The sequence below is a fragment of the Amycolatopsis sp. NPDC043889 genome (assembly GCF_056435645.1).
Map to the genome: position 1 here is coordinate 56851 of NZ_JBWKEC010000028.1, position 48213 is coordinate 105063.

General features: G+C 68.6%; 46 protein-coding genes, 1 tRNA gene and 1 pseudogene (1 of these 48 only partly in view). 19 read left to right on the forward strand and 29 right to left on the reverse strand.

Annotation, left to right across the window (positions count from 1 at the left end):
- Window positions 1–943, forward strand: the 3' portion of a protein-coding gene (locus tag AC0685_RS34235; RefSeq protein ID WP_478229286.1) for a serine/threonine-protein kinase. 896 nt of this gene lie to the left of the window's left edge; 943 of the gene's 1839 nt are visible here — the last part of the coding sequence; its start codon lies beyond the left edge, outside the window; the stop codon is at window positions 941–943.
- Here the strand turns inward: AC0685_RS34235 and AC0685_RS34240 are convergent.
- The 4 genes from AC0685_RS34240 to AC0685_RS34255 all read right to left on the reverse strand — a co-directional run bounded on the left by AC0685_RS34240 (window position 940) and on the right by AC0685_RS34255 (window position 6270).
- On the reverse strand, window positions 940–2253 hold the full coding sequence (locus AC0685_RS34240) for an alginate O-acetyltransferase AlgX-related protein (protein WP_478229287.1): 1314 nt from the start codon (window positions 2251–2253) through the stop codon (window positions 940–942). The two genes, AC0685_RS34235 and AC0685_RS34240, sit on opposite strands and share 4 nt — an antisense overlap.
- Before the next feature lie 236 nt (window positions 2254–2489).
- Window positions 2490–3713 (reverse strand): DUF445 domain-containing protein, encoded by a 1224-nt coding sequence (locus AC0685_RS34245; protein WP_478229288.1) that lies wholly within the window; start codon window positions 3711–3713, stop codon window positions 2490–2492.
- Window positions 3714–3763: 50 nt separating this feature from the next.
- Window positions 3764–4990, reverse strand: coding sequence for a DUF445 domain-containing protein (locus AC0685_RS34250; protein WP_478229289.1), 1227 nt, complete (start codon window positions 4988–4990; stop codon window positions 3764–3766).
- A 50-nt stretch (window positions 4991–5040) separates the two neighbouring features.
- Window positions 5041–6270, reverse strand: a complete 1230-nt coding sequence (locus AC0685_RS34255) for a DUF445 domain-containing protein (protein ID WP_478229290.1) — start codon at window positions 6268–6270, stop codon at window positions 5041–5043.
- A gap of 122 nt (window positions 6271–6392) precedes the next feature.
- On the opposite strand from AC0685_RS34255, the gene AC0685_RS34260 reads away from it, so the two are divergent.
- Entirely contained in the window at window positions 6393–7364 is a 972-nt protein-coding gene (locus AC0685_RS34260; protein ID WP_478229291.1) for a coiled-coil domain-containing protein, read from the forward strand.
- A 4-nt stretch (window positions 7365–7368) separates the two neighbouring features.
- Here the strand turns inward: AC0685_RS34260 and AC0685_RS34265 are convergent, their stop codons facing one another.
- From AC0685_RS34265 to AC0685_RS34280, 4 genes are all read right to left on the reverse strand, one after another.
- The gene (locus AC0685_RS34265; protein ID WP_478229292.1) at window positions 7369–8808 is read right to left on the reverse strand and encodes an FGGY-family carbohydrate kinase; all 1440 of its coding nucleotides are present in this window, start codon (window positions 8806–8808) and stop codon (window positions 7369–7371) included.
- Complete coding sequence (locus tag AC0685_RS34270) at window positions 8805–10139, reverse strand: MFS transporter (protein WP_478229293.1); 1335 nt, start codon at window positions 10137–10139, stop codon at window positions 8805–8807. The genes AC0685_RS34265 and AC0685_RS34270 overlap by 4 nt, the downstream gene beginning before the upstream one ends.
- Before the next feature lie 523 nt (window positions 10140–10662).
- Window positions 10663–11457: a DeoR/GlpR family DNA-binding transcription regulator gene (locus tag AC0685_RS34275; protein ID WP_340686328.1), complete on the reverse strand. Its 795-nt coding sequence runs from the start codon at window positions 11455–11457 to the stop codon at window positions 10663–10665.
- Window positions 11458–11462: 5 nt separating this feature from the next.
- A complete protein-coding gene (locus AC0685_RS34280; RefSeq protein ID WP_478229294.1) occupies window positions 11463–12080 on the reverse strand; it encodes a histidine phosphatase family protein in 618 nt (205 codons plus the stop codon).
- Window positions 12081–12157: 77 nt separating this feature from the next.
- On the opposite strand from AC0685_RS34280, the gene AC0685_RS34285 reads away from it, so the two are divergent.
- From AC0685_RS34285 to AC0685_RS34310, 6 genes are all read left to right on the forward strand, one after another.
- Complete coding sequence (locus AC0685_RS34285; RefSeq protein WP_478229295.1) at window positions 12158–12844, forward strand: HAD family hydrolase; 687 nt, start codon at window positions 12158–12160, stop codon at window positions 12842–12844.
- Complete coding sequence (locus AC0685_RS34290) at window positions 12841–14526, forward strand: dihydroxyacetone kinase family protein (protein ID WP_478229296.1); 1686 nt, start codon at window positions 12841–12843, stop codon at window positions 14524–14526. The genes AC0685_RS34285 and AC0685_RS34290 overlap by 4 nt, the downstream gene beginning before the upstream one ends.
- A complete protein-coding gene (locus AC0685_RS34295) occupies window positions 14527–14988 on the forward strand; it encodes a ribose-5-phosphate isomerase (RefSeq protein WP_340686332.1) in 462 nt (153 codons plus the stop codon).
- 206 nt (window positions 14989–15194) lie between these two features.
- Window positions 15195–16229, forward strand: coding sequence for a 2-hydroxyacid dehydrogenase (locus tag AC0685_RS34300; protein ID WP_478229297.1), 1035 nt, complete (start codon window positions 15195–15197; stop codon window positions 16227–16229).
- A complete protein-coding gene (locus AC0685_RS34305) occupies window positions 16226–17674 on the forward strand; it encodes an FGGY family carbohydrate kinase (RefSeq protein WP_478229298.1) in 1449 nt (482 codons plus the stop codon). Before AC0685_RS34300 ends, AC0685_RS34305 begins: the two co-directional genes overlap by 4 nt.
- Window positions 17675–17676: 2 nt before the next feature.
- Window positions 17677–18327, forward strand: a complete 651-nt coding sequence (locus AC0685_RS34310; RefSeq protein WP_478229323.1) for a class II aldolase/adducin family protein — start codon at window positions 17677–17679, stop codon at window positions 18325–18327.
- Window positions 18328–18433: 106 nt separating this feature from the next.
- Here the strand turns inward: AC0685_RS34310 and AC0685_RS34315 are convergent, their stop codons facing one another.
- The 5 genes from AC0685_RS34315 to AC0685_RS34335 form a co-directional block, all read right to left on the reverse strand.
- Window positions 18434–19126: an HD domain-containing protein gene (locus AC0685_RS34315; RefSeq protein WP_478229299.1), complete on the reverse strand. Its 693-nt coding sequence runs from the start codon at window positions 19124–19126 to the stop codon at window positions 18434–18436.
- A 66-nt stretch (window positions 19127–19192) separates the two neighbouring features.
- On the reverse strand, window positions 19193–19831 hold the full coding sequence (locus AC0685_RS34320; protein WP_478229300.1) for a hypothetical protein: 639 nt from the start codon (window positions 19829–19831) through the stop codon (window positions 19193–19195).
- 40 nt (window positions 19832–19871) lie between these two features.
- On the reverse strand, window positions 19872–20918 hold the full coding sequence (locus AC0685_RS34325) for a hypothetical protein (protein ID WP_478229324.1): 1047 nt from the start codon (window positions 20916–20918) through the stop codon (window positions 19872–19874).
- 149 nt (window positions 20919–21067) lie between these two features.
- Window positions 21068–21655 (reverse strand): transglutaminase-like domain-containing protein, encoded by a 588-nt coding sequence (locus AC0685_RS34330; RefSeq protein WP_478229301.1) that lies wholly within the window; start codon window positions 21653–21655, stop codon window positions 21068–21070.
- Window positions 21652–22212: a TetR/AcrR family transcriptional regulator gene (locus AC0685_RS34335; protein ID WP_478229302.1), complete on the reverse strand. Its 561-nt coding sequence runs from the start codon at window positions 22210–22212 to the stop codon at window positions 21652–21654. Before AC0685_RS34335 ends, AC0685_RS34330 begins: the two co-directional genes overlap by 4 nt.
- Before the next feature lie 87 nt (window positions 22213–22299).
- Between AC0685_RS34335 and AC0685_RS34340 the strand changes: the two genes are divergently transcribed.
- Complete coding sequence (locus AC0685_RS34340) at window positions 22300–22998, forward strand: alpha/beta fold hydrolase (RefSeq protein WP_478229303.1); 699 nt, start codon at window positions 22300–22302, stop codon at window positions 22996–22998.
- Window positions 22999–23167: 169 nt separating this feature from the next.
- A complete protein-coding gene (locus AC0685_RS34345) occupies window positions 23168–24031 on the forward strand; it encodes an alpha/beta hydrolase (protein ID WP_478229304.1) in 864 nt (287 codons plus the stop codon).
- A 39-nt stretch (window positions 24032–24070) separates the two neighbouring features.
- Here the strand turns inward: AC0685_RS34345 and AC0685_RS34350 are convergent, their stop codons facing one another.
- From AC0685_RS34350 to AC0685_RS34400, 11 genes are all read right to left on the reverse strand, one after another.
- Window positions 24071–24535, reverse strand: coding sequence for a hypothetical protein (locus AC0685_RS34350; protein ID WP_478229305.1), 465 nt, complete (start codon window positions 24533–24535; stop codon window positions 24071–24073).
- 9 nt (window positions 24536–24544) lie between these two features.
- On the reverse strand, window positions 24545–24889 hold the full coding sequence (locus AC0685_RS34355; protein WP_340686341.1) for a hypothetical protein: 345 nt from the start codon (window positions 24887–24889) through the stop codon (window positions 24545–24547).
- 12 nt (window positions 24890–24901) lie between these two features.
- Window positions 24902–26335, reverse strand: a complete 1434-nt coding sequence (locus AC0685_RS34360; protein WP_478229306.1) for an MBOAT family O-acyltransferase — start codon at window positions 26333–26335, stop codon at window positions 24902–24904.
- A 185-nt stretch (window positions 26336–26520) separates the two neighbouring features.
- Entirely contained in the window at window positions 26521–27477 is a 957-nt protein-coding gene (rlmB, locus tag AC0685_RS34365; protein WP_037335364.1) for a 23S rRNA (guanosine(2251)-2'-O)-methyltransferase RlmB, read from the reverse strand.
- A 35-nt stretch (window positions 27478–27512) separates the two neighbouring features.
- The gene (gene cysS, locus AC0685_RS34370; RefSeq protein ID WP_478229307.1) at window positions 27513–28904 is read right to left on the reverse strand and encodes a cysteine--tRNA ligase; all 1392 of its coding nucleotides are present in this window, start codon (window positions 28902–28904) and stop codon (window positions 27513–27515) included.
- 46 nt (window positions 28905–28950) lie between these two features.
- A complete protein-coding gene (locus tag AC0685_RS34375; protein ID WP_478229308.1) occupies window positions 28951–29637 on the reverse strand; it encodes an HAD family hydrolase in 687 nt (228 codons plus the stop codon).
- Between the two features lie 107 nt (window positions 29638–29744).
- Window positions 29745–30140, reverse strand: coding sequence for a PPOX class F420-dependent oxidoreductase (locus AC0685_RS34380; RefSeq protein WP_478229309.1), 396 nt, complete (start codon window positions 30138–30140; stop codon window positions 29745–29747).
- Window positions 30141–30149: 9 nt separating this feature from the next.
- Complete coding sequence (locus AC0685_RS34385; protein WP_478229310.1) at window positions 30150–30485, reverse strand: PPOX class F420-dependent oxidoreductase; 336 nt, start codon at window positions 30483–30485, stop codon at window positions 30150–30152.
- A 28-nt stretch (window positions 30486–30513) separates the two neighbouring features.
- Window positions 30514–30984, reverse strand: coding sequence for a 2-C-methyl-D-erythritol 2,4-cyclodiphosphate synthase (ispF, locus tag AC0685_RS34390; protein WP_034310203.1), 471 nt, complete (start codon window positions 30982–30984; stop codon window positions 30514–30516).
- Between the two features lie 103 nt (window positions 30985–31087).
- Window positions 31088–31723 (reverse strand): IspD/TarI family cytidylyltransferase, encoded by a 636-nt coding sequence (locus tag AC0685_RS34395; RefSeq protein ID WP_478229311.1) that lies wholly within the window; start codon window positions 31721–31723, stop codon window positions 31088–31090.
- Between the two features lie 74 nt (window positions 31724–31797).
- Window positions 31798–32289 (reverse strand): CarD family transcriptional regulator, encoded by a 492-nt coding sequence (locus AC0685_RS34400; protein ID WP_004559016.1) that lies wholly within the window; start codon window positions 32287–32289, stop codon window positions 31798–31800.
- Window positions 32290–32586: 297 nt separating this feature from the next.
- Between AC0685_RS34400 and AC0685_RS34405 the strand changes: the two genes are divergently transcribed.
- Complete coding sequence (locus tag AC0685_RS34405; protein WP_478229312.1) at window positions 32587–33291, forward strand: copper chaperone PCu(A)C domain-containing protein; 705 nt, start codon at window positions 32587–32589, stop codon at window positions 33289–33291.
- Window positions 33292–33403: 112 nt separating this feature from the next.
- Window positions 33404–34762 carry a DNA repair protein RadA gene (gene radA / locus AC0685_RS34410; RefSeq protein WP_034310209.1) on the forward strand — a complete coding sequence of 453 codons (1359 nt, stop codon included), beginning with the start codon at window positions 33404–33406 and terminating at the stop codon, window positions 34760–34762.
- On the opposite strand, the gene AC0685_RS34415 is transcribed toward radA, so the two are convergent.
- Window positions 34759–35892, reverse strand: a complete 1134-nt coding sequence (locus tag AC0685_RS34415; RefSeq protein WP_478229313.1) for a CU044_5270 family protein — start codon at window positions 35890–35892, stop codon at window positions 34759–34761. The two genes, radA and AC0685_RS34415, sit on opposite strands and share 4 nt — an antisense overlap.
- Window positions 35879–36508 carry an RNA polymerase sigma factor gene (locus AC0685_RS34420; protein ID WP_478229314.1) on the reverse strand — a complete coding sequence of 210 codons (630 nt, stop codon included), beginning with the start codon at window positions 36506–36508 and terminating at the stop codon, window positions 35879–35881. Before AC0685_RS34420 ends, AC0685_RS34415 begins: the two co-directional genes overlap by 14 nt.
- Window positions 36509–36666: 158 nt before the next feature.
- Between AC0685_RS34420 and AC0685_RS34425 the strand changes: the two genes are divergently transcribed.
- From AC0685_RS34425 to AC0685_RS34440, 4 genes are all read left to right on the forward strand, one after another.
- A complete protein-coding gene (locus AC0685_RS34425) occupies window positions 36667–37332 on the forward strand; it encodes a C39 family peptidase (protein ID WP_478229315.1) in 666 nt (221 codons plus the stop codon).
- A 115-nt stretch (window positions 37333–37447) separates the two neighbouring features.
- Window positions 37448–38404, forward strand: coding sequence for a glycoside hydrolase family 6 protein (locus AC0685_RS34430; protein WP_478229316.1), 957 nt, complete (start codon window positions 37448–37450; stop codon window positions 38402–38404).
- Between the two features lie 159 nt (window positions 38405–38563).
- The gene (locus AC0685_RS34435; RefSeq protein WP_478229317.1) at window positions 38564–39616 is read left to right on the forward strand and encodes a WD40/YVTN/BNR-like repeat-containing protein; all 1053 of its coding nucleotides are present in this window, start codon (window positions 38564–38566) and stop codon (window positions 39614–39616) included.
- Window positions 39617–39889 (forward strand): MoaD/ThiS family protein, encoded by a 273-nt coding sequence (locus AC0685_RS34440; RefSeq protein WP_478229318.1) that lies wholly within the window; start codon window positions 39617–39619, stop codon window positions 39887–39889. It begins immediately after the preceding gene.
- A gap of 131 nt (window positions 39890–40020) precedes the next feature.
- Here the strand turns inward: AC0685_RS34440 and otsB are convergent, their stop codons facing one another.
- The 3 genes from otsB to AC0685_RS34455 form a co-directional block, all read right to left on the reverse strand.
- Complete coding sequence (gene otsB / locus AC0685_RS34445; RefSeq protein ID WP_478229319.1) at window positions 40021–42549, reverse strand: trehalose-phosphatase; 2529 nt, start codon at window positions 42547–42549, stop codon at window positions 40021–40023.
- Between the two features lie 36 nt (window positions 42550–42585).
- Window positions 42586–44037: an alpha,alpha-trehalose-phosphate synthase (UDP-forming) gene (locus AC0685_RS34450; protein ID WP_340686352.1), complete on the reverse strand. Its 1452-nt coding sequence runs from the start codon at window positions 44035–44037 to the stop codon at window positions 42586–42588.
- An 81-nt stretch (window positions 44038–44118) separates the two neighbouring features.
- Complete coding sequence (locus AC0685_RS34455) at window positions 44119–45684, reverse strand: threonine/serine exporter family protein (RefSeq protein ID WP_478229320.1); 1566 nt, start codon at window positions 45682–45684, stop codon at window positions 44119–44121.
- A 293-nt stretch (window positions 45685–45977) separates the two neighbouring features.
- On the opposite strand from AC0685_RS34455, the pseudogene AC0685_RS34460 reads away from it, so the two are divergent.
- From AC0685_RS34460 to AC0685_RS34470, 3 genes and pseudogenes are all read left to right on the forward strand, one after another.
- A pseudogene (locus AC0685_RS34460) lies at window positions 45978–46625 on the forward strand (alkaline phosphatase D family protein); the annotation flags it as partial.
- 119 nt (window positions 46626–46744) lie between these two features.
- Window positions 46745–47416 (forward strand): alkaline phosphatase D family protein, encoded by a 672-nt coding sequence (locus tag AC0685_RS34465; RefSeq protein ID WP_478229321.1) that lies wholly within the window; start codon window positions 46745–46747, stop codon window positions 47414–47416.
- A gap of 44 nt (window positions 47417–47460) precedes the next feature.
- Window positions 47461–47533: transfer RNA gene (locus AC0685_RS34470), tRNA-Thr, on the forward strand.
- Window positions 47534–48213: the final 680 nt, after the last annotated feature.

The window sequence follows — 48213 nt, forward strand, 5'->3', positions numbered from 1 at the left end:
GTGGCGGCCACCGGCCCGGCCCGAGCCGGAACGGAAAAGCCGTACCGGGCTGGTGATCGCGGGGGCGCTGGCGGCGGTGGCCGCGCTGATCGGAACGCTGGTCGTCGTCATCCAGGACGCGACTTCACCACAGGACATCGGGCCCGCCACCATACCGGTGGCGGAGGCGTTGACCTTGGAGCGGCTCCGCCGCGTCGACGCGTGCACGGTGCTCGCCGGCCGGTTCACCGAGGACCTCGGCACACTCGAGCCGGACTCGAACCCGTTGTCCCCGGACAGGTGCACCTACAGTGGCTCCAACGGCCTCCGCTTCGACGTCCGGCTCGGGGAACCCGTGGTCAACGGTGGTATCGGCGCGACGAACCGCACCGCCGAAGGGCTGCCGCTGCTGCGCGCCTCCTTCAGCGGAGGCTGCCACGCCCTCATCCCGGTGACCGGTGTCCCGGAGCTCTACGTGATGCTCTACAACGACACCGACGTGGGTGACGAATGCGCCGTCGCCGACAGCGCGCTCACCGTCGTGCTCGCCCGCCTGCGTACCCACGAGGTCGATCGTGCGGACGATCCGGCGGGCTTGCTCCCGCTGGACCCCTGCGTCCTCCCGGATGCCGCCGTGGTCGCGGCGAACATGAACGGAGCACCGGTCCGCCTGATCAGCCTGCGGAACTGCAGGTGGATGGGCGACGGCGAAAGCCTGGACGTCAAAGTCCAGCGGAGTCTCTACGTCGACAACGGTCCTTCGGTCGACCTGGGCAACGGGGTCACCGGGTACGTGAGCAAGAGCAGCGATTCCGTCTGCCTTCTCTCCTGGCCGCACCGCACGCTCCCCGACGGCGACGCCGAGTACGTCTCGGTGTGGCTGCAGGGATACAGCGGCGACCGGGCCTGCGACCGGGCGCGCGCGGTCGCCGTCTCCGTGCTGGCCCGGCTGCCGAAGCGCTAGCGGATCGGGTGCTCGGCGAGCGCCTTCTTGACCGCTCCGAGGAAATCGGGGGCGATGAACGCGAGCTGGCCGGCGGCCACACTGCGTTCCACGACTTCGACGACCACGACGTCCGCGTTCACGAAAGCGTCGACGGCCTCGGCCTGTGACGTCTTCTGGGTGAAGTGCGCCAGCATCGTCAGGTTCGTGAAAGCGCCGGAGAGATACCGCGAAGACGCTTTCGTGAACGAGTCGCCGTAGACCAGCACCTTCTCGTCGACGGTCCCGATCAGCGGGCTGGCGGTGCGGTACACCGGCCGGTCGATGTCGCCGTTCGACTCGCCCGCGCGCTCGACGACGCCGTCCGGACGGAGGCTGTACACCGTGTTCGTCTTCGTGCCCTGCTTGTTGATCAGCGGCGGCAGGTCGGCGGAGGATTCGTACTGGCCGACGGGAACGCTCACCCAGGTCTGCGTGACGCCCGGTTTGATCGCGTTCGCGATGGCGCGCGTCATCACCAGCGCGCCCTCGTCGGCCCAGTGGGTGTCGTTCGGCGGGTAGATCGGCCGCTGCACCCTGCCCTCGGACGCGCGAAGCTCGGGCCGCAGGTCGATCGCGCGCGCGTCCTTGAGCATCCGGTGCCAGATGGACGCTTCGGCCGACCGCGAGCAGTCCTTGCCCGGGTAGGTGTCGGGCAGGAACTGGGGGACCATCGTCGACTTGTCCGGCGCGACGACGAACTCGAACCGCCTACCGGACTGTTCGACCGCGCGCCGCAGCTCGTTGATCTTGGCGATGGTCTCGCTCAGCGGACGGGACGGATCGCATTTCGCGTCGGCGTCGTAGCCGTAGTACAGCCAGCCGTCGCGGCCCTGCACGACGCGGCGGTACCCGGAGGCGGCGTTCGGCGCCGGCCCCTGGGTCGGCGCGGTCTTGGGCTGTGACGGCGACGGCTGGGCGGGGATCGGGCCCGCCTGCTGCTGCGGTGCCGGCTGGTCGAGCGGGGCGCTCTCGCCGAAGACGCCGCGGCTGATCGCGTCGGCGGCGGCGATCGCGCCCGGCCGGAACGACAGCTGGTCGATCGCCCAGGTCGGCATGTCGGTGAAGAACCCCCAGCCCCGGTCCAGGCCGGGGAAGCTCGCGAGCTTGTGGTTCTCGATCTCGCCAGGCCGGACACCGAACACCCACAGCAGCGCGGGGGTGGTGAAGAACAGGAGCGCGCTGATCAGCGCGGTCAGCTGCCTGCCACCGTGACGGGGACGATGCAACGCGTGCTCACGCGGTAGCCACGCCTCGTGGACGGCTGGCAGCTGCTGGGGTTCGGACGCCACCCCTTTACCGTAATCATCCCGTGTCGCGCGCACGTGAGAACGCCTCACTTCCGCGCCCCGGATCGCGTTCAGCAGGCTAAACGCAGGTCCACCGGGCCACCCTGGCTCCGGGACCGATGTCCCCAATGCCAGCGTCCCCGATGTGGCATTGGGGACATGGCGCTCGTCGGGCGGTGGCCGCCGACACCCCATCACGCGTCTCCCGCACGTGAGCGCGTTCAGCGGGCTGAACGCGCTCAGTGGAGCATCAGGAGGACCTGCAGCTCACCGACCAGGAAGCCGATGAGCCCGCCCACCGCGATGAGCTTCCACTCGTCCTGCCGGAACGCGGGCCTCAGCAGCCCCTCGAACTCCAGCGGCGTCAGCCCGAGCATCCGCCGCTCGACGATCTTCGCGACGTCCATCGCCTCGGTCAGGTAGCCCTCGGCGTGGCGGATCGTCGGCGGGAGCCGCTCCAGCGCCTTCCGCGCGGCCGCCTGTTTGATCTCGTTCAGCCGCTGTCCGCCGACGGCCATCGCGACCATCGGTTTCGCGACGCTCGCCTGCTCGTCGACGGCCCGTGCCACGAGCCGCTCGACCAGCGCGTACAGCCGATCCGACCGCGGTCCGCGCAGGACGGCGTCGAGCAGGTTCGGCACGGTGAGGATCTCGTTCGCGATCATCTCGCCGTACTGGTGTGCGACGTCGGCCCGCCGCCGCTGGAACTTGCCCTGCAGGATCACCCGCCCGACCCGCACCGGCTCGCGCGGCACGAAGATCAGCTTGATCGCGAGCCAGTCGGTGAACAGCCCGATGCAGCCGCCGAAGATCGGCAGCACCCACGGTTCCTTGGTCGCCGCCCAGACGATCGCCTGCACGATGCCGAGCCCGAAGCCGAAGTAGATCCCCGTGCGCGCGATGAACGCCATCTCCGGCCGCGACGTCTCGCGGATCAGCCGGACGAGCAGCTTCTTGTCCCTGGTGAGCCGCTGCACGGTCATATGCTGGAAATCGAGCACCTCGTCGAGGTTCTCGGTCATCTCCGCCATGAACTCGCGCACCAGCCGCGGCGTCGACGACTGGACCTGCTTGATCAGCAGCTCCTGCGCCATCGTCGGCATGACCTCCCAGAGCCTGGGATGGTGCTTTTCGAGCACTTCGCGGGCGACCTCGTCCACGGCCCGCAGCAGCGGCTGCTCGATCTCGCGCGTGATGATCGCCGGATCGATCCGCCGGAAGACCTCTTTGACGTCCAGCAGATTCGACGTCAGCAGCTCGGTCGCGACGGCGGCCATTCGCCCGCCGTGTTTGGGCACCACGCCCTGCCAGCCGAGGAACGGTTTGATCCCGACGAACTCGAGCGGTTTGAACATCATCTCGATGGCGACGCGTTTGGTGACGTAGCCGATCAGCGCGGCGACGAACGGGATCGCGGCGTACAGCCACCAGTGCCGGGCGAGGTCGTCCAGGACGGCGTCCACACGACCTCCTCGCTTCGCTCAGGGAAGGGGGAAACCGTATCGGTTGGGCCTCAGTGAAGCAGCAGAAGCACCTGAAGTTCACCGACAAGGCCGCCGATCACCGCGCCGACGGCGATCAGCTTCCACTCGTCCTGCCGGAACGCCGGGCGCAGCAGCTGCTCGAATTCGAGCGGGTTCAGCCGCCGCATTCTGTCCACAATGGTGTTCCGGACGTCGAGTGCGTTGACCGCGTAGCTCTCGGCGTGGCGGATCGTCTCCGGGATCCGTGCCGCCGCCTTCGCCGCCGCCGTCTGCTTCATCTCCTGGAACCGCCTGCTCCCGACGGCCAGCGCGACGAACGGCTTCACGACGCTCGCCTGCGCGTCGATCGTCCGCCGCACCTCGCGCGTGATCATCGTGAACAGCTTGTCCGACTTCGGCCCGCTCAACACGGCTTCGAGCAGGTTGGGGATGGTGATGATCTCGCGCGCGATCATGTCGCCGTAGTCGGCGGAGACCTGGTCCTTGCGTTTCTGGAACACGCCTTGCCAGGTGTAGAAGCCGAAGAACCGCTTCGGCTCCCGCGGCAGGAAGATCATCTTCAGGGCGATCCAGTCGGTGAACCAGCCGATGCCGATACCGAACAGCGGCAGCACGATCGGCGACTTCGTCAGCGCCCACACCAGCAGCTGCACGCAGCCGAGCGAGAACCCGAACACGATCCCCGACCGCGCGATGAACCGCATCTCCGGCCGCGAGATGTCGCGGATCAGCCGGTTCAGCAAGGCCTTGTCGCGCACCAGGTTCGTCACGACCATGTGCTTGAGGTCGAGCACGTCCTCGATATTCTCCGCGATCTCGCCCATGATTTTCGTGATCGCGCGCGGCGCCTCGGCCTGCACCCGTTTGAGCAGCAACTGCTGGGCGGTGTTCGGGAGTACTTCCCAGAGTCTGGGCTGGTACTGCTCCATCACCTCGCGCGTGACGTCCTCGACGATCCGCAGAAGCGGCTGCTCGATCTCCTTGGCCACCTGGGCCGGGTCGAGCCTGGCGAAGATCTCCTTCGGGTCGACGAGGTTGGTCGTCAGCATCTCGGTGGCGGTCGCGGCCATCCGCTCGGCGTTGGCCGGCAGCACTCCCTGCCAGCCGAGGAACGGCTTCACACCGACGAATTCCACCGGTTTGAACATCATCTCGATGGCGACGCGTTTGGTGACGTAGCCGATCAGCGCGGCGATGAACGGCATGCTGACATACACCGGCCAGTGCTCGCCGAGATCGGCGATGACGGCGTCCACTTTCCTGCCCCTCCCGCGTCGCGCTTGAGGGGCAACCTAGCCGCCTGTCCTCAGTGGAGGAGTAGCAGGACCTGAAGTTCACCCACGAGCCCGCCGATCACCGCGCCGACCGCGATCAGCTTCCATTCGTCCTGCTGGAAGGCGGGTCGCAGGATCCCCTCGAACTCGAGCGGGGTCAGTTGCTGCATCTTCGTGACGATGGTGTTGCGGACGTCGAGCGCGTCAGTGGCGTAGCTCTCCACGTGTTTCACCGTTTCGGGGAGATACGCGATCGCCTTCTCCGCCGCGGCCTTCTTCATCTCCTGGTACTGGACCCCGCCGACGGTCAGCGCCACCAAGGGCTTCGCGATGCTCGCCTGCGCGTCGATGGTGCGCTGCACCTCGCGGGTGATCATCGTGAACAGCTTGTCCGACTTGGGTCCGGTGAGCACGGCCTCCATCACGTTCCGCACGGTGAGCACCTCGTCCGCGATCAGCGCGCCGTAGTCCTTGGCGACCGCCTGGCGGCGTTTCTGGAACATGCCCTGCCAGCTGAAGAACAGGAACCGGCGCGGCTCGCGCGGGTAGAAGATCATTTTCAGCGCCAGCCAGTCCGTGACGAAGCCGGTGACGAAACCGAAGATCGGCATGATCAACGGCTGCTTCGTCAGCGCCCACGCGACGAACTGGATCAGGCCGATGACGAAGCCGAACCAGATACCGGACCGGGCGATGAAGCGGAGCTCCGGGGTCGCGACCTCCTTGATCAGGCGGCAGGTCAGCGATTTGTCGCGGACCATCGCGTTGATCAGCATCTCGTTGACGTCGAGGACCTCGTCGATGTTCGTCGACACCTCGCGCATCAGCTTCGCGACGACCTTCGGCGCCTGCGCCCGGACCTGGTCGACCAGCATGCGCTGCGCCCGGGTCGGCAGCAGTTCCCACAGTCTGGGCTGGTACTGCTCCATGACCTCGCGGGTGACGTCCTCGACGGCCTTGAGGAGCGGCTCCTCGAGTTCCTTGACCACCTCCTCGGGATCGAGCCGGGAGAAGATCTCCTGCGGATCGACGAGGTTCTTGGTCAGCAGGTCGACGGCGGTGGTCGCCATCCGGCGCGAGTTGGCCGGGATGACCCCCTGCCAGCCGAGGAAGGGTTTGATCCCGACGAACTCCAGCGGCCGGAACATCATCTCGATGGCGACGCGTTTCGTGATGTACCCGATGAGCGCGGCGATGAAGGGCATCGTGGCGTAGACGTGCCAATGCTCGCGGATGTCTTCGAGGATCGCCGAGATGTCCAACCGGGCCTCCCTGCTTACGAGCTGTCAACAAAGCAGGATGCCATGTGATCGCCCTGCCGCACGCCGAGTGCAGCCGTTTGGCGGTACTGCCCCACGGGTCCCCGCTCATTAAGGTGGCCGCCATGGTCGCTCCTGAGAAGACGGCGCCTCAGGCGCCCTCAGCGAAATCGCCCCAGTTCGCGGGCGCTGTCCGCGGTTACGACAAGCGCCAGGTCGACGAGCGTCTCGCCGAGCTGGCCGCCGAAATCAAGCAGGCCTCACGCAGCCGCGACGAGGCCGTGGCGACCGCCGGTGAGCTCACCAAGGCGCTCGGTCACGCCCAGAAGGAACTGGACGAGACCAAGGCCGCGCTCATGCGGATGAGCTCGAGCCCGTCCGGCGCCGGCGCGATGGCCGAACGCGTCCGCATGATGATGCAGCTCGCCGAGGAGGAGATCACCGACCTCAAGGCCGCCGCCGAAGCCGACGCCAAGTCGACACGGGCCGAAGCGGACAGGTACGCCCACGAAACGCAGCGCGCGAGTGACAAGGCGGCCAAGGACGCGCAGGCGGAGCGGGAGAAACTGCTCGCGGACGCCAAGGCCGAGATCGAGCGGCTGAACTCCGAGGCGGCACAGAAGCGCAAGGAGCTGGACCTGGAGAGCGTCCGGGCCCGTGCCGCGGCGGACAAGAAGGCCGAGGAGGCATCGGCCGCTCGTCGCGCGGAGGCGGAGAAGGCGTCCGCGGACAAGATCGCGGAAGCCGACCGGGTGTCCGCGGCCAAGCGTGCCGAAGCCGAACGGATCTCGGCGGAGAAGATCGCCAAGGCGGAGAAGTCTTCGGCGGAGGACATCGCCGCGAAGCAGGAGCAGGTCGCGGAGGCCCTCGCCGACGCGAAGACCCAGCAGACCGAAGCTCAGCAGGCTCGGAAGCTCTCGCTGGAACTCCGGTCGAAGGTCGCCGAGCGGCTTTCCGCCACGGACGCCGCCGTCCAGGAGGCCATCCGGCTGCTGGCTCCCGCCCCGGACGCCGCCGAGGCGCCCAAACCGGAAGCGGCCAATCCGGCTACGCCGAAGCCGGCTCCTACCAAGACCAACGGCCCACGCCCTTCCTGATTTCTCACCGCTGGGCGACGGCGAACAGCTCGTCGTCGATCCAGCCCCTGGTGTGCAGCTCGGTGCAGAACCGCCGGTAGGACTCGGCGAGCGCGGCGCTTTCGCGCTCGTCGGGTTCGACCAGCGTTCCCTTGCCGAGCCCTGCGGACGCCTCCGTGAGCCCGCCCGGCAGGACACCCGCCGCGGCGAGCAGTGCGGCGCCGTATCCCGTTTCGGCCCGTGGGGACACCCGCAGGCCGAGCCCGGTGACGGTCGCCCGGATCCGCGTCCACAAAGGACTCTTGCTGCCGCCGCCCGCCGCCAGCAGCGGATCGGTGATCGTGACGCCGAGGCGGCGGAGGTGATCCAACGCCAGCCGCTCGAGGAAGGCGACTCCCTCCAGCCTGGCCCGGTGCAGCTCGACCTCGTCGGCTTCGCCGGACACGAAGCCCTCGGCGTCCGCGCTGGCGAACGGAAAGCGTTCGCCTTTGCGCCGCAACGGATACGCGACGATCTCGGCCGGGCCCAGCGCGGCCGCCGCCGCGTCGAGTTCGGGAAGACACTCCTGTCCGGCGACGGCCTCGCCGCCGGTGTTCGACGCGCCGCCCGGGAGCCACCAGCCATCCGGATGACGGTGGCTGTACATCGCCCCCGTCGGATCCGGGACCAGTTCTTCGGTGACTCCCTTGAGTACATAGGTCGTGCCGAGGATCCCGACGAAGCTCCCGGGGGTGACCGCCCCGGCCGCGAGCTGGCCCGCGCAGCCGTCGGTCATCCCGGCCACGACGAGGCAGCCTGCCGGGAGCCCGGCGACCGGACGGGCCACCTCGCCCAGCACGGTGGCCGGCGCGACCACCGAGGGAAGCAGGCTCGCCGGTACCCCCAAGGCATCGAACACCTCGCCCGGCCATTCGAGGGCGAGCGGGTCGTAGCCGCTCTTCAGCGCATGCGACCAGTCGGCCGCCACCGGCCCACCGGTGAGTTCCGCGGCGATCAGCTCGGGCGTGTGCCGGATCCCCGCGACGCCGGGGACGTGCTCGGCCAGCCAGGCGACGCGGCCGAGCGCGGCCGTGGCGGACACGCCGAAACCGAGCCGCCGCCAGCGATCCGCGCCGAGTTCGGTGGCCTTGAGGTTGAGCTCCGCGCCACGCCTGTCGTCGTACATCAGCGCGGGCGTGACCGGCTCGCCCGAGGCATCGACCCCGACGATCGTCCCCGACGTCGCGGCGACGGCCACCGCGGCGACCTCGCCGCCCCTGCCCGGCAGCTCGCCGGTGACCTTCGCCAGCACCGTCTTCACCGCGGGCAACCAGGACCGGGCGTCCTGCTCGCTGCGCCCGCGGCCATCGCGGACCGGAGCGGGCAGCGGCGCGGCGGCCGAAGCGAGGACGGTGCCGCCGCGTACCGCGAGGGCGCGGACCCCCGCGGTGGCGACGTCGATGCCGATCGTGACGGGTTGGTTCACGTGGTGACGACCTTCTCTCCGGCTTCTTGCAGACTCTTGTCCTCTTCGATCGCCTTCGCCGTCTCATCGGGCAATTTCAGGTAGCGCACCATGACCGCCGCGACCAGATACAGCGCGGCGAAGACGATCACCACTCCGGCCGCTCCCAGCGGGCCGAGGAACACGCTGACGATCGCCGGCCCGGCGAACGCCGCCGCGCCCGCGCCCAGGTTCAGCAGTGCCATCGCACCGCCCTTGTTCTCCGGGGCGAGGGAGGGGAGCAGCGCCGAGATCGGCACGAACCCGGCGAGCGTGGCGCCGTACAGCGCGCCGACGAGCAGCGCGAGCCAGTAGTACTCGGCGCCCATGGCGATCGGGACGAAGTACAGCAACAGGATCGAGATCGCGCAGCCGATCGCGCCGAACCAGAAGATCGTGGTGCGCCAGCCGATCCGGTCGCTCAGCACACCGAAGATCAGGTTGAAGAAGATGTTCGTGCCGTAGATGACCGAGACCAGGAGGAGCCAGCGGCTCTCCCCGAAGCCGATTTCCTCGATGAAGATCGTCGGGAAGAACACCAGCATCCCGAACTCGGGTGCCGTGTTGATGACGCGGACGAGCATCCCGACGCCGACACGCGGCTTCTTCCACGCGATCGACACGCTGGACACCAGGCTCTGCACCGGTTTCACGTCCGGCGGCGCGAGCCGCGTGTACCCGGTCCGCTGGCGGACCCCGAAGATCGCCAGCACTCCGCCGGCCGCCAACAGGGCCACCGACACCCAGAGCGTGCCGTACTGGCCCAGCACCGGGTTCGTGAAGCTCGCGACCAGCGCGCCCAGCGTCGGCAACCCGCCGGTGAACGCGAAGTAGAACCAGCCCACGGCCGCGCCGAGCCTGGCGACCGGCGCCACCGCGGTGATCCAGACCAGGAAACCGAACGCGAACATCGGATAGCCGAAACCGCGGAGACCGTAGAACACCAGCATCAACGGGTAGTTCTCGCCCGACACCGCGACCGCGAGGAACAGCACGTCGAACACCAGCCAGATGGCCAGGCCGATCATCATCACGCGCCGCGGCCCCCACAGGTCCGACAGCGCGCCCGACAACCACGACGCCAGCATCACGGCGACGCCGTACACGGTGATGACGTACGAGGCCTTGATCTCGGTGCCCGCGCCGTTGTCCGCCATGAACGGCGCGATGAAGCCCGATTCGACTCCGTCGCCGATCATGAACAGCAGCAGCCCGGCGTAGCCGAGGAACAGCGGGGCGGGCAGGCCCCAACGGTTCAGTACGCGGGCGAACCCGCTCCCGGATCGCGATAACGGCGGTGTTACCTGGTTCATGCACGCCTCCATGACGTCGTGTCCAGCGTATCATGGATCGTGTTAACTTAACTTTCAAGATGTTACATCGATGGGTTTTCGTGTTAGCCTCGCGCGCCTGGGCGGGCCTCGGCCGCGCGTGTGTCGTCCCGTCAATCACGCGAAACGGCCTGCTCGGGCGGTCGTGAGTGGCGAGAGGCGCCTTCGGCTCTGGTCGTGGGTCGGGTTGGTCGTGAGTGGCGTTTCGGGTTCTAACCCGAAACGCCACTCACGACCCCCTCGTGCAATCGCCCTCCGGGCATCAGTCGGACATTGAGCCAGCGAAAAGTGTTCTTGGTGGACGCTCAGGGGCGCGGTCGGCTCCTGTCGGCCAGGGCAACCGAGCGCGTGACCTGCGGCAATCCTCACCGCTTACGATCAAGACCCCCATCCAAGATCAATGGGGTTCCAACCGCATTCCTCACTCACGACCACCCGCCAGGCACGCCTCAGTGCTCGCCCCATCGGCCCGCGAACCGGCAGACCTGACGCCGGGCCGAAGCCTTCAGAGCTCCGCGATGTCCACTTCCACCTGGCTTCGCATCTCCTCGGCCAGGTGGTCTTCCACCCCGTCGTCGACGATCAGCACGTCGAAGTCGCTCAACGGTGCCAGCCGGTGCAGTGCCGCGCGTTCGGTCTTGCTGTGGTCCATCAGCAGCACCTTCGTCCGGGCGCTGGCCAGCATCGCGCGTTTCAGCATCACGATCTCCGGCTCCTGGTGGAACGTCATCCGCGTGTTCATCGCCGAGGTCGAAACGAAGGTCGCGTCGACGTTGATCCGCTCGATCGCCTCGAGGCTCTGCATGCCGAGGAACGAGTCGTGGGTCGCCGAGTAATCGCCGCCGATGCAGATGAGCCGCAGGTCGGGGACGCCTTTGAGCAGTTCGATGGCGCCGAGGTAGTTCGTCGCGACGGTCAGCGGGGTGACCCGGTGCAGCATCTTCGCCAGCGCTAGGGCGCTCGTGGAGTCGTCGAGCAGGATCGACATCCCCGGTTCGACGCGCGCGAGCGCGTGCGCGGCGATGGCCATCTTCTCCTCCGAATGCACGTTCATCCGGTAGTCGGCGTTGCTTTCGAAGACCGTCGACGGCATGGCCGACACGCCGCCCCGGTACTTCCGGAGCAGGCCGCGCCGTGCCAGTTCGTCGACGTCGCGGTGCACCGTCATGGTGCTGACGCCGGTGAGTTCCACCAGTTCGGCGATGCTCGCGGAGCCGGTCGTGAAGACGTGTTCGGTGATCAGCTGCTGACGCGTGTTACGAGAGTGTGCGCTCGCACCGGCCGTCTTCTCGTCGCTCATACCGTTCAGTATCGCGTGTGCGCCGGCTGGTTGAGGCGCAGCAGGCCGGTGCGCGTGCCGTCGATCGCGATCTCGGTGACGGCCGCGTTGTCCAGCCGCGGGAACACCGTGCGGTAGGTCTCGAGCGGGATGCCGAGCAGTGCGCACAGGGTCAGCCTGATCAGCGTGTTGTGCGCGACGACCAGCACCGTCTCGCCCGGTACCTCGGCGGCGATCGCGCGCAAGGCCCCGGCTCCGCGGGCGGCCGCTTCCTCCGGAGGCTCCGAACCGGGGAAGGCGCCGGTCACGGGATCGGCGAGAAACCGCGCGACCGCCTCGGGATCCGACGCCGCCAGCTCGTCCCTGGTGCGCCCTTCCATCAGTCCGAAGTGGACTTCACGCAGTCCGTCGATCACTCGCAAGGGCAGGCCCAGCGCCTCGGCCGAAGGCGCCGCCGTGCGACGAGCCCGGCTCTGCGGCGAGCAGTACACCGCCGACGGCTTGACCGCCGCGGCGAAGCCGGCGAGCTCGTCCGCCTGGCGCAGTCCTTCCCCGGTCAGCGCGACGTCGCTGCTGCCCGCGTACCGGTTCTCGGCGTGCCATTCGGTCTGGCCGTGCCGTGCCAATAACAACCGTGCGACCACGGGATCCCTCCTCGGGGCTTGTCCAAATCACATCATCGATGTTAACTTAACAGCATCGATGTGAAAGGAGATGCCGGATGGCACTCGCCGCGGTGGTGTTCGACCTGGACGGTGTCCTCGTCGACAGTGAACACCTTTGGGAGGAGAACTGGGTGGCGTACGCCGCCCGGCACCGCACCGAATGGACGGCTGAGGACACCGCGTCCGTGCAGGGGATGAGCGCGCCCGAATGGGCCGCGTACCTCGCGAAGCGGTCCGGCACCCCGGAAAGCGCGGCCGAGGTCGAGCGTGCCGTGGTGGACGGCATGATCGCCGCGATCGAGGCGGGAGAGGCGCCCTTGCTGCCGGGCGCCGGTGAGATGGTTCGCGAGGTGAGCGCGAAGGTGCCGGTCGCGCTGGCGTCGTCGGCCGCCCGCCGGGTGATCGACGCGGTACTCGACAAGCACGGGCTCACCGGTGAGTTCTCCGCGACCGTTTCCAGCGCCGAGGTCGCCAGGGGCAAGCCGAGTCCGGACGTCTACCTCGAAGCCGCGGCCAGGCTGGGCCGGTCCGGCGAGGAGTGCCTGGGCGTCGAAGACTCCGGCAACGGCATCCGTGCCGCCGCGGCGGCCGGGCTCACCGTGATCGCGCTGCCGAACCCGGTGTACCCGCCGAAGCCGGACGCGCTGGAGCTGGCCGCCGAGGTCGCGGAGAACAACGACGACGTGCGGCGCAAGCTGCTCGCGTACCTGTCCGGCGAACTCGCGGAAGCGAGCGGGCGATGACGGTCCTGGGTACCGCGGAGACGTTCAAACGCGACTGGCTGGACGGGTTCGTCACCGCCTACGGGCGTTCGGTGCGCAAGGTGCCCGATGCGTACGGCGTGCTGCGCCGGGAGGATTCCGCGCCCAAGGTCGCGGTGGTGATCGGCGGCGGCTGCGGGCACTACCCCGCGTTCGCCGGGCTGGTCGGTCCCGGGCTCGCCGACGGCGCCGTGGTGGGTGACGTGTTCACCAGCCCGAGCGCCGAACAGGTCTATCGCACGGCGCGGGCGGCGGAGAGCGGCGCCGGCGTGCTCTTCGGTTACGGCAACTACCAGGGCGACGTGCTGCATTTCGGGCTCGCCGCGCGGAGGCTGGCCGCCGAGGGCGTCGAAAGCCGGACGATCCTGGTCACCGACGACATCGCCAGCGGTCCCGCCGACGCGCCCGAAAGGCGTCGCGGCGTCGCGGGCGACTTCCTGGTCTTCAAGATCGCGGGTGCCGCCGCCGAACGCGGTGACGATCTGGCCGCCGTGCACGCGGTGGCGGAGAAGGCGAACGCGAACACCCGTACCTTCGGCGTCGCGTTCGGCGGGTGCACCCTGCCCGGCGCTTCCGCGCCCCTGTTCACCGTCGGCGAGAGTGAGATGGAGCTGGGGCTCGGCATCCACGGTGAGCCCGGTGTGCGCACGGTCGGCAGGCTGAGCGCACGGGAGCTGGCCGACCAACTGGTCGACGGCCTCCTCCCGGAGCTGCCCGCCGGTGACGGCCGGGTGGTGGTCCTGCTGAACGGGCTGGGGCGCACCAAGTACGAGGAGATGTTCGCGACCTACACCCGCGTGCACGAACGGCTCGCCGCGGCGGGGCTCAGCCCACTGCACACCGAGGTCGGTGAATTCGTCACGTCGCTCGACATGGCGGGTGTCTCGCTGTCGATCTTAGTGCTCGACGACGAACTCGCCGAGCTCTACGCGGCTCCTTGCGACACCCCTGGCTACCGGAGCACCGGTGCCGCGCTGGCACAGGTTCCGCTGGAATCCACAGTGGACTCGCTGCTGGCCGAGACCGCACCGGGGCAGGGCATCGTGGACCGCGCGTTGACGGCGGCCCTGCACGACATCGAGGCCAACGAGGCCGAACTCGGCAGGTTGGACGCGGTCGCGGCGGACGGCGACCACGGTCTCGGCATGACCAGGGGGATGCGGGCCGCGGTGGCCGCCGCGCGGCGGGACGAAGACTCGCTGTCCACCGCGCTCCTGGCCGCCGGGACGGCGTTCGCCGACGCGGCGGGCGGTGCGTCCGGTGCGCTGTACGGGGTCCTGCTCGCCGAGACCGGTGCGGGACTGCGCGGTCTGGCGGGCGACGAGGTCACCACGGAAGCTCTCGCGAGCGCAGTGGACGGCGCCGTGAAGGCGTTCGTCGAACTGGGCAAGGCCGAGCCCGGTGAAAAGACCATGCTCGACGCCATCGAGCCGTTCAGGCTGGCGTTGCGCGAACAGGCCGAGGCGGGCGCCGACGTCCCGCAGGCCTGGCAGAAGGCGGCCCAGGTCGCGGTGAGCGCGGCCGAGGCCACGGCGGACCTGCTGCCCGCCAAGGGACGGGCGGCCCGGTTGGCGAAGCGGAGCAAAGGGCACCCCGATCCCGGGGCCACTTCGTTCGCGTTGCTCGTCACCGCGGTCGGCCAGGCTCTGGGAAAGGAAGACTGAATGCGGATCGTGGTGGCGGCGGACAACGCCGGGGTCGCTCTCAAAGACCAGCTGCGTGACCTGCTCCTCGCCGATGACCGGGTGGACGAGGTCACCGACCTCGGCGTGGCAGATGGCTCCGACGACAAGGCGTACCCGCTGCTCGGCCTCGCGGCGGCGGAGACGATCGCCCGGGGCGAGGCGGATCGCGGTGTGCTGGTCTGCGGGACCGGGATCGGCATGGCCATTTCGGCGAACAAGGTGCCCGGGGTCCGGGCCACGGTCGCGCACGACTCGTACTCCGCCGAGCGTTCGGTCAAGTCGAACGACTGCCAGGTGATCACCTTCGGCGCCCGGGCGATCGGTCCGGAGCTGGCGAAGAAGATCGTCGCCGAATGGGTCGGCTACCGCTTCGACCCGGCCTCGGCCAGCGCGAGCAAGGTCGCGCACATCACCGAATACGAGCAAGCGCTGAGTACCTGATGGTGAACCCGCGACCGCGATCGACGTCGGCAGGGCGCTGCCCTCGCAGGGCACGTCACGTCCGGCGGACAGGGCGCCCTGCCACCGCGATAGCGGGGCCTTCGGCCAGGGCGGCTTTACTCGTACGGTCACTTTTCCGGATACATCTCAGCTCCGCCAACAATCATTGAGACTGCCCGATGCGGGCACGGAGAGAGGACGCAGAGTTGCGGATACTCGCTGCGGGAGACCATTTCGTCGGCACCGGCCTGCTGGCCGACGCCGTCCGTGCCGAGATCGGCGCCGGGCACGAGTTCTCGGAACTGACCCTGCCCTGGCCGGTGGAGCCGTTCGGCCCGGTCGCGAACGTGCACGAGGCGAGCGGCACCGAGGAGCAGGTGATCGAGGCGCTGGCGGGAGCCGAGGTCGCGGTGACCCAGATGGCGCCCTTCACCAAGCAGGTGTTCGCCGCCGCGCCGGGGCTCAAACTCGTGTCGGTGTGCCGGGGAGGCCCGGTCAACGTGGACCTCGCGGCGGCCACCGAAGCGGGTGTCGCGGTGACGTACGCGCCCGGCCGGAACGCCGGTGCCGCCGCCGAATTCGCGGTGGGGATGATCCTGGCCGCGATGCGCAGGATCTCGACGTCCTCGGCCGAACTGCTGGGGGGCACCTGGCGCGGTGACTACTACGCCTACGACCAGGCCGGTCTCGAACTCGACGGGACCACCGTCGGCCTGGTCGGGTACGGCGCGATCGGCGCGCGGGTGGCCAAGGTGCTCGTGGCGTTCGGCGCGAAGGTGCTGGTCGCCGACCCGTTCGCGGACCCCGCCAAGATCGCCGCCGACGGCGCGGAACTCGTCGAGCTGGAAGCTCTGCTGCGCCGCAGTTTCGTGGTGAGCCTGCACGCCCGGCTCACCGAGGAGACCCGGCATCTGATCGACGCCGCCAAACTCGCCTTGCTGCCGGAGGGCGCCGTACTGGTCAACACCGCGCGCGGTGGCCTGCTGGACTACGCCCCGCTGCCGGAAGCCCTGCGTTCGGGACGGCTCGGCGCACTCGCGCTCGACGTGTACGACGTCGAGCCTCCGCCCGCGGACTGGGCACTGCGGGACGCGCCGAACGTGATCGCGACCCCGCACCTCGCCGGAGCAAGCAGGCAGACGGCGGAGCGGGCGGCGAGTATCGTCGCCGCCGAGGTCGGCCGGTACGTCCGCGGGGAGGCGCTCGCGAATCTGGCGAACCCCGAGGTCCTGCGGCCATGATCATCGGCGTCGACATCGGCACGTCACTGACGAAGGCGGTCGTCTTCGACAAGGCCGGGATGTCCGTGGCGAGCGCGTGCACCACGTCCGAGGTGCACCACTTGCCGGGCGGGCTGGTCGAACAAGACCTCGACCAGGTGCTCGGCACCGTGGCGACGGTGGTCCGCAAGGTCGCCGCCGGGCTCGACGGTCCGGTCACCGCGCTGGCCCTCACCGGACAGGGCGACGGACTGTGGCTGCGTGACGAGTCCGGCGAGGCAGTGCGCCCGGCGATCTCCTGGCTCGACGGACGGGCGAACTCGCTGCTCGCCGAATGGCAGGCCGACGGAGTGACCAGGGAAGTGTTCCGCCGCACCGCGTCGGGAATGTTCCCGGGCTGCGCCGCGGCGATCATGTCCTTTTTGGACACTCATGAGCCGGAGTCGCTGGACAGGGCGGCGGTGGCGGGCTACTGCGTCGACGCGGTGCTCCAGCGCTTGACCGGCGAGATCACCGTCGACGCCTCGGATGCTTCGCTGCCCTTCCTCGATCCGGCGACCCGGCGCTACGACGAAGGTGCCATCGCGGCCGTCGGACTCTCCCACCGCCGGAGCCTGTTCGTGGAGCCCGCGGCGCCGAAGACCGTTTTCCGGCTGGACGAGCGCGGAGCCGGGCTGCTCTGTCTTCCCGTCGGGCTGCCGGTCACCGCGGGGCCGTTCGACCTGCCCGCGAGCGCCATCGGCGCCGGTGTACGACGGCCGGGCGACGGCATCCTCACGGCGGGCACCACACTCGCGTGCCAGGTCCTGACGGACTCGGCGGAGTTCGATCCGGAGGGCGAGCCGGCGGGCATGTTCCTTTGCACGCCGGAAGAGGGAGAGTTCCTCCGGGCGATGCCCGCGATGGTCGGCACCGCGGGCATCGACTGGGTGTGCCGTCTGTTCGGCATCGCGGTCGAGGAGATCGGCCCGCTGCTCGACGCGAGCAGGCCGGGCGCGGGTGGTGTTCGCGCGCTGCCGTTCCTCTCCGCGTCGGGTGAGCGAGCGCCGTTCGTCGACGCTTCGGCGAGGGCGCAGTTCTCCGGCCTGAGCCTGGAGAGCGAACGCGGCGACATCGTCCGGGCGCTGTGCGAGTCGATCGCTTACGCGGCAAGGCATTGCTTCGACGCCGCCGGGCTCACCGGCACGTTGTACGCCTGCGGCGGCGGGGTTCGCTCGCTCGAGTGGACCCGCATCTTCGCCGACGTTCTCGGGCGGCCCATCGTGATCCCCGGCGATCCGGGGGTCGGCGCGCGGGGAGCGGTGATCGTCGCGGCGGACGCCCTCGGCGAGCCGGTCGACAGGGAGTTGTGGGCGGAAAGCGCACGCGTCGTCGAGGTCAGGCCCGAGAACGTAGAGTTCTACGAGCAGGGCTACGCCGACTATCAGGCCTCACTGGCCGCGGCCCGCGGACTATGGAGGTTGTGACGGTGATCCTGGCCAAAGAACGCTTGGCGGTCTGCGAATTCGCCCGCCGGATGACCACCGACGGACTCGTGGTCGGCACCTCCGGGAATGTCTCCGCGAGGCAGGGCGACCTGATCGCGGTGACCCCGACAGGAGTCGACTACGCCGGGCTGCGGCCGGAGGACGTACCGGTCGTCGGCCTGGACGGTGAGGTCGTCGACGGCTCGCTCAAACCGACCAGCGAGCTCCCGATGCACCTCACCGTGTACCGGCAGGCGGTGGATCCGGACGGCAAACCGGTCTCCGCCGTGGTGCACACGCATTCCGTGCACGCCACGGCGGTCTCCACCCTCGTCACCGAGGTGCCGCCGATCCACTACATGCTCGCCGCGATCGGCCCCACAGCCCGTGTCGCGGCCTACGCGACGTACGGCACCGAGGAGCTCGCCAAAGTGATGCTGGAGGCGCTGGAAGGACGCCGTGGCTGCCTGCTGGCGAACCACGGCACCATCACCTTCGGCGACAGCCTCGGCTCCGCCTACAGCCGGGCGCAGCAGCTGGAGTGGGTCTGCCAGGTGTGGCTGACGGCCCGGGCGGCGGGAACACCGAACCTGCTCCCGCCCGCCGAGATCGAGCACGTCGTGGAGAAACTCCGCGGCTACGGCCAGCGTTGACGTCACGCGTGTTCCGTCTCCAAGCACGCGTGTCGCGCCTCTGAACACGCGAAAACCGCTGTACGCCACCGAATGACGAGCCGATGGCAATCGTGATCGCACGACGCTAGGAAGCAGCGGGCTCGGCCTCGAAGTCCGTGGCGTCCACGGCGTGTACCGCGTCGAGGAGTTCGACGACCGTCGGATCGTCGACGGCTTCCTTGATGCACTGCCACAACTGAAGATTCGCCAACGCCCAGCGGGAGTAGTTCTCCGCCGCTTTGGGGTTGTAGAAGTAGTAGCCACTGTCGTGGACATCGCGTTGCTCGCCGACGATCTTGTCCGCCAGTTCGCGGAGGCTCAACCCGTTCTCCCGCAGATAGCGGTGGGCGAGTACGACGGGCGTCACCGGCAGCGCCTTGAACAGCGTGTCGGCGTCGCTCAACGCTTGAGCCTCGAGCGAGATGTGCCGGCCTCTGGTGGCCATTTCGGCTTCGTCGATGATCTCGTCGATCCACCGGGCCACGGTCTCCTCGACACCGCATTCCCGCAGGATGCCCAGCCGGAGGTCTCGTCCGGCGGCCGCGGGGGAGTTCCGGTGCACGATGTAGTTCACATCGTGCACCAGCGCCGCCACCTCGACGACGGATCGGTCCGCACCGTTGTGATCGGCGAACCCCGCGGCCTTGGCCCGGACGAAACTCACGTGGTGCCAGCCGTGGAACTGCAGTCTGTCCGCATAACGCCAGCACAGTCGCCGGACATGGTGTTCGACGGCTTCGATGGTCTGGGAAGTAATCGTGCTCTTTCGCGCGCGCATACACCTCTCCGATCCCGTTTACAGACGGGTGGAGCAAGGGTATGCGTCTTCGACGGCGGTGTGTAGTCAGATGCGGCCCGCCAGGTCCCCCAATCGGACCTCGACCGGAACGTGACGATGTCCGATTCCGGTCTTCGGGTCATAGGAAAGACTGAACTCGCTCACGGGACGTGATTTCACCAGAAACGTCATGGTCCCTTCGGTGGCCTCGGGAATCCGATGGAACTCGTCCGCGTACATGACGCCCGCGGATCCCGTCTGACACAGCGTGCTACGTCGTAACCGAACCGATGTGATCAATCCGGAAAGTTGATCTCGCAGGGTCGAATAGCGCTCGTGGACATAGTTGCCACGGAGGATCGTGGTGCAGAAGTGATATCTGTGGTTGTGCACGGAATCGGCGTACCCCTCGCGCCAATCCGACGGCGACTTGTACTCGTGCAGCCAGATCGAAAAGGGATCCGTCGGGCAATCGAGCAGGCACCAGGCGAAATGGGTGGTGGTCTCCCGGGACCGCTCGAGTACCGTGCTCGCCTCGTCCGGGCTCAGGGAATCCAAATGCCGCCGGAGGTCGTCGCGCAACTCTGGTCTCGACGTCCAGTCGCGGAAGATTCTGTCGACGATCTGCCAGTGCTGTGTCAGCGGCAGGTCCGTGGTCCGGAGCAGCGCGGAGAACTGGGTGAGGGGGGACAAGCGAGTGAGCAACTTCAGCTCCTCAAATCTAGTGCCGTGCGACGCCGAGAGGTCAGTGGTTCAACTCGGCGAGTGTGGTGAACTCCTTCCGGAAGGTGTGGAATTTCCCTTCCAGTTCGAGGAAGTTCTCTTCGGACAGGGGAGAGCCGGTGATCTTTTCGTACAGGGCCAGGAAATCCGCCCTCGTCGTCGTGGTCGAGATGCGGAAGTGCCGTCCGGAGCGGGACTGGGACACGCGCAGGAACTCGGAGCGTTCCTTGTTGTACAGGAACGAGCCTTCGCTGAACCGCAGCGTGCGCGGATACAACGTGGTCGCGCCGCGGATGTCGCTGTACAAGGTCACCCAAACGCTCTCGTCGAACACTTCGAGGCGGTCCAGTGGCGGATCGGCGACGACGGTGATGTCCACCAGCGAGCACCGGCTGCGCGCCAGGAACAGCCCGACGAGGCCGATGCTGATCTCGTCGTTGAGCCGCTTCCGGATCGTCTCGTAGTCCATTCCCGCTTCTTCGCTGCGCAGGAGATAGCGCGCCCTGCCGCCGATCGCGCCCTCGTCGCGTGGGTCGGCGATGACCACGCGAAGTTCCCTTTCGGTGCGGGACAACAGCAATCGGGCCGCGGCGTGCCTACCGGAGAACCCGCGGAAGAAGTAGTGCCTGGTCACGTCGAGGTCTTCGGTCATGACCCGGTTGAACAACGGATCCGGATCGGTGGTCGCCTCGAAGACGTGGGTGGGGAAGAATTCCTTGTTGAGCGAACGGTATTCGGCGCTGAGCGCTTCCAGCGCCCGGCGGCTTTCCTCGATCACCGGGGTCACCATCGCGCGCTGTGACGCGGTGGCGGTGATCAGGGTCTGGCCGAAGCCGACCACCGCGGAGATCAGGGTGCCGGTGCCCAGTGAGGTGAGCAGCGTCTTTCCGGCGCCGGGATCCATCATGCTGGAGATCCACAGGCTGAGGCCCGCGACGACGACCAGTACGGTGAGCAGCAGACTCGTCCTGGTCCAGAAGATCTCTTGCAACGGGGTACGGCGGAGCCGATCGGCTTCCGCGGGCACGAAGGTCACCTCCTTGATCGGCACTCGAACGGACGAACGCAGTGCGTATCGGTTTGAGTGCGGGGAGTTACTCTACGCGCATCGTGACCAGGCCGAAATAAGAAATTCGGGGGAAAGCACCCGACAACGAAGGTGACGCTCGGCGATGCCAGTTTCGCGTCGCAGGTTTCGCCGGATCGCGAAAAAACCACTCACGGAGCGTGTGGAAGGATTCCTTCGTACCACGCGGGTCCGGGCTTCGCCGACGACAAGGTTTCGACGACTGCCGAAGACGGTGCGGAGTACACCGTGGGGAAGTCGATCTCGCCCTTGCTCGGGTCCAGTGTCCACGCGAGCCGCTCATCTTCCAGCAGAAAATGCGCGTCCGCACCGTTTTTGTTGCCTCTGGGGTCGAGCCGGATCCACCGGTCCAGGCCGGCGACGTACACGCCGTTGAGCCCGTGCAGAACGCCGATCCGCTGATAGCAGAACCCTGCCGGGATGCCTTGGCTGCGAAGCAAAGCGGCCAGCAGATGGGCCTTCGCGTAGCAGAGCCCGACTCCCTCGCGCAGAACCTCGGAGGCCATAAGAGTGACCCGGGAATCGACGGCGTCCACCGTATGGTCGATCTCGTCGCGCACGAAGTGAAACATCGAACGAATCACGTCGACTTCGGTGCCACCGGTCGGTGACAGTCCGTCAGCCGTTTCGCGGATCAGTGGGTGATCGTGATCGATGATCGCGTCGGCGGCGAGATAATCTTCGAGCCGCTCGGATTCGATCTTCAGTGCGATTTTCACGCGGCACCACCCAATACCGTGTCGACGACCTCTTCGAGGAATTTCGGACCGGCTTCGCCGCCGCGCAGCAGCAGCCGGAACCAGATCGCTCCCGCGAGCAGATCCATCACCAGAACCGGATCGACGCCGGCGCGCAGTTCGCCCCTCGCGGTGGCGCGTTCGAAGATCGGCTCTTCGCGTGCCATGCGGTCGGCGAAGAAACTCCGTGCCACGTCACCGAGTTCGGGGCGCCGGGGGCCCGCGGTCAAGGTCGCCGTGACGACCGGCGCGGTGCGCTCCGAGGTCAGCAGCCGGTGGATTTGCGTTGCCACGGCGAGAAGATCGCCGCGCAGGCTGCCGGTGTCGGGGACGTCGACGGCGAACAGGCCCGAATCGCGCAGCGCGGCGGCCAGGAGCGCGTCCTTCGACGGCCACCACCGGTACAACGTCGTCTTGTTGACGCCGGACCGGGCGGCGACGGCCTCGATGGCGAGCTTGTCGTAGCCGTGCTCGGCCAGAAGTCCGAGGGTGGCGGCGAAGATCGCCTCGGCCTTGCGCGGGCCCTTCCGGGTACTCACCGGAGCACAATACAACGCACCGTTGCGTTGTGCGGTGAGCGGGCGTAGTTTGCAACGCAACGGTGCGTTGCATTCAGGAGGTAGTCCATGATTCCCCTCGTCTTCGTCCACGGCGTCCGGCTCAGCGGCGCCGCCTGGACCGAGCAACTCGAACTGCTCGGACAGGCCGCGAAAGCAGTCGACCTCCCAGGCCACGGCACCCGCCGGAGAGAGCGGTTCACCCTGGACGATGCGGTGGATGTGATCACCGAAGCCGTCGACGAACCCGCGCTGGTCGTCGGGCACTCCCTCGGTGGATACGCCGCCATCGCCGCGGCCGCACGGTATCCGGAGCGCGTGGCCGGCCTCGTCGTCGCGGGCTCGACCTTCCTGCCCGGCCGGGCACTGGAGACTCCGTTCCGCGCAGCGCACCGCTTGCTCATGCGGCTGCCGGACCAGGGGGAACGGCTGAGCCGATGGCAGTTCCGAAGTGCCCTGCCGCCGAAAGTCGCCGAAGCGGTGATCGGCGGCGGCATCGCGACCGAGGTCATCCCGGACGTCGCCAAGGCCTTCGCGGACTTCGACGTGCTCGCGGAACTCAAGACATATCCGGGGACGACGTGGTTCATCAACGGCTCACGCGACCACTTCCGCCGCCATGAACACCGCTTTCTCGACGCCTGCGCCGACGGACGCCTTATCTCCGTGCCGAAAGCCGGGCACTACCTGCCGATGGCGCGGGGCAAGGAGTTCTCCCTGTTGCTACTCGACGCGGCCCGCAGCCTGTCGATCTCCGGCAGCCGGTAATTCGGAGGCGCCCGGCGCCGCCCCCGGCTAAGGTGATCACCATGTGTTCCGTCATCCACAATTGGCAGGCCGTCCGCACCCGGTCGACGCGCTGACCTGGTGCCGCTCTTCGTCGGCGTCAAGGTCCACACGTCCACCGTTAGCCAAGGGATGACAAGGATCTTTCACCATGCGCGCACTTTCGCGCCCCATTTTCGTCTTCGTTCACGGCGGCTCCAGTAATGCACGGGCGTGGGGCCCGTTGCAGAACGAACTGGCTCTGCTCGGATACCGTTCGCACGCCGTCGACCTGCCCGGCCACGGGGACCGAGCGGACAGCCCGGCCGCCTACTACCGCCAACCCCAGGACCTCGCGGCACTGGCTTCCGCTCCCTCCCCGCTGCGCGGAGTCACGTTGCAGGACAACGTGCGGCACGTCGTGGACACCCTGCGACGGCTCGACGGCCGAGCGCCGGTCGTCCTGGTCGGCAACAGCCTCGGCGGGCTGACGATCAGCGCCGTCGCCAACGCCGCGCCGGACCTGCTCGGCCGCGTCGTCTACCTCTCCGCCCTCTGTCTCAGCGACCCGGCCATGCTCACCGAACAGTGGGACGTGGTCGATGAAAATCTGCTGGACGCGCTGGCGGCGCGGATCACCGTGCCGGAGGTGAACGAACCCGGCGTGGCCCGGCTGAACTGGCGAGGTGCCCACGGCGACCCGGCCTTGTTCGCCGAGTTGAAGGCCGCCATCATGGCCGATTCCACCGACCACCAGTTCCGGCTGTTGCTGGACTCTCTGGATCCGGACGAGAGCTACGCGGTACTCGAGCCGAGCGCCTTGGTTCAGGCGGACGGGTGGGGGCGTGTCCCGCACACCTACGTCCGGCTCGCCGCGGACCACAGCATCACTCCGGCGGTTCAGGATTACATGATCCGCAAGGCCGACGAGCTGACTCCGCACAACCCCTTCGAGGTGCACACCCTGGCCTCGTCGCACGTCGGCTACTTCAGCCGGCCGCGGATCTTCGCCGAGCTGCTGATCGATCTCGTCTGAGACAGCGCCCTCGCCGCCGGTTTCGGCGGCGAGGGCGCTTCAGGCTCGCAGCCTGTCGATCTCCACCGTGAGCTCGGAACGCAGCGAGTCGTGCTGAGGCCCCAACGACGAGGCCCAGTTTTCCACCGGATACAGCCAGACCGGACGCCCGACCACGTCGGCCGGCTCCCAGTCGTACCGCGGCCAGACGTGGGCGTGCAGGAACGGATCCGTGTTGCCGAGGATCTCCAGATTCACCCTCCGGAAACCAGGATCCCTCCGCGCGCAGACGTTTTCGACGGCTTCGCCGAGCAACTCCATATCCGCCAGGAACTTCAGCCGTCGCGGTCGCGGTAGACCGGTCAGCCTGCCGACAGTGGGGGAATCGGTCAGGAGGACGCAGTAGCCCGGGAGGAACTGCGTATCGCCGATCACCGCGAAGCCCGCGTCCAGCCGCCGCAGCACCGTCGGGTTCTCCCCGCGCAGCGCCGAACCGATCCGATCCCGCTTCCAGTCGCCGGTCATGCGGCCAAGCTAGCCGACCGGGAACATCGAACCACCGGAACCGGTGAACTGGGCGGTCAGCCGGACCGGCTCCGGATGGGGAGCCAGGACGATCGAGGCAAAAGGCGTCGCGGCGGCCTGTGATCCGTAGTTGGTGTGCAGATGCGCGCTGACGTGGACGTTCCGGTCGGCGGGGATCTCGAACGTGACCGCACCCCAGGAGACCACGAACTGCCTGCCGTCGATGCTCACGATAGGGGCGTACGGCACAGAGCTGGAGGGGAACGGACGCAGTTCGACGGTGAGCAGGCGGCGTGGGCCGTCGTGGTTGTCGACGTACGGGATCACGCCGGGCTGAGCGGCCAGGTCGGTCATTCTCGGGCTCCCTCAGAACTGGTAGTAGAGGAACGGGCTGAACGTCCCGGTCGCGATCAGGATGGCCGCGTACACCAGCCCGACGGTCATGACGCCGATCCGCAGCGCCGTCGCGGGGCGGCTCCGTGAGGACTCCAGCAGCGGCCCGGTCACCGGATGCGCGGGCAGGAACACGATCGCCAGCGCGCACAGCAGGATGACCAGCCGCTGGTTGGTCACCGCGCTCTCGACTACGTCGGTGAGGCCCGTGAAGTCCGGCAGCACCATGTGCCCGATCATGCCGAGCGCGTGCGGCAGGTCCTTGGCGCGGAAGAACACCCAGCCGAACACCACGAGCACGAGCGTCAGCGCGCGGCGGCCGATGCGGGCGGCCTGCGACTTGGGGGTGACGTCGTAGCCGAAAGCGCGTTCCACGATCAGGAGCGCGCCGTGATAGATGCCCCAGATCAGGAACGTCCACTGCGCGCCGTGCCAGAACCCGGTCAGCACGAACACGATGCACAGGTTCCGGTACGTGTGCCCGGCGCCGGTGCGGTTGCCGCCCAGCGGGATGTAGACGTAGTCGCGGAACCAGCGCGACAGCGACATGTGCCAGCGCCGCCAGAACTCGGTGATGGTCACCGACGAGTACGGTCTCGCGAAGTTCTCCGGCAGCCGGAAGCCGAGCATGCGCCCGAGCCCGATCGCCATGTCGGAGTACCCGGAGAAGTCGAAGAACAGCTGAAGCGTGTACCCGATCGCGCCGAGCCAGGCGATCGCGAAGGTCATCTGGTCGGGTGGCGTGTTGAAGCAGGCGTCCACCATCGGGCTGAGCGAGTCCGCGATGATCGTCTTCTTGCACAACCCGAGGGCGAACCGCGGGAAACCGGCGGCGATGTCGTCGAGGCGGTGGGACCGCTGCTGCGGCAGCTGGTCGGCGATCTCCCGGAACCGCACGATCGGCCCGGCCACCAGCTGCGGGAACATCGCGATGTACGCGGCGAACGACACCGGGTCGCGCAGCGCGCGGCGTTCACCGCGGTAGATGTCCACCACGTAGGAGATGTGGTGGAACGTGTAGAACGAGATGCCGATCGGGATGACCAGGTCGGCCACCGGGAAACCGCCGCCGAACCAGTGCGTCACGGCCGCGATCTGCTGCGTCGCGAAGCCCGCGTACTTCCAGATCAGCAGCATGCCGACGTTGAGGCCGATCACCCCGAGCAGCAGCCGCTTGCGCCGTTTGTTCTGCAGATCCCACGCGTTCGGCTCCAGCGCGGGCCCGGCCAGGAAGTTGACCACCATGCAGCCGAGCAGGACCAGCGTGTACGGCCCGGCGCCGGTGGCGTAGAAGATCAGGCTGCCGACCGCGACGATGCCGTTCCGCCAGCCGCGCGGGCACACCAGTACGGCGAGCAGGACCGCCGGCATGAAGTACCACAGGAACAGCGGTGAAATGAACGACATCGGTGCGGGGTCCCCCAGGGCGGTTACGCGTTATCCGCTGGTGACCCTAGCCTGAGCGCCTGGTGGCGGAGCTGAGATGGCCCGGAAAAGTGACCACACTCGTGAACCCGCCCGGCCGACGTCGATCGCGGACGCGGGTTCACCAAGAGTCACCGCACCCCGCACCGTGTGACGAAGTGCGGGGGTCAGACACGTCCCGCGAGCCGACGGCGGCGCGCCACCTCGGCCAGCAGCACCCCGGCAGCGACCGACGCGTTGAGCGACTCGACGCCCGCCGCCATCGGGATCGACACGGTCGCGTCGCAGGTCTCACGCACCAGCCGGGACAGGCCGCGGCCTTCCGAGCCGAGCACGATGACCAGCGGATCCGCCGCGAGGTCGAGCTCGTCGATGTCCACCGAGCCGTCCGCGTCGAGGCCGACGACCATCAGGCCCTCGTCCTTCCACGCCTTCAGCTGACGGGTCAGGTTGGTCGCGACGGCGATCGGCAGCTTGGCCGCGGTGCCGGCGGACGTCCGCCACGCGACCGCGGTCATGCCCGCGCTGCGCCGCTCCGGCAGGAGGACCCCCTGCGCGCCGAACGCGGCGGCCGAGCGGATCACCGCGCCGAGGTTGCGCGGGTCGGTGACGCCGTCGAGCGCGACGAACAGCGGGGTCTGCCCCGAGTCCTTCGCCACGGCCATCAGGTCGCGCGGGTCGGCGTAGACGAACGGCGGGACCTGCAGGCCGAGGCCCTGGTGCATGGCCCGGTTGGTCTTGCGGTCGAGTTCCTCGCGCGGGATCTCCAGGATCGAGATGCCCTTGTCGCCGGCGAGCCGGACGGCCTCGTTCACGCGGTCGTCGATCTCGATGTTGATCGCGACGTACAGCGCGGTGGCCGGCACGTCGGCGCGCAGCGCCTCGACCACCGGGTTGCGCCCGGCGATCAGCTCCGGCTTGTCGGCCTTCTTCTGCCGCGCCTGGTCCTTGCGGTCACGCGCGTTGGCCATCCGGTACGCCTTGTGGCCGGGCCGGTCCTCGGCCTTGGGCGTCGGGCCCTTGCCTTCGAGGCCCTTCCGGCGCTGGCCGCCGGAGCCGACGACCTGACCCTTCTTCGTGCCGGGCTTGCGAATAGCGCCCTGGCGCCGGGAGTTGCCTGCCATCAGTGAGAATCCTTGAGCTAGAAACCGAGTAAGTGTCAGACGTCCTTGACGGTCCACTGTGGACCGTTCGGCGTGTCCTCCACCACGATGCCCGCCTGCTGGAGGCGGTCACGCGCGGCGTCCGCACGGGCGAAGTCCTTCTCGGCGCGGGCCTGCTGCCGTTCGGTGAGCAGCCCTTCCACGAGTTCGGACAGCGCCTGCCGGGTGGGCGTCTCATCGCCGCCCGCCTCGGACCAGCGCGCGGAGAGCGGGTCGAGGCCGAGCACGTCGGTCATCGCGCGCACGGAGGCGGCGATTTCGAGTGCCTTGGAATTGTCGGCCGCGTCGAGGGCGGCGTTACCGTCGCGGACGGTGTTGTGCAGCACTGCGAACGCCTGCGGAGTGGCCAGGTCGTCGTCGAGCGCGGCGGCGAACCCGTCCGGGATCTCGCCGAGATGGACCGCGCCGGTGATGCCCGCCGTGCGGCGGAGGAACTGCTCGATCCGCCGGTAACCCTGCGCGGCTTCGGCGAGCGCTCCGTCGGAGTACTCGATCGTCGACCGGTAGTGCGGCTGGACCAGGTAGTACCGCAGTTCGGGCGCCCGGTGGTCCTTGAGCATCTCCGGGATGGAGACCGTGTTGCCCAGCGACTTCGACATCTTCTCGCCGGACATGGTCACCCAGGCGTTGTGCAGCCAGAACCGCGCGAACGGGTCACCCGCCGCGTTCGACTGGGCGCGCTCGTTCTCGTGGTGCGGGAAAACCAGGTCGACGCCGCCGCCGTGGATGTCGAACTCGGCGCCGAGGTACGTGGTCGCCATCGCCGAGCATTCGAGGTGCCAGCCGGGACGGCCGGGACCCCACGGCGTCGGCCATGACGGCTCGCCCGGCTTCGCGGCCTTCCACAGCGTGAAGTCGCGCGCGTCGCGCTTGCCCTCGCCGAGGCTCTCGCCCTGCTGGACCTCGTCGAGCTTCTGGCCGGAGAGATCGCCGTAGCCGTCGAACGCCTTGACCGAGAAATACACGTCGCCGCCCGAGGCGTACGCGTGCCCGCCGTCGATCAGCTGCTGCATCAGCTCGACCATCTGCGTGACATGCCCTGTCGCCCGAGGGGCGATCGAAGGCGGCAAGCAGCCGAGGGCTTCGTACGCCGACTCGAAGGCGCGCTCGTGCGTGGCCGCCCATTCCCACCAGGGACGATCCGCCGCGGCGGCCTTGGTGAGGATCTTGTCGTCGATGTCGGTGACGTTGCGGACCATCAGCACGTCGAGTCCACTGTGGACGAGCCAGCGGCGCAGGACGTCGTAGTTCAGCGCGCCGCGGACGTGGCCGATGTGGGGAACACCCTGCACGGTGGCACCACACACGTACATGGACGCCGTTCCGCTACGGGCGGGATGGAATTCCCGCACGCTCCGGGTCGCCGTGTCATAGAGGTGTAGTGCCACCCTAAAAGGGTACGGGGTCGGCGTGAGCGGTGTCGCAGTGACCGTATTACAGCACGTTATGGGCACGCATGACGCTGAGCAGGGCGTCCGGCCGCTCGGTCGTCGGCAGGGGCTCTACCAGCGCGAACGCGCAGCCGATGTCGCGCGCGGCACCGTCGGCCTCCTCGCTGTCGCCGACCATGAGCGTTTCCGCCGGGTCGACCCCGAGCCGCTCGACGGCCGCGCGGAAGATCTCCGGCTCCGGCTTCACCGCTCCGACCTCGAACGACAGGACGAACTCGTCGACGTAGGCGTCCCAGCCACGGCGGCCGAAGGCGGGCCGGATGTCGAAGGCGATGTTGCTCAGCACCCCGAGCCTCACGCCCTTGCCGGAGACGCCCTTGAGGACGGCCTCGGTGTCCGGGTACGGCGTCCACTGGGTGGGATCGATCAGCCGGGTGTAGAGCGCGACCGCCTGGTCGGCGTGCGGCACCCCGGACTGCTTGAGGACCTCGAGGTACACCTTCCGGTGCAGCACCGGGTCGCGATCGCGGTGGTTCCAGGCGTGCAGGTGCTCCTCGTCGAGATCGACGACCTGGCCGACCGGCGCGGTCATCCGGCGCATCAGTTCGGTCTGGGCCTCGATGTCGAGCCGCTCGCCCTCGTGGTCGGTGAGGTCGGCGAGCCAGGTCTCGTCCTGTTCGAGGCGGAAGACCGTGCCGGAGAAGTCGAACAACACAGCGCGAAAGGTCACGGGCTCCACATTAGCCACGATCGTGGGGTTCCTGCCGCCCCTCGCGTGTGAGATGAAAGGTCCTTTCCTTGCAGATTTTGCAAGGAAAGGACCTTTCATGGCGCGTGTCAGGCGGCGTTGCCGGTGATCTTGGTGGGCGTGATCCGGACCAGCACGCGGACGACGTCGGCAGGCTCCTCCGGGTAGTCCTTGCCGAGGTACTTGTGCGAGAGCTCGTTGATCAGCTCGCGCCCGCCCTCGTCGGTCATCTCCACGGTGCCGCGGATCTCGACGTAGTCGTACGGGTTCTCCTGGTCGAAGACCGAGACGGACACCCGCGGGTCCCTGGCCATGTTCCGCTCCTTGAGACGGCCGCGGACGGTCGCGAAGATCACCGTGTCGCCGTCCCGCCTCGCCCACAGCACGGACGTCTGCGCGGAGCCGTCGGCGTTGACGGTCGCCAGCACCGGGAAGTTGTTGCCGTCGAGGAGTTTCTTGGTCGCGTCGTTGAAGGTCACACCCATGCCGGAAGCCTAATCACCGGACGTTCCCGGCGATCCGAGGTACTTGTGGCTGAGCGTCTTCGGCAACGTCTTTCCCGGATCCGGGGTGATCGTGACCGTGCCGCGGAGTTGCGTGTGCCGGTACGGGTTCTCCGCGTCGGTGATCGACACGCTCGCGCGAAAATCGCGACGCAGGTTTCGCACCTTCAGCCGGTCTTCGGTGGCGCTGAAGACCAGATCGCCGTCGTCGAGGCCCACCCAGATAACCGAGGTCTGCGGGCCGCCGTCGGCGTCCAGCGTGGCCACGGTCGCGAAGTTCTTGCCGTCCACCAGTTCGCGGACCGGTTCGGGAAGTGTGACTGCCATGACAGCCCGAACCGGCTCCCGGCGGCGGCTATTCCTGCGAGGGCAGGAGCAGCGCCGTCGCGAACGCCGCGATGCCCTCGCCGCGTCCGGTCAGGCCGAGCCCGTCGGTCGTCGTCCCGGACACGCTCACCGGCCCGCCGACGGCCTCGCTCAGCACCTTCTGGGCCTCTTCGCGACGCTTTCCTACACGCGGCGCGTTGCCCACGATCTGGACGGTCGCGTTCCCGACGGTCCAACCGCCCGCCTCGACCAGGCGCCGCGCCTCCGCGAGGAACTCGACGCCGTGCTTGCCCGCCCAGCGCGGGTCGCCGGTGCCGAACACCGCGCCGAGGTCACCGAGCCCGGCCGCGGACAGGAGCGCGTCGCACAACGCGTGCGCCGCGACGTCGCCGTCGGAATGGCCCGCGCAACCGTCGACGCCGGGCCAGAGGAGACCGGCGATCCAGCATTCGCGGCCCGCCTCGACGGGGTGGACGTCGACGCCGTTGCCGATCCGCACAGGGTTTCCTCTTTCTTCGCCGGTTGCGCGCGACCGCGATCGCGTCGCCAGGGCGCACGTTAGCGACTCACCTCGGGAATCGGGGAGGGGCGCCCCGCGCGGATCACAGCACTTCCTCTGCTGCCCCGGCCACCGCGATCGCCTCGGCCAGTTTCAGTTCGAACGCGTTGGTGACGCGCATCGCGTCGGGGTGTCCCGGGATGGTGTGCGCGCCGTCGAGAGACGGCTCGGCGGCATACGAGAGAAAAGTCTCACGGGTGAAGCCGAGCGGGGTTTGGGCCGTGCGCAGGTATGCGCGGTCTTCGGTGCCTGTGATCACCTTCGTCGCGTCGGTCACCTTCACGGTGTCCGCCATCGGAAGTACCGGGACCACGAAAGGCGAGCCCGCACGGACCGCCTCCGCGACGGCACGGATCGTGTCCGCGGGGGTGAAGGCGCGCAAGGCGTCGTGCACGAGGAAGACCGGATTCCCGGTGATCTCTTTTACGACGGTGTCGAAAGTATGCTCCAGTGACGCGCCGGGTACTATCCGGCAACGCTCCTCGAAGCCGCGCAAAGCGGCCGAAAACAAATCAGCACACCGCTCGGGGGCCGCTACGACCACCAGATCGAGATCCGGCAGAGCGAGCAGCCCCCGCACAGTGTGCGTGAGTAGCGCTTCACCATTGACCGGCGCGAGAGCGAGCTCCGCGTCGGAGGCATGGTGCCGAACGACAGTGACGAACGCGATTGTGCTCATATGGACGGTGCTCATATGTGCGCGATCGTAGAGGTATCCCCCGCAGCCTCACCTGGCGTGGGACACTCGCCGGTTCAGACTGTCGCGGTTTCCAGAACTTCGTCGAGGAGGACTTCAGCCTTGTCCTCGTCGGTGCCCTCCGCGAGCGCCAGCTCGCTGACCAGAATTTGCCGCGCCTTCGCCAGCATGCGCTTCTCGCCGGCTGAAAGTCCGCGGTCCTTCTCTCGCCGCCAGAGGTCGCGCACCACTTCGGCCACCTTGTTCACATCGCCGGAGGCGAGCTTCTCGAGGTTGGCCTTGTACCGACGAGACCAGTTGGTGGGCTCTTCGGTGTGCGGAGCACGCAGAACGTCGAAAACCTTGTCCAGTCCTTCTTGCCCGACGACATCACGAACGCCGACGATCTCGGCGTTGTCAGCGGGCACGCGAACCGTAAGATCCCCTTGCGCGACTTTGAGGACGAGGTACTTCTTCTCCTCGCCCTTGATCACGCGGGTCTCGATGGCTTCGATGAGTGCGGCACCGTGGTGCGGGTAGACGACGGTCTCTCCGACCTTGAAAACCATGTGTCCTCTGCCCCTTTCGCTGAATTCATCTTAGCACGTGCCGACGAGGCCCACCTAGCGGCCCGCGATCGTCGTCGCAGGTCAGCGGCCTGACGGTGCTCCGCCCGGGGGTTGACAAACCCAATTCGCCCATGCTCACGCTGGTGAGAAGCGAACGATTTCCAAATCCTTTGTGGACGGTTGATCTTGGGCACGTCACCGCATTGGTGGGGTGTCAACACGCACCGGGTTCTTGGCCCGCGAAGGCGCCCGGCTAGTCTTCGCGGTGAAGAGGCCGTGAGATGGAAGGACTCCGACGTGAGGCTGCAGAATCGTCGCGTGTTCGGCGCAGGTGTGCTGGCGCTCGGCGCCGCGCTCGTGCTCGCCGGCTGCGGTGCTGGTCAGATCACCCAGACCGACTCGCAGCAGCCCGCGGTCAACGGGACGTACGCGCAGGCGAAGGACCTGGTGCTGCGGAACGCCGCGCTCCAGTTCCCGGCCGAGGGGCAGGCGTACCCGGCCGGTTCCGCCGCGCCGCTGACGCTGACCATCGTGAACCAGGGCAAGCTGGACGACGAGCTCGTCTCCGTCTCCTCCGAAGCCGCCACCGGTGACGCCAAGATCACCGGGTCCAAGGTCGTCGCCGCGAGCCACGCGCTCGTGATCGGCCCGTCCGACGCGGTCGAGTCGACCAAGGAGGTCGCCCCGACGAGCGCCCCGTCCTCCGCGCCGGCGTCGTCCTCGGGTGCCCCCTCGTCGTCCGGCGCCCCGTCGTCGAGCTCCGCCGGGACGGTCACGCCGTCCGCGGGCCCGGAGACGACCAACGCGCCGGACCAGGTGGGCAAGGCCACGATCGAGCTGCAGGGGCTGAAGCAGCCGGTGTGGGCGGGCCAGACCATCAAGGTCACCTTCGTCTTCAAGAACTCCGGCTCGATCACGGTGGACCTGCCGGTCGCGGCGCCGTCGCACCCGGGCAGCAGGGCGCCCGCGCCCGAGAAGGAAGCCAAGGGCGGCGGGCACTAAGTCCTCGGAAGTACGGGAAGGCCCCCTTCATCGCGCCAGGCGCGATGAAGGGGGCCTTCCCGTACTTGCGTCGTTGCCGGGGTTTGTCGGTGGTGGCCGCTAGCCTCGCGGGGTGGTCAAGAAAGGCAGCACCTACCGCTGCGGTGAATGCGGATACGAGGCGCCGAAGTGGGTCGGGCGCTGCCCCGAATGTCAGGCGTGGGGGACCATCGAGGAGCGCGGCGACGCCCGCCCCGCGATAGCCAGGGTCGCGGCGGGAGCGCCCAGCGCGCCGGCGCGCCCGATCGGCGAGGTCGACGTCGAGACGGCGCGCGCGAAGCCCACCGGCGTCTCCGAGCTGGACCGGGTGCTCGGCGGCGGCTTCGTGCCGGGCGCGGTCATCCTGCTCGCGGGCGAGCCCGGTGTCGGCAAATCGACCCTCCTGCTGGAGGTCGCCTACCAATGGGCGGCCACCGCGGGCCGGGCGCTCTACGTCACCGGCGAGGAGTCGGCGGGGCAGGTGCGCCTGCGCGCCGAGCGCACCGGCAACGTCCACGACGAGATGTTCCTCGCGGCCGAGAGCGATCTCTCCGCGATCCTCGGGCATGTCGACGCGGTCAAGCCGGGTGTGCTGATCGTCGACTCCGTCCAGACCATGGCCTCGCCGCAGGTGGAGGGCGCGCCGGGCGGCGTCACCCAGGTCCGCGCGGTCACCTCCGGGCTGGTCGCGCTGGCCAAGGAGCGCGGGCTGCCGATCGTGCTGGTCGGCCACGTCACCAAGGACGGCTCGGTCGCCGGGCCGCGCGTGCTGGAGCACCTGGTCGACGTGGTCCTGCAGTTCGAGGGCGACAAACATTCGACGCTGCGGATGCTGCGCGGCATCAAGAACCGGTTCGGCGCCGCCGACGAGATCGGCTGTTTCGAACTGGTCGAGGAGGGCATCGTCGGCGTGCCGGATCCGTCGGGGCTGTTCCTCAGCCACACCGCGGAGCCGGTCGCGGGCACCGCGGTCACGGTGACCATGGAGGGCAAGCGGCCGCTGCTGGGTGAGGTGCAGGCGCTCGTGTCGGCGACCCAGTCACCGCAGCCCCGGCGCGCGGTGAGCGGCCTCGATTCGGCACGTGTCGCGATGGTGCTGGCCGTGGTCGAGAAGCGGGCGAACATCAAGGTCGGCGACAAGGACGTCTACGTGGCGACGGTCGGCGGCATGAAGATCACCGAACCCGGGATCGACCTCGCGGTGGTGCTGGCCCTGATCTCCTCGGCGAGGGACACGCCGCTCTCGCCCAAGCTCGTCGCGATGGGCGAGGTCGGGCTGTCGGGCGAGGTCCGGCGGGTGCCGAGCGTCGGGCGGCGGCTCGCGGAGGCCGCCCGCCTCGGCTTCACCTACGCGCTGGTGCCGCCGGACTCCGGCAAGATCCCGCCCGGGATCAGGGTGCTGGAGGTCCCGGACGTCGGAAGCGCGCTCAACGCCGCCAAGCACGCGCGCTAGCTGGGCTTGGGACCGCCGTCCTCGGTGATCACCACGGAGATCGACGTGTCGAACAAGGTCAGCCCCGGCCAGCCCTCATTCTGCCCGTTGGACCGGACGGCGCGGTTCCCGACGACGGCGGCCGTCGCCCTGTCGACGAGGAACGTGCGCGTCTGGTCCGGCAACGCGACCGTGAAGGACACCGCGGGCCGTCCGCCGGGAGTGACCACGCTCGCCACGTCGACGCCGGGCATTCTCGCGAGCGCTTTGCACAGTGCCACCCGCAGCGCGCCGAAGCCCTGGGAGGAACGGAGGACTTTGAAGGCCATCTCGAACATCTCGGGTGTGGAGTTCACCTGCTCCGGTGAGCGGCCGTCCGGCCAGAGGCCGTCACGGCGGAGCCGTTCGGACAGCTTCGTCGGGTCGACAGGCAGTTCGGCGAGGAACTCCGGCGTCGGGTCAGTCCACCCGCTGTCCGACGGCAGCCGATCCTCGGAGGTCTTCACCGGCGGAGGCACCTGTGCCGTGGTGGTGGTTCGCGGCGGCCGGGCATCCGCCACGGTGACGTGTGACGACGGGCCCGGAAGTGTTTCGCCAAGGGCCTTGGCCGTCTGGTAGTCGCCCTTGACCCAGCGGATCTCGCCGGTTCCGGTGAAGCGCGTCTTGATCGGCATCCAGCTGCGCGGCGGCAGCCAGCGTTCGAGGATCTCGTGGGTTTGGTAGACGAGCCCCGTCTTGGTGACATGGGTGGTCCACGTGGACTCGGTGACGAGCCGGAACTGGTCGTCCCGGATCGGGAAGTCGTCGCCGTGGAGGGCTTCGAGGGCGTCTTCGCCCTGGGTGACGGTCGAATGGGCCGCGGGGTCCGGGCCGTCGACGCCGGTGAGGACGTTCGTCACCACGATCCCGCCGCCGGACACCAGTGCCGCGGCGGCCGCGGCCGCGATCCATCGCCACGCGCCCGGCCGCTTCTTCACCGGCGGCGCGGTCACGGGAAGGAGTTCGTCCTCGACGTCGCCGGCGGCGCGCAGGAGCGCCGCCCTGGCGCGGGAAAGTTCGTCCTGCCGGGTTTCCGGCTCGGCGTGGAGGCCTGCCAGCGCTTCGTCGAGTTCGGCCTCGGACCACACCTTCCGGATGCTACCGCCGTGCACTTTCGCCCTCCTCCTCTTTTCTTGAATCGTCCTTTGTGGACTCCGGTGCGTTGGCGCGCAACCATCTTCGGATCCGGTGCAGCCGTGATCTGACCGTCCCGGCGGGAATTCCCAAGGCCTCGGCGACCTCGCCGGGATCCAGCCCCGCCCACGAGACCAGCAGCAGGGTGTCGCGGTCCGCGACGCTCAGTTCGGCCAGTGCTCCCGCCAGCTGGGCCGCGCGGGACTGGGCGTCGACCCGCTCGGCGACGCGGCCGTCGTGTCCGGCCGCGACCGTCTGGTCGGCGGCCGCGAGCCGGGCCGTGGCGTTGAGCGCCCTGGTCTCCGTTCGGACGTGGTGGCGCAGCAGGTTCGTCGCGATCCCGTAGAGCCAGGCGCGCGCCGTGCCGGCCTCGGGACGATACGTCTCACGCCGCCGGAGCGCCACGAGGAACGTCTCGGCGACGAGGTCGTGCGCGGTCTCCGTGCCGACGCGGCGCGCGAGGTAGCGCTGCAGCGGGGCCGCGTGGGCGTCGAAGAGCAGACCGAAGACGGGGGCGGGATCCGGACCACCGAGATCCGGCCTGTCCAGCCCGCGCGTGCCGGCCTGCTCGTGATCGTCTTTCATCACCTGCACGATCGCTATTGCCCGATGACCTCCGAAGCGTTCATCCGATCCTACTTTCGTCGTGGGCCGAACGGGGAAAGCACAGGTGACGCCGTAGGCAAAAGCCGCGGGACCGGAGATCATGTTCAGTATTCACCATTCAAAAGTGAAACTGGGGAAGGATTACCATGCGCCGACTCAGGACCGCGGTCGTCGCCGCGCTCGCGGTGTCCGCACTGATCACCGCTCCGGCGGCGGCCGTCGCCCAAGGTGAGGACGTCGTACCCGCGCCCGACTTCGTGAAGTCGATGGCGCCGCCCGCCAAGGTCGAAGGGGTCAGGGCGGCCGCGGAGCTCAACATCCAGTACCAGATCCAGCAGACCGGCTACTGGTGCGGTCCGGCCGCCACCCGGATCGCGATCTCGGCCAAGAACGGCAACCCGCCGAGTCAGCAGCAGCTCGCGAACGAACTGCCGACCACCACCAACGGCACCGACTGGATCGGGCAGGTCACCCGCGTCCTCAACAACCACGTCGCCGGTGGCTGGTACGAGACCAAGGAGATGCCGAACGACCCGCCGACCCAGGCGCAGCGCGATCTCCTGTGGCGCGACATCGTGCTGGACGTCAACAACGGTTACGCGATCGTCGCGAACATCGTCGCCCCGGCGAACAACCACCCGCCGGGCTACCCGAACTACACGATCTACCACTACTTCACGATCATCGGCTACAACAGCGACAACATGACGGTGAAGATCGCCGACCCGGCCAACTTCGGCGGCAACCAGATCTACTGGCTCACCTTCAACCAGCTCGCCACCCTGATCCCGCCGAAGGGGTACTCGGCCTGACCCCTGCCGCATTTCGTCCTCTGAATGCGTTACTTGCACGCGCAAGGACCGCATTCAGAGGACGAAACGCGGGGGTTGTACGAATCTTGTACGGGAGGGCTCGAGGCTGGTGGGCATGCGCATCAAGACGCTCGGTCTGCTGGCCGCCTCGTTGCTGGCCCTCATCGCCGCGCCGGCCCAGGCCGCCGACGGCAACCCCCTTGAGAAGACCAACGGCTTCTACGTCGACCCGAACTCCAACCCCGCGGTCTGGGTGCGGGATCACCCGGGCGGCACCGCCGACAAGATCAAGGCCGCCATCTCCACCAAGGCGGGCGCGCGCTGGTTCGGCAACTGGAGCGGGAACGTCAAGACCGCCGTCGACGGCTACACCTACGCCGCCGACGTGGCCGACAAGCTGCCTATCCTGGTCGCCTACAACATCCCCGGCCGCGACTGCGGTGGTCACTCCGGTGGCGGCGCGGGCAGCCCGGAGGCGTACCGGACCTGGATCTCGAACTTCGCCGACGGTATCGGCGGCAAGCCCGCGGTCGTCGTCATCGAGCCGGACGCGCTCGCGCAGGTCGACTGCCTGCCCGTCGGCGAGCGCCAGACCCGCCTCGACCTGCTCAAGTACGCCGCCGAGCAGTTCGCCGCCAAGGCGCCGAACACCTGGGCGTACATGGACGGCGGCAACTCGACCTGGATCCCCGCCGCGACCATGGCCGACCGGCTCAACGCCGTCGGAGTGAAGTCGATCCGCGGTCTCGCGATCAACGTGTCGAACTACAAGACCACCGCCGACTCGGCGAACTACGGCAAGGCCGTCAGCGCCGCGCTGTCGAGCAAGTACGGCTACATCAAGCCGTTCGTGATCGACACCAGCCGCAACGGCAACGGCCCGCTGGGCTCCGAATGGTGCAACCCGGCCGGGCGCAAGCTCGGGGCGACCTCGCAGACCGGCGGCGGCGCGGAGATGCTGCTCTGGGTCAAGGTGCCCGGTGACTCCGACGGTAAATGCGGGATCGCGCCGAACGTCGAAGCCGGTCAGTTCAGCCCCGATCTGGCGCTGCGCCTGATCAGCGGGACCTGACCGCCCCCGGAACCCGTCGCGCCGGCTGTTCGTCTGTGCCCCTCGTTCTCCCGAGAAGGCGAGGGCCACGACCCCTTGGACAGCAGCCGGCGCGACGCCTCCACGCGCTTCCGGTAGTACGGTGACCTGAGTCACAGTGTCGACCGAGAGGATGGCGTCGTGGAGTTCCAGCTGGGGATCGGTACCAGGAAGGGCTTGTTCCTCGCCCGCAGCGAGGACCGCGAGAACTGGGAAATCTCCGAACCGAAGTTCCCCATGGAGGCCGTCCGAGCGGTCGCGCTGGCCCCCTCCAAGGTCTACGCGGCCGCGGTCAACGAACACTTCGGCCCGACCATCGCGACGTCGGAGGACTTCGGCGAGACCTGGTCCGAACCCGATCGCGCGCCGGTCGCCTTCCCCGCCGGCACGGAGACCGCGCTCGAAGGCATCTGGCAGATCGTGCTCGCCGGTGACGTCATCTACGCCGGTGTCGAGCCGTCGGCGCTGTTCCGGTCCGAGGACGGCGGAGAGACCTTCGAGCTGGTGCGCGGGCTTTGGGATCACGAGCACCGTCCACACTGGACTCCCGGTGGCGGCGGCCAGATGATCCACACGGTCCTGCCGCATCCCACGGATCCAGGGCGGATCACCGTCGCCATGTCGACGGGCGGGGTCTACCGCACCGAGGACGGCGGCAAGAGCTGGACGGCGTCCAACCGCGGGATCAGCGCCGGTTTCCTGCCCGGCGAGGAGCCCGAATTCGGGCAGTGCGTGCACAAGGTCGCGATGCATCCGTCGCGCCCCGAGCGGTTCTTCCTGCAGAACCACGGCGGTGTGTACCGCAGCGACGACGACGCGAAGACGTGGCAGTCGATCGCGGGCGGCCTGCCGAACGACTTTGGCTTCGCCATGGTCGTCCATCCGTCCAAACCGGACACCGTCTACAACTTCCCTTTGGTGGCCGACGTTCTCCGCTTCCCGCCGGAGGGCCGCTGCCGGGTCTACCGCAGCGAGGACGCGGGCGAGACCTGGACGGGGCTCGGAAACGGCCTGCCGGACAAGGGTTTCTACGCGGGAGTGCTGCGGGACGGGATGTGCGTCGATTCGCGGGACGGCATCTATTTCGGCACGCGATCCGGTGAAGTGTGGGCGAGCCCCGATGAAGGCGACACCTGGCATCAGGTGGCCGCGCATCTGCCGGACGTGCTGTGCGTGCGGGCCCAGGTGGTCTAGGTGGTCCGGGTCCTGCTGCCCGCGATGCTGCGGCCGCTCGCGGACGGCCGCGGCGCGCTCGAAGTCGAGGCTTCGACGCTCGACGGCGTCCTGGACTCGCTCGGCGCCGGGTTCCCCGCGCTGGAACGCCGTCTGCGCGACGAAACCGGCGCGCTGCGGCGCTACGTGAACTTCTATGTGGACGGTGAGGAGTGCCGCCGTCTCGACGGTGCCAAGACCTCTCTCGACGGGGTGAAGGAAGTCCAGATCATCCCGTCGGTCGCCGGCGGCTGAAGGGGACTTCCCCGCATCGCCTGCGGTCCGGAGGTGCCGTGAAGGCCTCCTTCCCTACCTTGAGTGTAGGGAAGGAGGCCTTCACGACCTTGAGAACAGACACCGCGGCCCCGAACGTCAGGAAGCGCGGGCTACTGGGAAAGCAGGTTCGCGCAGCGGATCAGCCCGATGTGTGAGTACGCCTGCGGGTGGTTGCCCAGCGAGCGCTCCGCGATCGGGTCGAACTGCTCGGGCAGCAGCCCGGTCGGGCCCGCGGCGTCGACGATCTGCGCGAACAGTTCCTCGGCCTCGGTGCGCCGCCCCGTGAGCAGGTACGCCTCGATGAGCCAGGCCGCGCAGATGTGGAAACCACCCTCGCCGCCGGGAAGGCCGTCGTCGCGGCGGTAACGGTACACAGTGGACCCGCTGCGCAGTTCCGCCTCGATCGCGGTCACCGTGGACTGGAACCGCGGGTCGGCCGGATCGATCAGCCCGGTCAGCCCGACGAACAGCGACGCGGCGTCGAGATCCGTTCCGTCGTAAGCGGTCGTGAAGGCCTGGACCTCTTCGTTCCAGCCCTTCTCCAGCACGTCCGCGGCGATCTCGTCACGCAGCGAAGGCCACGCGCCCGGCACCTCGCGGCCGTAGATCTCGCCCAGTTTGATCGCCCTGTCGATGGTCACCCAGCACATCACCCGCGAGTACACCCGGTGGCGCGGCACGTGCCGCTCCTCCCAGATGCCGTGGTCCGGCTCGTTCCAGCGCCGCGTGACGGCCTCGGCCATCGCGCGCACCATCTGCCAGTCCTCGTCGCGGAGTTCGCCGCGCGCCGCCGCCAACGTCTGCACGAGTTCGACGACCGGGCCGAACACGTCCAGCTGGACCTGGTGGTTCGCCAGGTTGCCGACGCGGACCGGCCGCGAACCGGCGTACCCGGGCAGCGACTCGATGACCGCTTCGGCGCCGATCACGCTGCCCGCCAACGTGTACAGCGGGTGCAGCCGTTCCGGACCGGCCAAAGTGGACAGTACGCCGTGCAGCCAGCGGAGGTAGCCTTCCGCCTCTTCGATCGAGCCGAGGTGGACCAGTTCGCGCACGGTCATGGCCGCGTCACGGATCCAGCAATAGCGGTAGTCCCAGTTCCGGACGCCGCCGATCTCCTCCGGCAGCGAGGACGTCGCCGCCGCGAGCACGCCGCCGGTGTCGGTGTTCACCAGCCCGCGTAGCGTGAGCGCCGAGCGGCCGACGAGGTCGGTCTGGACGCCGGGCAGTTTGAGCGTCCGCGCCCAGGTGCTCCAGTACTCGCCCGCACGGGCCCGCCGATCCACTTCGGACAGTTCGTGCGCGCCGAGGTCCGAGGTGCCGCAACGGAGTTCGAGTACCACGGGGTTGTCCGGGGTCGGGGTGACGAGCGCCGTCGCGGTGTCGTTCATGCCGTCGGAGGTGATCTCCCACTCCACGCCCGGCGAGCGCAGCGCGAACGGTTCCGAGGTGCCCTGCACCAGGATCCCATCGCCCTGGGCGACCAGCTTCACCGGCACACCACCGAATTCGGGCCGCGGCGCGAACACGATCTCCGCCGCCGCCTCACCCGAGATCACCCGGACGAGATCCGTGCGGTGCGCGGGGCTCTCCGGCTCGAGGTAGTCGGTGACGAGCAGCCGCGACCAGCGGGTCTCGACCGTCATCGTGTTCGGCAGGTAGCGCTGCCCGAGCGGCAGGCCGTTGCGGTGCGGCTTGATCGAGAAGTGTCCGGCGCCGGCCCCGCCGAGCAGGTCCGCGAAGATCGCGGGCGCGTCGGGCCCGGGATGGCACAGCCAGGTCAGCCGGGCGTCCGGCGTGACCAGCGCGACCGAACGTTCGTTGGCCAGCATGGAAAGCCGCTCGATCGGCGGCGCCTGCTCGCCGTACAGCCAGTTACGCCGCTCTTCGAGGAGGAAGGCGAGCGCCATCGCGACGTCGACGGTGTCCGGGACCCGGTATTGCGCGAGGCTTTCGCCGTCGCCGACCTTCACGCCGAGGTCCGGGCCGGAGAGCCGGGCGAACGCCTTCTCGTCGGTGACGTCGTCGCCGAGGAAGACCGCGGCCGTCGCGCCGACCTGGTGGCGCAGGGTGTCCAGCGCGCGGCCCTTGTCCGTCTGGACGACCGCGAGCTCGACGACCTCCTTGCCGTCGGTCGTGGACACGCCCTCCCACTGCGCGGGTCCATTGTGGACGTCGCGCAGGACCCGGCGGCCCGCCTCGTGCTCGGCGCGGCGGACGTGCACCGCGATGCTCGCGGGCTTGACCTCGAGCGAGACGCCCGGTACGTCGAGCACCAGGTTCTCCAGCTCGGCTTCGAGTCGTCTGTGCAGCTCGCGGGCCTTGTCGTCGAGCGCGTGGATGAAGCCGATGTCGAATTCGGACCCGTGGCTGCCGACCAGGTTCACCTCGGCCGGGAGACGGGACAGGGTGGCGAGATCACGCAGCGCGCGGCCGGAGATGACGGCGGTGGTCGTCTCGTGCAGGCCGGCCAGCGACCTGAGCGCGCCTACCGATTCCGGCAGCGGCCGGGCTTCGTCCGGATTGGCCGTGATCGGAGCCAGCGTGCCGTCGTAGTCGCAGGCGACCAGCAACCGCGGGGTGCGCGCGACCTGGACGATCGCGCGCCGCAGCTCGGCGGGCAGTGCCTCGGCGGTCAACGATTTCTCCTCGGGAACGTAGCGGGGTTGGGGGAATCAGTCGGCCGGTTCGGCACCGAGCGCTTGGAGGAACGAGCGCGCCCAGCGGTCGACGTCATGCGTGAGGACCTGTCGACGCATGGCGCGCATACGGCGGCGTCCCTCTGCGGGGTCGAGCGTAATGGCAGTCTCCAAGGCGTTCTTCACCCCGTCCAGGTCATGCGGGTTGACCAGGAGCGCGCTGGTGAGCTCCGCCGCGGCGCCGGCGAACTCCGAAAGCACGAGCGCGCCGCCCAGGTCGTGGCGGCAGGCGACGTACTCCTTGCAGACGAGGTTCATCCCGTCACGCAGGGGAGTGACCACCATGACGTCGGCCGCGGAGAAGAACGCGGCCAGCTCAGTCCGGTTCACGGACTGGTGCAGATAATGCACGACCGGGTGACCCACGCGGGCGAATTCGCCGTTGATCCGCCCGACCATCTGCTCGATGTCGCCGCGCATCCGCTGGTAGTGCTCGACGCGCTCACGGCTCGGGGTGGCCAGCTGGACGAACGTGACGTCCTCCGGGCGGACGCGGCCTTCGTGCAGCAACTCGTGCAGCGCCTGCAACCGCAGGTCGATGCCCTTGGTGTAGTCGAGCCGGTCGACGCCGAGCAGGACCTTCTTCGGATTGCCCAGGTCGCGCCGCAGCTGGGCGGCGCGTTCGGCGACGCCCTTGGTCTTGGCGAGTCTGTCGAGGCCGATGGCGTCGATGGAGATCGGGAACGCGCCGACCCGCACCGTGCGGTCGCCGACCTGCATCAGGCCGGGGCGGGTGCGGATGCCGACCGCGCCGCGGCTGGACTCGAGGCCTGCCAGCTGCCGCGCCAGCCAGAGGAAGTTCTGCGCGCCACCCGGCCGGTGGAACCCGACGAGGTCGGCCCCGACCAGGCCGCGGACGATCTCGGTCCGCCACGGCATCTGCATGAACAACTCGACCGGGGGAAACGGGATGTGCAGGAAGAACCCGATCCGGAGGTCGGGACGCAGTTCGCGGAGCATCGCCGGGACCAGCTGCAGCTGGTAGTCCTGGATCCACACGGTCGCGCCCTCGGCGGCGACCTTGGCGCTCGCCTCGGCGAAGCGCCGGTTCACCCGGACGTAGGACTCCCACCAGCTCCGGTCGAACACCGGCCGTGCCACCACGTCGTGGTACAGGGGCCAGAGCGTCGCGTTGGAGAAGCCCTCGTAGTAGTCGCGGACGTCGTCCGACGTCAGGGAGACCGGGTGCAGGACCAGGCCGTCGTCGTCGAACTCCTCGACGTCGACGTCGGGCACACCCGGCCACCCGACCCAGGCTCCCTTGCGTGACCGCAGGAAAGGTTCGAGCGCGGACACCAGCCCGCCAGGGCTCGCCGTCCAGCGCCTGCTTCCGTCGGCGGTCCGTTCGAGGTCCACCGGGAGCCGGTTCGCCACCACCACGAAATCCGCGGAGGCCGTTCTGCTCGTCTCGGCAATCACTTCGTCCACCAGCCGCTCCCTCGATTCGCGGGTCGCTGCCCTAAGCGGAAACCCTATCGCGCGAGGAGGCCACGGCCGGTCGCCGAGCGGTCACTCCAAGCGTCGTTCGGCGGGTTCCATCGGGCCCGCCATCCTCGGCCCGGCGAACTTGCGTTCGAGCCTGCCGAGCCCCGTGCGCACCGGCTGCGCCAGGTATTCGCCGAGTACCACACCCGCTGCCAGGGCAAGCCCGATCGCGACCGCGGTCATCAGCGTCGAGATGTTCCCGCCGGGCTCGACGCCCAATTGGTATAGACCACGATAGGTGGAGAGGCCGGGGAGAAGGGGCGTGATGCCGGACACAGCCACCACGAGAGGCGTCACCTTGAGCCGCCTGGCCAGCACGCCGCCGCAGAAACCGACCAGCGTGGCGGCGACGGCGGACGAACTGACGGCCTGGAAGTCGGTCAGCATCAAGGCGCCGTAGACCGCGCCGCCGATGGCGCCCGCCGCTCCCGCGACGATCATCGCGCGCAGCGTCGAGTACGAGGCCAGCGCGAAGCAGGCCGACGCGCCGACGCTGCCGAGGATGATGATCGGCAGGTCCTGCGGCGTCGACGAGACGACCTCGGGCAGCGGCGTCAGCGGGAGACCGAGCAGCACCGCGATCTTCAGCGCGAGCACCACGCCCGCGATCAGTCCGGCACTCATCAGCGCGGTTTCCATCGTGCGCCCGGCCGCCGTGACGTAATAGCCGGTGATGGCGTCCTGCACGGCGGAAACCGTGGAGAGACCGGACAGCAGCACGGTGACGGCCGCCGCGACGACCAGCGTGGGTTTGTCCGTGGTGAGCAGGTTGCTGCTGACTATGGCCATCGCGGACAGGGTCGCGACCAGGCCGCCGACCACCTGCTGGAAGAAGAACGGCAGCGCGAAGCGGTTGAGGAAGCGGCCGAGGCGGTCGATGACCGCGCTGATCACCAGCGCGACCAGGGCGACGTCGAGGCTGCCGCCGAGGATCAGGGTGATGAACGCGGCCAGCCCACCCCAGGCGGCCGTGGCCACCCAGCGGGGGTACGGGTGTGGCGCGGTGGTGATCCGCTGGAGTTCCTGCTGGGCCTCTTCGGCGCCGATGTTGCCGCGGACGATCCGGCGGACCAGCGTCTCGGTCTGGGTGAGCCGCGTGTAGTCGAGGCTGCGCGAGCGGACCACGCGCAGCGCCGTGACCGGGGCCATGTCGGTGCCGCGGTGGCAGGTCACCGTGATCGACGTGAAGATCACGTCGACCTCGCAGTGCGGGAGGCCGAGCGCGGAGGTCAGCGCGATGATCGTCGCCGTGACGTCGGAGGCGCCGGCGCCACTCGACATCTGGACCTCGCCGATACGCAGGGCGAGGTCCAGGACGAAGTTGACCGTCGAGTCGTCGGGCGGCTTCGGGCCCATAGCCTCGTCGGTCTCGACGGCGGGCTGCTCCGCCGTCGGCGCCTCGAGGATCTGCCAGGCGCGGCGGCGCAGCAGATTCGGCCGGTGCGAGCGAGCCTGGGGGATCGATCGCTCTCCGTCACGCTGGCGCGGCGCTTCCAGCAGCCATTCGCCACGTTCGGGTGTTTCGTCCTGGTTCTTTTCGGCACCGCGTTCGCCGCGCTGGGCTCCCTTGGTGTGCTCGTTGATCTTCATGATCGATCCACCTCCTCACTCTGGTTCGAGGGACTTTCCCGAGGAGCATCGGGGCCGGTGCCTCGACCGTTGCAGGAAACCCGAAGTGGCGTCCACCACGTCGGAGGAAGATCGTCGCGGGCACGCCGGTTTACGGCACACTGCATGCCATGGCGTCCTCCGTGAGCAGGCGATCCGTTCTTCGCGCGGCCGGGGTCACCGCCGCCGGAACAGCGGCGACATTCACCCTTTCGGGGGCATCTAGCGGGGCGGAGGCCCCGGTTTTCGCGCATGGGGTGGCGTCGGGCGATCCGATGCCCGATTCGGTCCTCCTCTGGACCCGTGTCACGCCGTCGCCGGACGCGGTTCCGGGATCCGGAAAAGGGGTGACGGCGGACGTCCGGTGGGAGGTGGCCGAAGACGCCGGATTCGCGCGCGTCGTCGCTCGCGGTCACGTCCGGACGGCGCCGGAACGCGACCATACGGTGAAGGTGACGGCGGGCGGGCTGTGCGCGTCGACGGAGTATTGGTACCGCTTCACGGCTCAGGGGAAGGTCTCGCCGTCCGGGCGCACACGCACCGCGCCTGCGCACGACGAGGACCTCGCGAGCCTGAGACTCGGCGTGGTCTCGTGCGCCAACTGGGCTGTCGGTCACTTCGCCCCCTACGGCTACCTGGCCGACCGCGACGATCTGGACGCCTTCATTCACCTGGGTGACTACCTCTACGAAGGGAATCCCAACCCTGCGGGTGATCTCCGGCCTTCGGTACCGCCCAACGAGTTGATCACCCTGGGGGACTACCGGCAACGCCACGCGATGTACAAGACCGACGAACACCTCCGACGGCTGCACGCCCGTCACCCGATGGTCGCGACCTGGGACGACCACGAGGCCGCCGACAACGCTTGGTCCGGCGGGTCGTCGTCACACGATCCGGCGACCGAGGGACGCTGGCACGACCGGATGCGGGCCGCGCACCAGGCGTACTTCGAATGGATGCCGGTGCGGCAACCGCGGCGACCGGCTGTACCGGCGGCTGAAGTTCGGGCTGGAGCTTCGAAAAGCGGGCCGACATCACCATGCTGGACCTGTGGACGTACCGGACCCGGCAGCCCGGCCAGGTTTCGGTGGAGGGCGCCATCCTCGGCGCCGGGCAACGGCGGTGGTTCCCGGACGGCCTCGCGCGCGGGACCGCGTCCTGGAATCTGATCGGGAACTCGGTGATGGTCACGCCGATCAAGATCCCCGCACTGCCCACCCGCGAACGGCTCGCGCTCGACGATCTGCTCGACGGCCAGCCGACCACGGTGAACACCGACCAGTGGGACGGCTGCGCCGCCGACCGTCGCCGGGTCCTCGACACCATCGCGGCACAGGGCCGGGGCAACACGGTGTTCCTGACCGGCGACGTCCACTCGTCGTGGGCGAACGACGTGCCGAGGGACGGGACGAGCGTCGCCGTGGAGTTCGTCTGCCCGTCGGTCACCTCGGACAACATCGACGAGCAGCTCGGAGTCCCGCCGCGGACCGGCTCGCTGAAGGTGGAGGCCGCGATCCGCGTGCTGAACCCGCACGTGCGCTTCGTCGAGCTCGACTCGCATGGCCCCGGCGTCCTCGAAGTGACCCCGCAAGCCGTCCGGATGAACTGGTACTACGCCGCCGACCGCCGCGATCCGGGGACCGCCGTGACGTTCGCGCACGCCTTCCGGACCGTCGCCGGAGAGCCCTGGGTGCGCCCTGCGGACGGCTGAACGGGCGCCGATATACTGGCCATGCCCGGGCTGCCCTGGGCACGGCCGCTATAGCTCAGCTGGTAGAGCATCTGTCTTGTAAACAGAAGGTCAGGGGTTCGAGCCCCCTTGGCGGCTCAAGATCAAAATAGCTACTGACCTGCCGATATGGCACGTTATGTGAGCGTTGTTCACATTTGATTTTGCCCTGTTGGGCTCCATTTCGTCTCCGTTTTCACTGCTGTGCCGAAAGTCGGGTGCGTCGCAGGTTCGAGTGCGCTTCGTGCGGCAGGAGCTCCGCGGCGCGGTCGAGATGGCTGCCGGCCGTGACCGGTTTCGTAGCTACGAGACTTGGGCTTCCGAGCGTGTCGTCCGGATCTGAAGGGTTCGGCTTTAGACGGCTCTTTCCTGCCTGCTTGCGGTGGAGCCGCCCATCCGGTTCATCGTCCAGGGCATCTCTGGGGGCTTCGATGACAAGGTCCTGATCCGCGGCTCCGCCGCGTCCGCTGTCGTTGATATTGAGGGGTAAGGCAAATGTGGCGTGACCGAGCCTCTGTGGTGAAGGACCCCTTCGCTGACTCAAGGCAGAGGCGGCCTTCGTGGCCGTGGTTCTGGACTGGCCGATCGGAGCCGACTGTGCCCCTGAGTGTCCACAAAGGACACTTTTCGCTGACTCAATGTCTGATTGATGCCCGGATGGGCGATTTCATGAGGGGGTCGTGGGGGGGGGGTTTGGGTGGGGACCCAAAAACCCCCCCCCCCCCCCCCCCTCCCCCCCCCTCCCCCCCCCCACCCCCCCTCCACCCTCCCCGAGAAAA

Coding starts and splice junctions, on each gene's coding strand:
- AC0685_RS34260 (WP_478229291.1), top strand. CDS start 6,393: ATGGTCGCTCCTGAGAAGACGGCGCCTCAGGCGCCCTCAGCGAAATCG.
- AC0685_RS34270 (WP_478229293.1), bottom strand. CDS start 10,139: ATGAACCAGGTAACACCGCCGTTATCGCGATCCGGGAGCGGGTTCGCC.
- AC0685_RS34275 (WP_340686328.1), bottom strand. CDS start 11,457: ATGAGCGACGAGAAGACGGCCGGTGCGAGCGCACACTCTCGTAACACG.
- AC0685_RS34285 (WP_478229295.1), top strand. CDS start 12,158: ATGGCACTCGCCGCGGTGGTGTTCGACCTGGACGGTGTCCTCGTCGAC.
- AC0685_RS34290 (WP_478229296.1), top strand. CDS start 12,841: ATGACGGTCCTGGGTACCGCGGAGACGTTCAAACGCGACTGGCTGGAC.
- AC0685_RS34295 (WP_340686332.1), top strand. CDS start 14,527: ATGCGGATCGTGGTGGCGGCGGACAACGCCGGGGTCGCTCTCAAAGAC.
- AC0685_RS34305 (WP_478229298.1), top strand. CDS start 16,226: ATGATCATCGGCGTCGACATCGGCACGTCACTGACGAAGGCGGTCGTC.
- AC0685_RS34315 (WP_478229299.1), bottom strand. CDS start 19,126: ATGCGCGCGCGAAAGAGCACGATTACTTCCCAGACCATCGAAGCCGTC.
- AC0685_RS34340 (WP_478229303.1), top strand. CDS start 22,300: ATGATTCCCCTCGTCTTCGTCCACGGCGTCCGGCTCAGCGGCGCCGCC.
- AC0685_RS34345 (WP_478229304.1), top strand. CDS start 23,168: ATGCGCGCACTTTCGCGCCCCATTTTCGTCTTCGTTCACGGCGGCTCC.
- AC0685_RS34350 (WP_478229305.1), bottom strand. CDS start 24,535: ATGACCGGCGACTGGAAGCGGGATCGGATCGGTTCGGCGCTGCGCGGG.
- AC0685_RS34355 (WP_340686341.1), bottom strand. CDS start 24,889: ATGACCGACCTGGCCGCTCAGCCCGGCGTGATCCCGTACGTCGACAAC.
- AC0685_RS34360 (WP_478229306.1), bottom strand. CDS start 26,335: ATGTCGTTCATTTCACCGCTGTTCCTGTGGTACTTCATGCCGGCGGTC.
- rlmB (WP_037335364.1), bottom strand. CDS start 27,477: ATGGCAGGCAACTCCCGGCGCCAGGGCGCTATTCGCAAGCCCGGCACG.
- AC0685_RS34380 (WP_478229309.1), bottom strand. CDS start 30,140: ATGGGTGTGACCTTCAACGACGCGACCAAGAAACTCCTCGACGGCAAC.
- AC0685_RS34385 (WP_478229310.1), bottom strand. CDS start 30,485: ATGGCAGTCACACTTCCCGAACCGGTCCGCGAACTGGTGGACGGCAAG.
- AC0685_RS34395 (WP_478229311.1), bottom strand. CDS start 31,723: ATGAGCACAATCGCGTTCGTCACTGTCGTTCGGCACCATGCCTCCGAC.
- AC0685_RS34400 (WP_004559016.1), bottom strand. CDS start 32,289: ATGGTTTTCAAGGTCGGAGAGACCGTCGTCTACCCGCACCACGGTGCC.
- AC0685_RS34425 (WP_478229315.1), top strand. CDS start 36,667: ATGCGCCGACTCAGGACCGCGGTCGTCGCCGCGCTCGCGGTGTCCGCA.
- AC0685_RS34430 (WP_478229316.1), top strand. CDS start 37,448: ATGCGCATCAAGACGCTCGGTCTGCTGGCCGCCTCGTTGCTGGCCCTC.
- AC0685_RS34455 (WP_478229320.1), bottom strand. CDS start 45,684: ATGAAGATCAACGAGCACACCAAGGGAGCCCAGCGCGGCGAACGCGGT.
- AC0685_RS34465 (WP_478229321.1), top strand. CDS start 46,745: ATGCTGGACCTGTGGACGTACCGGACCCGGCAGCCCGGCCAGGTTTCG.